Source organism: Acinetobacter sp. PFS20 (assembly GCF_052261015.1).
GTDB lineage: Bacteria > Pseudomonadota > Gammaproteobacteria > Pseudomonadales > Moraxellaceae > Acinetobacter.
Window position 1 is genome coordinate 1960438 of record NZ_JBPVZE010000001.1, and the last position, 57671, is coordinate 2018108.

Here is a 57671-nt window from a genome sequence, read left to right on the forward strand (position 1 = left end):
GTAGATGAAAAATGGCGTGGTATTGGTATTCGTATTGAAGATGATGTGGTCGCAACCTCGAAAGGACCACGAGTTTTAACTGCTAATGTGGTTAAAGATATTGCAGATATTGAACATTTAATGGCGCAAGCTAAAGCATAATTAAACGTATTCGCCAAAGGAGCAAAACTCGATGCAACAACAAGTGATTATTGTAGGTGGGGGAATGGTGGGTTTGAGCCTTTCACTCATGCTCGCGAAGGCTAATATTGCGGTAAAGCTATTAGAAGCTGTGAAATACCCAAACTATGATGATCAAAATGTTGCTCCTTACCATTCGAGTTTTGATGCGCGTAATACGGCTTTATCGCGTCGTAGTGTACAGATTTATCAAAAGCTGGGGTTGTGGGATGCATTACAGCAACATGCGACTCCAATTTTGCAAGTCCACATTACCGAGCAAGGCAGTTTTGGTAAAGCACGTTTAATTGCAGAACAAGAAAAAGTCGAAAGCTTTGGGCAGGTAATTGAAAATGCTTGGCTTGGTCGTGTGTTGTTAACTCAAGTGCGCCAACAACCTTTGATTGAGCTAATTGATGGCGTACAGGTTACCGCTTTAACTCAAGATGTTGAACAAGTATATATTGAAGCTCAGCGTGGTGAGGAAATCTTAAAGCTTGAGTCAAAATTATTAATTGCGGCTGATGGACGCGATTCGTTTTGTCGTCAGGCAATTGGCGTGGGTGTTGATGTTCACGACTATGATCAGGTTGCAATTGTCACTACGGTTCAGACATCAAAACCGCATGAACAGGTAGGTTTTGAGCGTTTTAGTGCATTAGGCCCTTTAGCCTTATTGCCTTTACCGGGTGAATATCGCCGTTCGGTTGTATGGCCTGTGAAAAAAGGCACTGAAAATGAATGGTTGGGCGATGAAAATGACCAGCATTTCTTAAGTGCTTTACAACAAACCTATGGTGACCGAGCGGGTAAATTTGAAAAAACGGGTAAACGTTTTAGCTATCCACTTTCACAAGTGCTTGCACATAAACAAGCTGTTGGTCGTGTTATTTTAATGGGTAATGCAGCGCATACAATTCATCCGGTTGCAGGGCAAGGTTTTAATTTATGCCTACGTGATGCAGATGTTTTGGTGCGTTATTTAGTGAACCAGTTAACCACTTCTGATGATTTGGGTAACCCTGATAATTTACTTGCCTATGAACAAGCTCGTTTATCAGATCAGCAGCGAGTAATTAAGTTCTGTGACACTGTCGTTCGTGGTTTTAGTAACCAAAATCCATTATTAAAATTAATTCGTAATACAGGATTAATTGCGTTTGATGTCATTCCGGGTGTAAAACCATTGGTGGCTAACTATGCAATGGGGTTAAAAGCATGAGTGAAGTGTTGGATGTCGTCATTGTTGGTGGTGGATTAGTTGGTGGTTTAACTGCTTTATTACTTGCGCAAGGCGGGGTACAACCCACAGTGCTTGATGCGGCTCCTGTACTTGATGTTGAGAAAACATTAAGCGTGATGAATCCACGTGTTTTAGCACTTAGCCAAGCGACTATTCATTTGCTTAAAACGGTAAATGTTTGGGATGATCTTGCACGCCAAATGCCTTATACAGGCATGCAGGTCTGGAATATTAATGGCTATGGTGAAATTAATTTTGGTCAAGACTCTGCACGTCAGCCTTTAGCTGAGCAAGCCTTGGGTTCAATGGTGGAACCAAGTGTACTGAACGTTGCTATTCAGCAAAAAATGTTGCAGCAGCTTACAGATTACCGTACTCAAGTGCGTGTGACGCGTATTGGGCAAGGTGTTGGATGTTGGCATATTCAATTAGCAGACGGTACTACGCTTAAAACTAAACTGCTTATTGGTGCAGATGGTGCAAATTCATTTGTACGTGAACAGGCTTTTATTGACCTTGATGTACTAGATTACAAACAAGCAGCTATTAGCTGTGCAATTAGAACAGCAAAGCCCCATCATTATGTTGCCCGCCAAATTTTCTTACCTACGGGACCATTGGCATATTTACCAATGGCAAGTCTTGAAGAAACTGAAAATGGATACTGGCAATCAATTGTCTGGACACTACCAGATGATTACGCCGATGAATATTCGGCTTTAAACGATACCGCCTTTATGCAGCTTTTAACTCAAGAAAGCCAACACATGTTGGGTGAGGTGTTAGATGTTCGTTCAAGAGCACAATTTCCGCTCAAAGCTCGCGCTGCAAAACAATATGTTAAAGCAGGCTTAGCTTTGATTGGTGATGCAGCACATGTGATTCATCCACTTGCTGGACAAGGGGTAAATATTGGCTGTCTTGATGCGGCAGTACTGTGTGATGTGTTGCTTCATGATTTAAAGCGTGGTGTATGGGCACATGAGCAAACTTTATTGCGCTATGAACATCGCCGTAAAGGTCAGAATGATGCAATGATGCATAGCATGTCGGCAATTGGTTGGCTTGAAAGCAGTGAGCTATTTCCAGTCGTGTGGGCTCGCAATATGGGGCTTAAGCAAGTTGAGCTGACTCCGGTTTTAAAAGACCGATTTATGCAACAAGCAAATGGTTTAGGGGCTTTACAAAGTACCCGCTATAGGCATTAAAATATTTACTGGGTCTATACTCTACTGAATGAATTAAATACCAGTAGATATTTTTTGAACAATCATTTATATATCATTACCAATTTGGTTAAAAAAGATACGGAATTGACCAAATTGGCTCTTTGCTAAATGCAAAGAGATTGCTAAATTTCTGAGGTCTTGGAACCATAGCGATGATGCAATAAAAATCATTGTGGGGAGTGTGAAATGTCAGATATCAATGATTATGAAGATGCAGAAGATTCTGCTGTAGATGAAGATGAAGCGAAAGCAGCCGAAAGCGGTGCAGCTGATGAAGAAGCAGGCAGTATGAGTGATACTGACCTTGCCGAGGCAGAAACGCTGACTGTAACTGCTAAACAGAAACAGCGCCAAGCGTTGGAAGATGAAGTTGCCGCATTTTTAGCTCGAGGTGGTAGAATTACCGAAGTTCCTCCTGATGAACATAGCGACCATTAATCTTAAAAAAGCATCACATGAGTGGTGCTTTTTTATTTGTATGAACTTATCAAAATAGGTTTAAGGCGAGCTTTGCAGTTCTTTTAAAATTCCACACTCATCCACTGTTCGATTGGTAGAGCAGTGCTGTTTTAAATCAATTAAAGATTCTTTTAAAAGTAATAATCGTTCAATTTTTTCTGATACTTCATTTAAGTATTTATCTACTAAATTATCAATTTTCGTACATGCCTGTTTAGGCTCAGCTTTCATTTCTTTTAACGTTTTAATATCACTGAGTGAAATATCTAATTCGCGGCAATGCTTAATAAACAATAGGTCGTTGAGAGTCTGCTCGGTATAAACACGATAATTATTTTCTGAACGTTGGATACGATCAAGTACACCTACTTTTTCGTAATAACGGATCGTATCAATTGGAACATCCGCTTTTTTTGATAATTGACCAATAGAAAGACTCATAAGGCTTGACTCTGGAGCTACTCAAGGGTTTTTAATGACTATAAAAGAGTTCTTGAGGAAATAAAATGGCTGGATGTGGTTGTGCTTCAACATGTTCTCCTTCAAAGAAAGTGAGTCCACGTTTTAGAAAAGCGTTATGGATTGCACTTGTGATTAATGCTTTGATGTTTGTAGTAGAAATATTGGGCGGTTATAAGGCTCAATCTGTTTCGCTATGGGCTGATGCATTAGATTTTGCCGGAGATGCAGCAAATTATGCATTATCTTTAGTTGTGCTTTCGATGAGTTTATATTGGCGCGCAACAGCTGCATTACTTAAAGGAGTAACGATGGCCGCTTTCGGTATTTTTGTTATTGCAAAAGTGGTCTGGTCATATTTTTATGGTGTTTCACCTGAACCAATGGTTATGGGAGCAATTGGTGTGATGGCTTTAATTGCTAACGTTTCAGTCGCGCTTATGCTCTATGCGTACCGTGACGGAGATGCCAATATGCGTTCTGTCTGGTTGTGCAGCAGAAACGATTCTATTGCCAATATTGCTGTGATTTTAGCGGCCGTTGGCGTATTTGGAACAGGGAGCGTATTTCCAGATTTATTTGTTGCCTTTGTAATTGCTTACTTAGGTGTGTCCTCTGGTTATGCTGTCATAAAACAGTCTCAGCAAGAAAGAAAACAGTCAAAGCTAGTGTTGGGTTCTCAAGCATAATTTTGAGCGCATAAAAAGTACCATTCAGACATGGTACTTTTTACTGTTTGAATGCATTAGATGAGAAGCGATATTGCAATACTCCACATAACGCAACCAATAATGAAATCTAAGATTTTCCATGCTTTAGGATTGATAAATAATGGTTTTAATAACCTTGCGCCATAACCTAAACTGAAAAAGAAAATCCAAGAGGCAACAATGCTGCCCAAAGCAAAACTAATTTTGTCTTCTAGTTGAGTTGCAACTGAACCAATCAGAACAATGGTATCTAAATAGACATGTGGATTAAGCCAAGTAAAGGCGAGACAGGTCACTAGTGCTTGAGTTAAAGTCTGTTTCTCGCTGCTATCAAGCTCCATACTCTGGGTGGTTTTTAAGGCTGCATAGAATGCTTTCGCACCGTAGGCCAATAAAAACGTTGCCCCTAAATATTTAGCGACCGTAATTAAGATGGGTGATGCTGTCATGATTTCGGCAAAACCTAATACACCAAAAGCGATTAAAATCGAGTCGGAAAGTGCACAGATTAAACATAGCCAAAATACATATTGCTGTTTAAGCCCCTGTTTTAGAACAAAAGCATTTTGTGCTCCAATTGCTACAATAAGCCCGCTACCAATACCGAAACCTTTAAAAAATATACTAAGAGAGAACATAACAATAAGGTGGAAAAATCAGATGTGGGAATTATCTGACTTTTTCTTAAGAAATAAGTAAAATTAAGAATATTTAGGTTTGGCTAAAAAAAAATTAGGTTTGATATGTTAGATAGCAAACAGTGTGAAGCCTTTCTTGCAGTCGCAGAAGTGGGAAGTTTTGATGCAGCAGGTGAGTATTTATATATTACGCCGTCGGCAGTGTCTTTACGCGTGCAAGCTTTAGAAAAGTATTTAGGCCAAATTTTAATTATCCGTGGTCGCCCATGTGTACTCACACAAGCTGGACAAACGTTATTGCAACATTTACGTCATACGAGATTAATGGAGCAAAACTTATTACAAGGTTTGATGGGCAAATCATCTGAATCGGAATTCTATAAAATTGCTCTCGCGTCCAATGCAGATTCGCTAGCGACTTGGCTTTTACCGAGCATTCAGCAAACACTTTTTAAAGAAAAAATAGTCTTAGAACTAAAAATTGATGACCAATCGCATACGCATACTTTATTAGAAACAGGGCAAGTCAACGCATGTATTTCGGCAGAAGAGCAAGTCATGTCAGGCTGTTTAGCTCAACCACTTGGGAAAATGCGTTATAAAATGTTGGCTTCTGCTGAATTTGCAGCTGACTGGTTTAAACATGGCGTAAACCGAGAAACTTTAAGAAATGCACCAGCTGTAATTTTCAACCATAAAGATCTTATGCATTCAGAGGTATTACTGAAATATTATGGTTTGTCTTTGCAGAGCTATCCTTATAGTTTTATTCCTGCTACTGATGCGTTTGTGAAAGCAATTCAATTAGGTTTGGGGTATGGCATGGTGCCTGAGCTTCAGGTGCAATCTTTATTAACCAATGGAACTTTAGTAGACGTTATACCTGAAGCTGAACTCGACATCCCATTATATTGGCATCACTGGAAAAGGCAGTCGAAGCAACTTGATGCACTGACTGAAACGATTGTTCAGTCAGCGAAATATATATTGAGATAGCGATTAGGTATTTTAAAAAGCCAGAAAGTTTGTTCTGATTTTTGAAGTAATTTTGTCTATAAGATTAATTATGCAAAATTAACAGATGTTGATGACAAATATCCTGTGTCATCACCATACCTAATTAAAAATTAAGATTGTGTTAACTCGAGCGCACGTTGATAAGCGACTTTTTTCTTAATTCCTGTTAAATCGGCAGCAAGTTGAGATGCCGCTTTAACAGACAAATCTTGAAGTAAACGTTTTAAAAGTTCATCTAGTTTTTCTTGTTCTAGATCTGTTTTTGCAGCTGCACCACCCACGATCACTACAATTTCACCTTTTTCTTGATTGTGGTCATTTTCAATAAAGTTGACCAAATCTTTTAAAGTCATTTTTTTGATGGTTTCAAAGGTTTTGGTAATTTCACGAGCAAACCCTACAGGACGGTCTTCACCAAATACCTGAGCCATATCTTTAATAGACTCTAAAATACGATGAGGTGCTTCATAGAAAATTAAGGTCTGGGTTTCATTCTTAAGTTTTTCTAATTGAGAAATACGTTGTGAAGCTCTAGATGGTAAAAATCCTTCAAAGCTAAAACGATCACTCGGCAAACCTACCGCACTTAAGGCAGCAATAGCAGCGCATGCACCAGGTACAGGAACAACTTTAATGCCGTGCTCTTGAGCAGCACGGACTAATTTAAAGCCTGGATCACTGATGAGTGGTGTACCTGCATCACTAATTAAAGCAACACTATCGCCAGCAAGTAATTTTTGAACTAACTGCTCAATTTTATTGCTTTCATTGTGATCATGACATGCAGTAAGTTGAGTCGATATATTATAGTGCTTAAATAATTGTGCTGATTGGCGAGTATCTTCGGCAGCTACAATAGAAACTGATTTTAAAATATCAATTGCACGGAAAGTCATATCATCTAAGTGCCCGATTGGGGTGGCTACAACAAATAACTGAGCACTCATTTGGTCTTACTCCGTACAGATAAACAATTTTAATCGGGTAGTTTACCCGAAATTATGATTTGGGCGTGAACAATGTCTGTTAGCTTAAGCTTTTCGAAAATGATCTGATTTTCATTTGTTCAATTCAGATCTGATATGTCAGATGAATTTAAGAAAATAATTTACGCATAAAAATATCTAGAGATGCTTTTCATTGGGGAAATTAAAAATGTTATTGGCGCAACAGTTGGGGAAATGGGCGGAGCAAACTGCTTTAAGCCTTTTGCAAGCGCAAAACTATGTGTGGGTGACAAGTAATTACCATTCACGCCGTGGCGAAGTTGATTTAATCGTCAAAAAAGGGCAAGAGTTAGTTTTTGTTGAAGTAAAAGCACGTACTATAGGAAATTATGGACAAGCTTGTGAAACGGTAACGTGGACAAAACAGAAGAAAATTATCAAAACTGCGATGCGTTTTTTACAGCGCTATCCATCTTATCAGGATTTTTATTGTCGTTTTGATGTGATTTGTTTTGATTTTCCACAGAAAATTGCAAAAACAGTACAGCATGACTTTTCAAAATTCCATTATGATCTGCAATGGATCGAAAATGCATTTACTTTGGATTAAGAGTTCATTACTCTTTTGAGCAAATTTAAGTCTGATGCTTTATGATCAAGCCAAGAAATTGATAGGAGTCTGGTGGAGTGTTAAACCGTATTGCTGTAACAATGCTTTGTGTCGCAAGTTTATCAGGTTGCGCAAGTTTTATTTCTGGTGGAACAGGCACAGCTCCAGTGGGCACAGATAGTGGTGTCCGCAGTCTAGGCCAAGTATTCATTGACTCTTCAATTAAACGTACAGCAAATATCAACATTTATAAACTTGATCAACGTTTCAAGCAGTCACGTATTAATATTGAAAGCTTCCACAGTACAGTTTTATTAACTGGCCAAGTGCCAGACCCGTACTTGAAACAATTGGCAGAAGACAACCTTAAAGCCATGAGTGATGTGAAAGCTGTACATAACTATATTACGGTGGGTAACAAGGTTAGTTATAACACCATCATGCAAGATGCCGGTGTAACAGCAAATACACGTGCTCTTTTAATGAAGGCACCTGTGGTTTCTGATAGTAAGGTACTTGTACATACCGAAGACGGTGTACTTTATGTAATGGGCCGTTTAAATACAGCTGAAATTAACGATTTAAATAGCGTCTTACAAAACGTCGGTAACGTCACCAAAATTGTTACTTTAATTGATAATGTCGATTTGGCGCCTGCTCCAGCAGCAAGTACTGGTAGCGCAACGACTACACCAATTATTAATAACGTCATTGCTCAACCAACAGTTCAAACACCTGTTGCAATTGATCCTGACCAAACAGATCCTGCTTCGACCGCACAGTAATATATGAATCTGATTGAACAAGTACAAAGCAAAATTGAACAGGCGCGAACTTTCTATAAAGATTTCCGCCTGTATGATTTGGGGAGTTTTGCTTTAAACCGTTTTACGCCAAAAGATGGTTTTGAACAGGTTCCAAATGTTCGTTATGGGCTAAAGCCTCGCCATCGTTTGGATATTTATCGATCTGTTAAAAAGCTTTCCCACCAGCCTCTTATCATCTTTGTGCATGGTGGGGCGTGGCAACATGGTAATAAACGAGATTATCTCTTTATTGGTGAGACCTTTGCCAAAGAAGGCTATGACGTTGCTGTTATTAACTATCAGTTAGCACCTAAAAATATTTTCCCAAGTTTTGTTGATGACCTGACTCAGGCATTGAATTATTTGCATCAAAACCAAGACAAGCTAGAAATCTCTACAGAAAATATTGTACTTATGGGGCATTCTGCAGGTGCATTTAATGTCATGTCCGCTGTTTATCATCCTGATTCAACTAAAATTGAGTGTCTAGGGAAAATTAAGGCAATAATTGGTTTGGCTGGGCCTTATCATTTTGACTATAAGGGTGACCCACTGGCCGAAGATGCTTTTGATCAAGCTATCTCTTATAAAGAAGTTATGCCATATTATTTCGTCAATCAAAATAATATTAAACATTACCTTTTGATGGCTGAAAATGATCAGATTGTGAAAAAGCACAATACTTTAGATATGGATTCAGCACTTAGAGAAAAGGGAAATCACAGCCATATTGCCGTGATTCCTAAAACTGGGCATATTACAATTTTGGCCAGCCTTTCTAGTTTTATTAGTCATTATTTCAGAACGAAAAGAACGATCTTACATTTTCTTGAAGAAGTGTTTTAAACGAGAGTCTCGTTTAAAACACGGCAGATTACCCTGCTTGGGTAATCTGCATAATCATTGAATGAGCAATACTTCCCTTAAATGGAATCTCAGGTAATTGATCAATTTTGAAGAATTGTGCATCTGCAATTTCTTCTTCTTGAAGCTTAATTTCACCCGACTCATATTCTGCCCGAAAAGCTACCATAAGGTTACTTGGGAAAGGCCAAGGCTGACTTGACATATATTGAACATTTTTGAGTCTTAGACCTACTTCTTCAAAAGCTTCGCGTTGTACCGCTTCTTCAAGCGTTTCACCGACCTCAACAAAACCTGCAATCAAACCATACATATTGGTTTTATTGTGGACTGACTTCGCTAGCAAGATTTCATCATCACCACGAGTAATGACGGTAATAATGCAAGGGTTTACACGAGGGTATTGGTGATAACGACAAGAAGGACACACCATTGCATATTCACTTGGATGAACTTCTGTCGGGTGTCCGCAGTGGCTACAAAACTTATGATTGCGTCGCCATTCAAGTAACTGTACAGCTCGGCTTGCTTGTAAGAACTGTTCTTTCGACCAACTTGTAATGAGTTGACGAATGGGAACCAGTTGTAAGCCTTCGGGGATAGTTTCCTCAGCAAGCAAATCACGTGCAATGACCTGCTCATCATGAGTGAAAAGTAAATCACTTGCTAACTTTTCGACTTTGGGTAGTTGAAGGTTTTGGTCAACCAGTAATTGTTGATGATGAAAAATATAAGCAAGTGATAATTCAGACATTAAGCTGCCTTTTCTTGAAGTTGTTGACTACTCGACAATGCTACATTAAACATGGATTGTAGAACAGGTTGTTTATTTTTTAAATTGTCAACCAACATGTCAAGGCCCGCTAATACGTTAAAAATACAGTGAATTTGATCTGTATTAAACGGCTGGTTTTGTTCAAGTTGTTGTTGAACAAATTGAGCAGTTTGAAGTAAAGCATTTTGTTGAATGGTACTTCCTAGAAACTCGGCCGCACCTGCTAGCTCTTTTAGTGAACCTGCAATTGCTTCAATATTCTGTGTTGAATCATTTGCATATAACGTAAGACTCTGACAAATAAAATCAATTAAATTTTTTGTCTCGGTGAGTAAGGCTTGATGTGCTTCATCAAGGCGATCTAAAGAAATATTCGTATTATTCACGTTAAGTTGTAAGCGACTAGACGTATATTGGCGGACCAAAATACCAATTGAGTTCATGGCAGATAAAATACTGTCCATAAGCTGCTGTGCGTAGTTTTCATTACTTAATAGATTGAGCTGACTTAAACTGTTAGCTTGTTGAGAAAGCTCAACTGAGGCTTCATCAAGGTTAAGTAGTTTGAATGTATAAGCGAGCTGTAAAAGACTCGTTTGCAATTGTTGTGCTTTTTCAGTCGACATATTTTGATAGTTATATTCAATGTCATTACGCACTTTGTTCATCTCGCTCAAAATTAATTGGCTAACTGCGTGCATGGTATCGAAGTCAGGACCAAAAAGGTGACGGCTTAAAACCAGTAGTTGCGTGTCTGTCGGTGTTTCATCGCCTATATGAAGTTGGTTGCGAATATGGTGAGCAACTTCATCTTCTTGAGCAATGACAATACTTAAAATATCTGCAAGTGCAGGCAAATCAGGCTTGAAAGTTTCTGGCGTTGCTAAGAATTGACCAATATAACTTTCAATATTAATGAGTACACGTAACCGTGAATCATTTAAAAGAAGGTGATCAATATGGTCAAAAGTATAATTTACGAGTTGCCAATATTGTTGGCTTGACTGGTGTTTTGCCATGCTGACCAAATAGGTACCGATCAGTTTAAAAGCTTGATAATGATGAGTAGCTTCTGTTTTATTTAAAAGTTGATGTAGAGATAGTTTATAGAGTTGATGAATAAACTGAGTTTTTTCATTAATGAATACTTCTGGGAATGCAAGTTCAAGCGAAGCATTTGCAAGTAAAGGAGCAATCGCTTGCCCAGAAGAGGTCAGTGGTTTATTTAAAGCTAATTCTAAATTATTTAAGGTATTAAGAAGAAACTGAGGAACTTGTAATTCACGCAAGCAGATAAACTCAATATATCGCTTTACCATGGTCGTGCCTTCACTCAGCGCAACGACATAGTCGGTATTAATTTGCGTTGGTTTCGCAATAATTTTTTGCATCAGCTCAGTTGAATATTGAGTGATTTTTGCAAGATAGGGGATATCAATTAAACGTAGGACTTGAGTGCATTGCTTAAATTGTTCTAATGCATCATCAATACCAAAAGGGAGCGTTTGTTCTTCAATTAAAGTGCTTACTGCACCTTCAACCAGTTTTATTGAGCGATCAATTTCATGTTTGATGATGAGTAAAGCTGTTGGATCGAAATGAATCGAAGTATGCTCAGACATAAACGTTCCCCTTTGAAAAAAAATCAATTGTTATATTCGTAGTGCTCGGTAATTTGAGCTAAAAATCTATGTGACTAATATAACTTAACTTACAAAGGGGAAAAGCTAAAAACGCTAAAGAATCAAAAATTTATTTTGCAAAAAGGCAAGGTTCTCCATGTTTTTTCTCAAATTCTTTGACCCAAGTCTCATGTGTATTTAACTCTTCTTCAGAAGGGTAAATAACGGGTAGGTCAATTTGAATCCTAGTTTTATTTGTTGTGTTCTGGCTATTTTCACTTTGGGATAAGGCATCTATATCAAAAGAAACCTGTCCACCTGTCATTGCTAGGTAAACGTCTGAAAGAATTTCAGCATCGAGTAATGCGCCGTGGAAAGTACGGTCACGTGCCGGAATTTCATAACGTCTTACAAGGGCATCAAGCGAGTTTTTTTGTCCTGGATGTTTGCTTTTTGCTAAAGCTAATGTATCTGTTACTTCACATACTTCAGAAAGTGCGGGAAGGCCAGCACGTCTAAACTCCATATCAAGGAAGTTCATATCGAAGGTTGCGTTGTGGGCAATAATCTCTGCGCCTTTTAGATAATCAAAAAGCGTATCGGCAATTTCTGCATAGAGCGGTTTATCTTTTAAGAAATTATCACTGATACCATGGATATTTTCTGAGTCGCCCACTGGTTTTTGCGGGTTAATATAAATATGAATTGAGCTACCGGTGAGTTTCCGGTTAATCATTTCAATAGCGCCCACTTCAATAATTCGGTCGCCATCTTGGAAATAAAAACCAGTGGTTTCCGTATCGAGAATCAGTTGTCGAGGCCCTTGTAATTGTAATTTGGCTTCGGTCAAAACAATTTGAGGATGAATATTATTAATGGGTTGCTTACTTTCTGTCTCAGCAGCTTCAACTTTAATAACTTCTTCCTCCACAATAATCATCTCAACTTCTTCGGACTGTTCAAGATCAATATTATCTTCTTCGGCTACTTCTGCCATATCAAACCCAAAAGGATCATCAAGCAACCAATCCTCTTCAGGCTTTTTTATATCTTGCAGGGCAGTCACTTGAACTGTTTTTTTTTGCAGTGCAGTTTGATCGGCTCCGATATTTGCAAGCTCATCGGCCATTTCGTTGCCTGCATGTCCAGCATGGCCTTTAATCCAGTTCCACTCAATATTTCTACCTGCACATACAGCATCTAATTTTTGCCAAAGGTCAGGATTTTTTACATCTTTCCAGTTTTTCTTTTTCCAGCCATGAATCCATTCAGTAATGCCTTGCTTCACATAATTTGAATCTGTCCAGATAATTAAATGAGCATCGAGTGGGCAAAATGAAACGCCTTCAATCGCAGCAGTAAGCTCCATGCGGTTATTGGTTGTCTCAGGCTCACCGCCAAATAATTTATGCTCACCCTGCTCGGTAATGACATATGCGCCCCAACCACCTAAACCCGGATTGCCACGACATGCACCATCAACATACAGTGTGATTGTTTGAGACATAAATCGAAACCTAAACTAAAAGAAAAAGAACTGAATATGGTGTATTGTATACGCAAAAAGTTCGGTTCCATCGTTACAAAGCAAGGTTTTTTTAATTTCTTGTAACATTTCCATGCAAATGACATCAAATTATTGCCTTGTCTATCTTGCACGCTTTACTACAATGGCATCGAAGACCTAGGGTTTGTGGCCAGACCCCAAAAAAATATTACGCGAGTTGTTTGGAAGTTTTTATGTATAAACCAACCACATTTGTGTGGCAGCCATCTGCGGCATCATTGTTCAAAATTACCGTACTTAGCTCTGCTTTAGCTGCGTTGGGTATTACAACAGGCTGTTCATCGACTCCGCAATCTGCAAAAACCTCAAAATCGAAACAGGTCAGTGGAGCAGGTTATTTAGATGCGAGTAGTCTTGACTCTTTGGAAGACTTACTTTCAGCAACTGATATGCGCGCTGTAGAAGGCGATCGTCTGCTTATTTTGAAGCATGGTGATGTCTGGAAGCGTATGTCTGTTGGTTTCAAAATGGATTTGAATCATTGGGATTCACGTATTGAAGCTCAGCGTAGCTGGTTTATTTCTCGTCAGCCTTACCTTGATCGCTTGAGTGCTCGTGCCAGTCGTTATTTGTACCATACTGTGAAAGAAGCTGAACGCCGTGGCTTACCGACAGAACTTGCATTATTACCAGTAATTGAAAGTTCTTATGACCCAGCTGCAACAAGTAGTGCAGCAGCAGCGGGGCTATGGCAGTTTATTCCAAGTACTGGTCGTATTTATGGCTTAAAGCAAACTGGTATGTATGATGGGCGCCGAGATGTGGTTGAATCGACTCGAGCAGCCTATGAGTTTTTAGGAAGTCTCTATAACCAATTTGGTTCTTGGGAACTTGCGTTAGCTGCCTATAACGCTGGCCCTGGACGTATTCAGCAGGCGATTAACCGCAACCAAGCTGCTGGTTTGCCAACTGATTATTGGTCATTAAAATTACCTCAAGAAACAATGAACTATGTTCCACGTTTCTTAGCTGTTGCTCAAATTATTAAAAATCCAAAGGCTTATGGTGTAGAACTACCGCCTATTGCAAATAGACCCCATTTCCGTGAAGTGACTTTATCAGCACCTTTAACGTTAAATGAAATTGCTTCTACAGCAGGGTTAAGCCGTGCAGAACTTTATGCATTGAACCCGGGATATCGTGGTGAAGCAGTAGACCCTGCGAGTCCAATGCGTATTTTGATTCCTGCAGATTTAAGTCCTTCAATTGATAATAAATTAAAAGGGAAAAAAACGGGTGGTAGCTCAGGTTGGTGGGCAAATGCAACTTCACCGTCTACACCGACAACGGTTAGTCCTTCTACTACAGTGACAACAAGAACAACACCAACAACACAAGTTCAGCCAGTTAAACCTTCTTCACCAGTGAAGAATACTTCAACGATTTCAAAATCTACACCACGTGGTTCAGATGCGTTAGCTGCCTTTGCAGCATCAGCGGATGTACCAAGTGCGCCGCGTATTCCTGTAGCTGTGACCAATGCGGCTAACATTACGAAGCCTGTTAAGATGGAGCCACCGATTTCGGCTTCTGAACGTGAAAAGATTTTAGCGGCAGTTCGAGCTGAAGGTGAGAAAGAAACAGTTCAGCAAGCTTTAGAGCCACAACCAACTCAAGCTGAAAAAGATCAAGTCGTTGCTGAATTAAAAGCAATTGCGCCTAAAGGAACTGAAATTGTCGATCCGTATGATGGCAAAATTAGGTTAACCGCAATTCAGACGAGCCAGTCAGTTGCAGAGCAACAAGGTAAAGAGGTCAGTAGAGGTTTTGCTTATCCAAAAACTTTAGCTGAAGACGTAACCGTAGCTAACTCTGAAGACGGACAGCGCAATAAAGGCAAGCCTTACATTAAAACTGATACAGATGTAGTGGTTGTACAGCCTAAAGGTAAGCGTAGTACTTATACGGTTTTACCGGGTGATACGTTGGCCGTTATTGCAATGAAAAACGGCGTAAACTGGCGCGATGTTGCTAAATGGAACCAGATTGACCCTGAAAAGACATTATATGTTGGTTCAACGCTTTACCTATATGATGCTAAACCACAAGAAACTCAAACAACATCTAAAAGTACAGCTAAACCAGATGTATATGTGGTTGAAGCTAACGACAGTTTAAGCGGTGTTGCTAATCAGTTTAATTTGTCAGTAAGACAGTTAGCTGAATATAACGATTTATCAGTGACAGATGGTCTGTTTGTTGGACAGAAACTACAGTTAAAAGAGCCAAAGAATAGTCGCTCAAGTGCTAAAGCCGAGCCTAAAGCAGTTCAGTCAAATGCAACGAAACGTATAGCAACAAAAAGTTATACTGTGAAGCGCGGTGAATACCTTAAGTTGATTGCAGATCGTTATGCGCTCTCTAATCAAGAACTTGCTGAATTAACGCCAGGTTTATCTGCGGGCAGTAACTTGATGGCTGGCCAAAAAATTAATGTGCCTACACAAGATATTTCTGTAGATGAAGTTGCTGAAACTAAGGCTTCTAGTAAATCTGAGAAAGCATCAGCAAATGTTTCTTATAAAACAGAAGGCTATAAAGTACAACGTGGTGATACTTTATCGAGTATTGCAACTAAATCAAAAATTAGTCTAGCTGAGCTAGCCGAGTTAAATAACTTAAAAGCAAATAGCCATGTGCAACTTGGTCAAACTTTAAAAGTACCGGCAGGCTTAAGTGTTCCAGAACAATACGTTGTACAGTCTGGTGATAGCTTAAATGCGATTGCGAGTAAATATAATTTGCAAACAAGTTATTTGGCTGATCTAAACGGTTTGTCTCGTACTGCCGGTTTGCGTGCTGGTCAACGTTTAAAACTAACAGGTACGGTTGAAGAAGCGCCAACTAAATCTTCTAAAAATACCAAAGAAGAAACGCCAGAAACGTATACAGTCAAATCTGGTGATAGCTTAGGTAATATTGCTAACCGTTATCACTTACAGTTGGACTACCTTGCTTCATTAAATGGTCTTTCACGTACCAGTAGCGTTCGTGTAGGGCAGCGTTTAAAGCTAACAGGTGATGTACCTACAGTAGAAACAGCTAAAGTAGATACCAAGTCTTCAACTAAAACAGTTGCGGCTGGTAAAAACACTGAAAAATATACTGTGAAATCTGGTGAGTCTTTAAATAGTATTGCGAGCCGTGCAGGCATTTCAGTGCGTGAACTTGCTGAAATGAATGCATTAAAAGCGAGTGCTAATTTACAGCGCGGTCAAAATATTGTGATTCCAAAAACTGTTGTGGAATACAAAGTGAAGCGTGGTGATACATTAATTGGCCTTGCTAGCAAATATGGTTTAGAAACCAATTTCTTGGCTGAGCTGAATAATTTAACGCCTTCTACTCAGCTTCGCATTGGTGATGTTATTAAAGTGCCTAATTTATAAAATAATTAGTAACTTATGCATAAATCATCTTTTCAACTGAGCCTGCTAGTCGGGCTCAGTGTCGTTTCGCATGCAGTTTTTTCTGCACAGCAAACTACCTCATATATAGCGATTCATTCCAAGCCTAAATATTTAGGAATGATGGCTATGCCATATGCAAACCCGAATGCTCCTAAAGGTGGTCTGTTAAGTCAGGCCGCTCAAGGAACTTTTGATAACCTCAATAGTATGAATGGTAAGGGGAATGCTACAGAGGGCGTTAATTATCTTTTTGATACTTTAATGACCCAGTCACTAGATGAGGTCGGAGTTTTATATCCACTTTTAGCTGAGAAAGTGAATTATGACCCAGAAAAAACGCAGTCTGTTACTTTCTATTTAAACCCAAAGGCGCGTTTTAGCAATGGACAGCCAGTCACTGCGGCAGATGTTAAATTTAGCTTTGATGCCTATCAGACGAAGTCCAATTTAGGTTTACAGATGTATCTTGCTGATTTGGCAAAAACAGAAGTCATAAACACCCATCAGGTAAAGTTTAGTTTTAAGTCTACCCATAATCCTAAAATGCCATTTATTTTGGCAACCTTACCGATTTATTCAAAAGCAGATTGGCAAAAAAGAGATTTTAGCCGAATTACCCTACAACCGATTATTGGTTCGGGGCCATATGTAGTTGAACGAGTTGATGCCGGTAGAAGCATTAGTTATAAAAGAAACCCAAATTATTGGGCAAAAGATTTGCCTATTAACAAGGGGCGTTATAATTTTGACCGATTAAAATATGTCTATTATCGAAATTGGGATATTGCTTTTGAAGGATTTAAATCTGGGCAATACACTTTGCATGAAGAAACTAATCCTAAAAAATGGGTAACAGATTACCGTTTTCCAGCCGTAAAAGTAGGACTGGTTACTCAATATAAATTTCGTCACCACAACCCGATTGCCACTGAGAGTTATGTTTTTAACAGCAGACGAAAACCTTTAAATGATATCCGTTTTAGACAAGCCTTAACCTATGCCTATGACTTTGAATGGCAGAATAAAGCCTTGTTCTATGGTCAATATCAACGTCTTCAAAGTTATTTTGAAAATAGTGAATTAGCAGCAACGGGTCGACCTTCAAAAACTGAATTAGAGTTGTTAAAACCGTTATTGCCTAAGTTATCTCCGCTCATGCAGCAAGGTGTTTTAGCAGACTGGAAATATCCAGTGTCGGATGCGAGTGGGTTTAACCGTCAGAATTTGTTAACTGCTCGGCAATTATTGATACAAGCTGGCTATAAAGTTAAAGAAGGGCAGCTATTTACGCCAGAAGGAAAAAAAGTTCAGTTTGAGTTTCTAATTCAGCAAGATGGCAAACAACGAACACTTTTACCTTTTATTCGTAACCTGAAAAAGTTAGGCATTGCAGTTAATTTGCGTCAGGTCGATGCTCCGCAATATTTAGAAAGGACTCGTCGTTACGATTTTGACATGACCACCATGAATCTGCCGCAATCTCTCAACCCAGGCAATGAACAAACTCAGTTTTGGGGAAGTGTAGCCGCAGCGCAGGATGGAAATTATAATTATGCAGGTATTCGCAATCCCGAAATTGATCAAGTGATTTCTAAACTTGTTGCAAGTAAAAGCCGTGAACAACAGATTATTTATACTCGCATTCTCGATCGGTTGCTTAGAGCTGGTTATTATCAAATTCCGACCTATGGTAAAGGTGAAAACTGGTATGCTTATTGGAATATGTATCAACAACCTAAAGTTAAACCAGCACTTTCTTCTGGGATAGAATATTGGTGGAGTGATGCAAATAAAGCCAAAACAGTTGCCAAGTATTTACATCAACAATAAAAAGCACCTGCCATAAAGGAAATCCTGTTATATGGGTTCATATATTCTCAAGCGACTTCTTTTAATGATTCCCACATTGCTTGTCATTTTATTGATTAACTTTGTGGTTGTGCAAATTGCACCGGGTGGGCCAGTTGAGCAAGCAATACATCAGGCACAAAGCGATTTGGGAATTGGTCGTGCATTGAGTGCAGAAACTTATTATCAAGGTGCTCAAGGTTTAAGCCCTGAAATGGTTGAACAAATTAAGGCTCAGTACGGCTTTGATCGTTCTGCTCCTGAACGTTTTTTTCTAATGTTAAAAGGTTATTTAACTTTAGATTTTGGACAAAGTTTCTTTAAAGATAAGCCTGTCGTGCAATTGTTGTGGGAAAAAATACCTGTTTCAATTTCACTTGGGCTGGTGAGCACTTTTCTGATTTATTTTATTTCTATTCCGCTGGGAATTAAGAAGGCAAGACAACAAGGTTCGTGGTTCGATCGGTCCACCTCATTAGTTCTTGTGGTGGGATATGCTGTACCAAGTTTTGTATTTGCCATTCTGTTAGTTGTTTTTTTTGCGGGCGGCTCTTATTTCCAATGGTTTCCATTACAAAATTTAGTATCGGATAACTTTCATCAACTTAGTCTTTGGGGCAAAGTTACCGATTATTTATGGCATATGACTTTGCCACTGATTACCATGGTATTAGGCGGTTTTGCCAGTTTAACTTATTTAACTAAATACTCATTTTTAGAAGAACTCAATAAACCCTACGTTTTGGCAGCCTATGCAAAAGGATTGAATAGCCAACAGGTGTTATATAAACATGTATTTCGTAATGCCATTTTAGTTGTGCTCGCAGGATTGCCAGAGGTGTTAGCGGGTATTTTCTTTGTGGGTAACCTGTTTGTAGAAATTATCTTTCATTTAGATGGGGTGGGATTGCTGGGCTTTGAAGCCCTTGTCCAGCGTGACTATCCTGTTATTTTTGGGGTTTTATTTTTCTTTACTTTATTTAGCCTAATTTTACGTCTCATTTGTGATGTGCTGTACCAATGGATTGATCCAAGAATTCACTTTGACGCACAAGGAGGCAAATAATGTCTTTAATTGTGCGGACGCGATTACAGCGTTTTAGACAGCATAAATTGGGTTGGGCCAGCTTTATTCTATTTAGTCTGATTTTGGTTTTGTCATTAGCTGCGGAGTTGATTGCTAACGATAAACCATTGTTAGTGAAGTATGAAGATTCTTACTATTTGCCAGTGTTTAAAACATATCCAGAAACTGCGTTTGGTGGGGTGTTTGAAACAGAAGCTGATTATAAAGACCCCGCCGTACAAGCGCTTATTGAGGCTAAAGGATGGGCAGTTTGGCCGCTCGTTAAGTTTTCATATCAAACGCCCAATTTAGACTTGGCCGTTCCTGTGCCATCACCCCCCTCCAAACAAAACTGGTTAGGAACAGATGATCAGGGCAGGGATGTTTTTGCTCGTATTCTTTATGGCTTAAGAGTGTCGTTGCTTTTTGGTTTAGCCTTAACATTTTGTTCCGCTTTATTTGGAATTACCGTAGGTGCCATTCAAGGTTACTATGGCGGCTGGATCGATTTATTAGGACAACGTTTGGTTGAGGTCTGGAATGGCTTACCCATGCTTTTTATGGTCATGATTTTAGTCAGTATGTTTGTGCCAAACGTCTATTGGCTATTTTTCATTATGTTGTTTTTTGGCTGGACCGTTTTGGTGGGTATCGTTAGAGCAGAGTTTTTGAAAGCTCGCCAGCTAGATTATGTTCGTGCAGCCCAAGTTTTGGGAGTGACCGATCGCGCTATTATTTTTAGGCATATTTTGCCCAATGCGATCAGTTCGAGTTTGTCTCAGTTACCTTTTATTTTAACGACTAATATTAGCGCGTTAACCGCTCTTGATTTTTTAGGGTATGGTTTGCCACCCGATGCAGCTTCATTAGGCGAGTTATTGCTACAAGGTAAAAATAACTTAGATGCACCATGGCTAGCAATTTCAGGGTTTTTTAGTCTGGCAATTGTTCTTTCACTTTTAATTTATATTGGGGAGGCGGCCCGTGATGCATTTGACCCAAGAAAATAATTTAAACAAGGTTTCAACATTATTAAAGGTAAAGCATCTTGCAGTTCAAACCAAAGCTCACAAGGTTTTATTGGATGACCTGAATTTCCACTTACATGAAGGGGAAACACTTGCTATTGTCGGTGAAAGTGGTTCAGGTAAATCGATGAGCTGCTTAGCAATAATGGGATTGCTGCAAGAAAAATTAGAAGTAACGGGTCAAGTCTGGATTGGCTCACAAAACATGCTTGAGTTAAATGAGAGAGCTCAAGCAAATTTACGTGGTCGACAAATCGCAATGATTTTTCAGGAGCCTGCTACTGCCTTAAATCCGCTACATCGGGTTGAAAAAATTGTAGGAGAAAACCTTCTTTTATCAGGTTTTTCAAAACTTGAAGTTCGACAACAAATAGTTGAGCTACTAAAAGATGTGGGAATTGTTGAACCAGAACAAATTTTAAAACGCTATCCACATGAGCTTTCTGGTGGACAAAAACAACGTGTCATGATTGCAACGACATTGGCACTTCAGCCTAAAATTTTGATTGCTGATGAGCCTACGACTGCGTTGGATGTGGTCTTACAGATACAAATTTTAGAGCTATTAAAATCTTTACAAGCAAAATATGGAATGGCACTTATTTTAATTAGCCATGATCTAAATTTAGTACATCGCTATGCTGAGAAACTAATTGTATTACAAAGTGGGCGTGTAGTAGAGCAAGGTGAACTGAGCCAAATTTTTACAAACCCTAAAACAGCTTATACAGCACAGTTATTAGATCATGATTTTGGAAGTGTAGAGTCTAGACCCGCTCAACAGAATGTTTTATCAGTTCGAAAGCTCAGCGTGCAATTTCCTATAAGAAAAGGAATTTTAAATCGCATTCAAGGGTATTTCACTGCAATAGAAGATTTGAGTTTCGATCTTGCTCAAGGTGAATCGCTTGGGGTGGTTGGTGAAAGTGGTGCGGGTAAATCTTCTTTAGGTCTGGCTTTGGTTCAGCTTGTTAAGAGTGAAGGGCAAATTGTTTTTTTAGAGCAAGATTTGAATCAGTTACAGCCAAAAGTGCTACGTTTGATAAGATCAGATTTTCAACTTGTATTCCAAGACCCATTTGGTAGTTTAAATCCGCGTATGACAGTAGGGCAGATTATTGCTGAAGGGTTAAAGTTAAAAGCTGTGAATGAAAAAGAGGTAACCCAGCAAGTTGAATCTGCTTTGGTAAAAGTTGAATTGGCTGAAGATTTTCAACATCGTTATCCTCATGAACTTTCAGGCGGTCAACGTCAACGTGTAGCCTTAGCTAGAGCTTTGGTGGTTCAGCCTAAACTTTTAATTTTGGATGAACCTACATCGGCCTTAGATCGGACCACGCAAAAAGCTATAATTAAGTTGTTGCGACAATTACAGCAAACTGAGCAGTTAAGTTATATTTTTATTAGTCATGATCTAAATATAGTGAAATCACTGTGCCATAAAGTAATGGTATTACGTCATGCCAAAGTTGTTGAATATCAGGAAACTGAACTCCTATTTTCTAAGCCTCAAACTGAATATACCAGACAGTTAATTAAAGCATCTCTTTAAGATTTTATTTTAATTATTTGTTTTTTAATAGAATAAATCTAATTTTAAACTTATGCAAAAAGTTGCATATTTTTATATTCTTTAAAATTGACATGTGCTATTGTCAGTTATCGATTATGTCTTGACACGCTCAATAACTCATTTAAATTAGAGTAATTGCTCTATAATTCAAAAAAGAGGTTAACCATGAACCAGATTGCTCAACCCATCACAATTCGTAATACCACCTTTAAAAACCGAATTATTAAAGGTGCGATGAGTGAGGCGCTTGCAAATTATGAAGGCCAACCAAATGATTTACATTTGGGCTTATATGGTGCTTGGGCAAAAGGTGAACTTGGCTGTGCCATTACGGGCAATGTCATGGTAAATGCTGGAGCAAAAAATGAACCGGGTGTTGTGGTTATTGAAACTGAACGTGACCTAGATCGCTTAAAAGAGTGGGCTGCCTTAGGTAAAAAATATGGCATGGTGCAGTTAATTCAATTGTCACACCCAGGTCGTCAGTGTCCAAAAGGTTTAAATAAAGAAACCGTTGCACCATCGGCAGTATCTTTTAGCCCAGCTTTAGCAACCATGTTTGGAACACCACGTGAACTTAGTCATGATGAAATTCTAGATATTATTAATCGTTTTGCGAAAGCAGCTCAGATCTGTGAAAAAGCAGGTTTCGAAGGCGTGCAATTGCACGGCGCACATGGTTATTTAATTAGTCAGTTTTTATCGCCATTAACCAATAAGCGTACAGATCAATGGGGCGGTTCAGTTGAAAATCGTAGCCGTTTTTTATTAGAGGTTTATAAAGCGGTACGTGAAGCGACTTCAGATAATTTTATCATTTCAGTGAAGCTTAACTCGGCCGACTTTCAGCGTGGCGGTATTAGCGAAGAAGATGTGATTTCAGTTTTTAAAGCAGTAGATGAAGTTGGAATCGATTTAATTGAAATTTCAGGTGGTACTTACGAGGCACCAGCAATGGCTGGAGCTAAGGCGGATAAACGTAAAGCAAGCACGATTGCACGTGAAGCATACTTTTTAGATTTTGCAGAGAAAATCCGCCAGCATGTTAAGTGTAAACTCATGGTAACAGGTGGGTTCCGTACCGTAGAGGGCATGAATGCTGCACTTGAAAGTGGCGCATGTGACTTTATTGGTATTGCTCGCCCATTTGCGGTAGAAACCGATTTAACAGCACATCTAATTGCAGGGCAAGACGTGCGTTATGCCGTAAATCCGATTAAAACAGGTTTACCTTTTGTCGATAAAATGGCAATTATGGAAATTATTTGGTATGCCGCTCAATTTAAAACCATTGGCAAGGGTAAAAAACCAAATCCAAAACTTTCACCACTGGTGGTGTTTTTAAATTATGCCAAAGGCAATATTAAAGCGGTGATTCAAGGACAAGTGAATTCGCGTAAGTCGGCGTAATTTCATTACCATGCAGCGGTCCAGTAAGCGTTAAATGTAGAAGCAGACCATTGGCCTTTAGTTAAAGCATTGTTAAAGGCAGGTCTGTTTTCTATTTGGGCGAGATAACGGTGTATATGTTTAAACTGACTGTAATTTTGTGAGCAAGCTAATAATGGAAACCACATCAAAATATCAGCAATAGTAAACTGATCTCCGGTAAACCATGCATGTTGCTCTAAATGTTCATCAATCATTTTCATTTGCCGTTGTAATGATTGATTGAGATAGCCTTGATCGAATCCATATTTTAAAAGTTTAGGAATGAAACGGATCGGAAAAGGTGTACGTTGTGCAATTTGGTGAAAAATTTGTTTGAGTACTAAATCGGGAATGAATGTTGCCTCACAATAATTTTTCCAATAATAAAAATTTAGGAGTTGTTGGCTTGATAGGCTGTTCGGTCCCAATTGTGGGTGTAAATGGGATAGGTAATCTAAAATTGCTGAGGTTTCAGCTAAGACTGAAGTCTTTCCTTGTTCAATAATTTCGATAGCTGGAAATTTTGATAATTGATGAGGTGAGTTTTTATCTTCGCCTATGCCTGAATGATCTTTAATAATGAGTTCATAGTTGAGTTCTAATTCTTCTAAAAACCAAATAATGCGTTGAGAGCGAGAATTTTTTAAGTGAAATAATCGAATTTGCATGTCATGTCTAAATTATAGTTTTGATCTATGTTGAGTATAGAACATAATTTAATTATAAAAATATTTATAAATCAGTAAATTATATTTTTTATGTAAAAGTAGCTTAATAAAAAGCCACTGCCATTAAAAATAGAGTGGCTTTTTAGTGTTTGATATCCCTAACAAGATCTGACCTACAAGTTTGTCGTCTTGAAGAGGATACCGTATATCAGATGTCTTTATAGTTCAGTTTAGAACGTATAGCTCATACCAAACTGAACGGTACGTGGTTCGGCCGGATAAGCATATAAATTGAAAGCACTTTCATCATAAACTTTGTCAAAAATATTTTTCAGATCTAAGTTAAGACGAAGTTTTGGTGTTGCTTGATAATAAGAAACCAAATCTGTAACCGCATAACCTTTCATGATGTAAGTACTATTTGCTGTTTGTCCTGCACGCTTATCAATATATTTTTGATTAATCCCTAGACCTAAGCCTTGTAAAGGGCCATCTTGAAATTCATAGATATTTAAAAGATTAAAACTATTCTTTGGAATATTGGCTAAAGCCGTTCCTTTTTGCAGAGTGTTGTCTTTAGTCACTTCTGCATCTGTATAGGCATATCCACCAATAATTTTCCAAGCTGGGGTAATTTGCCCTGCAATATTTAGCTCAATACCTTGACTACGAACTTCACCAGCAGCAACTTTATAGGCTGAATCTACAGGATCTAGAGTTAAGACATTTTCTTTTTTTGCGTAAAAAATAGCGGAGTCAACCGATAGCATATTGTCGAGTGCTTGCCATTTAAAGCCTAATTCGTAAGCCATACCTTCTTCTGGGTCAAAACCTTCTCCATTGCGGCTAGCACCAGTGTTGGGTTTAAAAGATTTTGCAGCATTGCTATAGATTGAAAGATCATCACGGGCTTTAAAAACTAAACCTAAACGTGGAATAAATGCGTCATGACTGGTATTCCAGTTTGCAGTATTCGGTAATAGGTTTTTGTAATCATGTTCGTAGTGCTCAAAACGTAAACCTAGCAGTGCACTTAAATGCTCATTTAAATCGATTTGATCTTGTACAAAAAGAGCAGTTGTTTTTAAGTTTTCGCGGTCATGAGTAGTAACCCTATTAAGCTCAGGCAGTGGTTGGCCTAAAACAGGATTATAAATATTAATAGGGTAACTACCGACATCACCACTTGAACGAATAATATATGACTTGTAATCGTAGTTTTCATATTCAAGTCCAGTTACAAGAGTATGAGCTAGACCTAAAAGTTGGAAATTACCTGTTAGATTAATTTGGGCATCAGTATCTTGCCATTTTAATTCGCGATAGTTGTAATTTCGGTCTAAAGTTTCTCCATCAGCCTGTATGCCATTTGCTTCTACCGCATAGCCATACAATTTGCCGTTTAAATATTGCACACCAGCATTCAGCTTCCAGTCATTCCCAAGGTCATGTTCGACTCGTAATTGAGTCATATTGTTATCATTGTAGAGCCTGTTGGTGTATTTACCCGTTTCCCACAAATAAGTGTCTGATGAACTAATAAAAGACTTCTGACCTGCATAACGTGTTTGTCCACGATCAAGCGGATGCTGATTTCTTAAAATATCGGCTTCAAAAGTAACTTTTGTTGTGTCGGAAGCTTGCCATTGAATGACTGGTGCAATTCCATAACGTTTAGATTCAACGTGGTCACGATAACTATCACCACCTTCTGCAATTACATTTAGACGATAACCAATATTTTCTGCATTAGGTATAGTTCCTGTCGTGTCTACAGTGGTGCGGTATAAACCTTCACTGTTAAGCTGTGCGCCCAAAGTGGTTTGTTGCTCAGACTTTGGTGTTTTAGAAATTAAGTTAAACGTACCACCCGGGTCACCACGGCCATACAAGCTAGATGAGGGGCCACGTAAAACGTCTACGCGTTCAATCGTGTTGCTATCTGGAGCGTTTGGATAACCTCGGTTAATTGGGAATCCATTACGGTAAAACTCACCGCTGGTGAAACCACGAAGATTAAACCCTGTTAAGCCTTGACCGCCAAAGTTATTAGCACGAGTAACACCACCAGCTAAATCAAGTGCTTCGATTAAACGTGTTGCACCAATATCTTCAATTACTTTTTGAGTCACCACACTGACAGATTGCGGTGTATCTTTTAATGCTACTTCGCTACGTGTTGCGCTACTCGAATTATCTACCTTATAAGCTTGGTCATCGGCCTGTTGGGCTTTAATTTTAATGGTAGCAAGCGTAGTTGAAGATTGATCTGTTTCTGCGAACGCACTTGATATACAACATAGTTGAGCAATGCTCAGGGAGATGAGACGAAGCTTAAGATCCATTTAAAACCTTGTTGATAATAAATATCAGTATAAAAATAAGAATTATTATATTGTAAATCTATGTAAAGGAAATACTGGATCAGTGATATTTAAATACAAATGTATTTTATTTGGAAATAAGAGAGGTTAAAGCAATTAAATAGAATGTTAAGAAAATAAAAAGAAATTTTATAAGAATAGAATAATGGCGTCCCTACGGGGATTCGAACCCCGGTTACCGCCGTGAAAGGGCGATGTCCTAGGCCTCTAGACGATAGGGACGTTGAGGATGGCGGTATCTTAAGAAGCCGCCACCAAACTGTCAAGTAGGTAAGGAGACAGTTTGTTCAAAATATAGCAAAACAGTTCAGCAGTCTTCTGAGTATCGTATAAAGCAGAGTGTGCTTCTTTACCATCGAACTCAATTCCAGCTTGAATGCAGGCTTTAGCAAGGACGGTTTGTCCAAACATAACAGCACTTAAAGTAACTGTATCCATGACTGAAAAACTATGAAAAGGGTTCTGGTTTTTTGTGCTTGTACGTGCAATCGCAGCTTGAACAAAACCAAGATCAAAATGGGCGTTGTGACCAACCAACACGGCATGGGTACAATGTTGTTGTTTACGAACTTCATTGACTGATTTAAAAATACGGCGTAATGCAGTCCGTTCATCTTCAGCCATTGCAATACGCATTGGATTGAATGGATCAATACCAATAAAGTCTAGCGAACGGCGGTCGAGGTTAGCCCCTTCAAACGGGTTAATGTGCGCATGAAATGCTGGACCAGGGACAAATTGTCCCTGAGCATCATACACAATTGGAATGCACGCAATTTCTAGCAATGCATCTGTCTGGGCATTAAAACCTGCCGTTTCAACGTCAACAACAACAGGTAAGAAGCCACGAAAACGTTGGCCAATGACCGGGACAGAGGTTTCTTGTGTCACACTTTTCTCCATTGCAGCGTTTTCCCGGCATGCAGCGGGATAATTTTTTGATCATCTAAATAATCAAAAGATTCTGGTACAAGGTTATCTTCTTTTACCAAAGTAATGGTAGAAGTATTACGTGGTAGACCGTAGAAGTCCGCACCAAAATGGCTAGCAAAACCTTCTAAGCGCTCTAATTTACCTACTTGGTCAAATGCTTGGGCATAAAGCTCAATTGCATTAGGTGCACTATAACAGCCCGCACAGCCACACGCATTTTCTTTTGCATTTTGTGAGTGTGGAGCACTGTCTGTACCCAAGAAAAATTTAGGGTTACCACTCGTTGCAACTTCAAGCAAAGTTGTTTGATGTGTTTGGCGCTTTAAAATTGGCAAACAGTAAAAATGCGGTTTAATGCCACCGACTAACATATCATTACGGTTAAATAATAAATGCTGAGGAGTGATTGTTGCCGCAACATTACGATCATGCTCTAAAACAAAATGAGCCGCATCGCTTGTTGTAATGTGCTCAAGTACCACTTTAAGTTTTGGAAACTGTTTTAAGAGTGGGTTGAGTACTTCGTCAAGGAAACGTTTTTCACGGTCAAAAATATCGACATGGTTATGAGTCACTTCACCATGAAGTAATAACGGAACTTGATGTTCTTCTAATTGTTCAATAACTGCATAAACCTTACGGATATCACTCACACCATTATCAGAATTGGTGGTGGCACCAGCTGGGTAAAGTTTAATTGCATTTACATGTCCAGATTCTTTAATTTTACGAACTTCGTCTGGAGAGGTGAAGTCAGTAAAATAAAGCACCATACGCGGGTCAAAATTGAGACCTTCTGGAACATGAGCAAGAATACGTTCACGGTAAGCCAGCGCTTCTTCCACAGTCTTTACTGGTGGAACAAGGTTTGGCATACAGATCGCACGAGCAAACTGTTTAGCCAAATCAGGTACAGTACGTTTTAATGCTAAACCATCACGTAAATGTGCATGCCAGTCATCTGGCTGGAGCAGGGTAATAGAGTCCAAGGCAGTTCAAACTTCGAAATAAAACAAATGATAATCGATAAAGTGTGAAAATGGTAACGAGAATTACGGACAAATGGCAAAATAAAGCGCAAGAGGCCTCAAAAAATAATGTTATATTTTGTTAATGTGTAAGAGGTAGGAATCGGGTAGTGGTAAATAGGGGAAATGTACATGAATTACTCAAAGCAAAAGAAGAAATAGAATATCTGGTAACTTTACATACCCATCGTTATGCCAATACACCTTTGCCTCATCAATTAGAAAAAAAGTTCTGGTGTTTAAATCTTGAACGAACTAAACAAAATATCTCCAAATTTTTAGCAAGTGGTGTTCTCACCTACCTCATTTTTATTTTATTAGCGCTTCCTACAGACTACTTAGTGATTGGCGTACCTTATATTACTTGGGACTTTATTTACTGTTTACTAAGCGCAATTAATATTGCTTGTGCGCTGCTGCTATTTTGGGTTTTTGCCAAGTTTAAAAAACTCACTGAATATTTTTACATCGCTGCGTGTGGGATTGTATTTTTTACCATTATTTTCAATGCAATGTTGCTGCTGAGTGTAGGAAATATCGCTCTTAAAAATCAGTCAATGTTACTCCTTTCTTTTTTATATATGCTCGGTTTTATTTTGAGCGGTATAAAGCCTCTACATATGCTTTATGTGGGTTTAACAGCAGCAATTTTTGTTTTTTCTTCATTGATTTTATTGCAAGCGAATTGTGACTATATTGCTTTGGGGCGAGCACTGTTTGGTAGCTGTATTTTAGGTTTTTCAATTAGTACGATGCTTACGTCTAGAGAAAGAAGCCTTTTTTTAAATAATCAGCTTGCTGAGCTTAACGAACAGATTTTACGTATTGAGGCATCTGAGTTGCTTCATTTAAGTCAGCAAGATGCGCTCACTAAAATTTCTAATCGACGTACTTTCGATGAAATGTTTGACTTTTTTTACTATCGGGCAAAGCAAGAACAACGTCCATTGGCAGTTTTATTTATTGATATCGATTTTTTTAAAAACTATAACGATTGTTATGGACACCAGATGGGAGACAAGGTCATCTCGTCTATTGCCTCTGCAATTAAAAATTCGATTCGTCATGTTGATTTTGTTGCTCGTTATGGCGGAGAAGAGTTTGTCGTTCTTTTGCCAAAAACACCGGCTCAAGGTGCCTATGCAGTGGCTGCCAATATTTATAAAGCTATAGAACGTCAAGCGATTCCTCATGCGGCGTCATTAGTTTCTAAGCATGTCACCATTAGTTTGGGTTTTACTGTCTATACAGAAGGCTTAAGAGTAACTCAGGAAAATTTAATTCATGCTGCCGATCAAGCTTTATATCGGGCTAAGGAGCTTGGACGTAACCAGATTTATTATCAGCCTTTGCAGTTACCAGAAATTGCTTAAGCTCAAACGTTTAAAATAAAAAAGCCACCTTTGTAGGTGGCTTTTTTATGAGCTAAGAAAAATTATTTTTTCTTGCTATCAAGTTGTGGCACAGCAGAACCTTGACCGATTGAAAGCAAACCAGCATCTGTATAGATACCAAGTTTTGCACGTGTATCGGTAATGTCGAGGTTACGCATAGTCAACTGACCAATACGGTCCATAGGCGAGAACATTGAATCACCTTTTTCCATTGTTAAACGTTCAGCTTCGTACGTTAAGTTTGGAGATTCAGTGTTCATGATGGTGTAGTCATTACCACGACGAAGTTCAAGCGTAACTTCACCAGTAACTGCTTTAGCAACCCAACGCTGTGCAGTTTCACGCAACATCAGTGCTTGAGAGTCGAACCAACGACCTTGGTAAAGTAAACGACCTAAACGTAAACCGTTAATGCGGTATTGTTCGATGGTATCTTCGTTGTGAATACCAGTAACCAAACGCTCGTAAGCAATATGAAGAAGGGCCATACCCGGTGCTTCATAAATACCACGAGATTTTGCTTCGATAATACGGTTTTCGATTTGGTCAGACATACCTAGACCATGACGGCCACCAATACGGTTTGCTTCAAGAATAAGCTCAACCGGATTGTCAAAAGTTTGACCGTTCAATGCAACAGGTACACCTTCTTCAAAGCGTACAGTCACTTCTTCTGGTTTGATTTCAACTTCATCTTTCCAGAAAGCAACGCCCATAATTGGGTCAACGATTTTGATACCAGCATTTAAGTATTCAAGATCTTTTGCTTCGTGAGTTGCACCCAACATGTTTGAGTCAGTTGAATACGCTTTTTCTTTTGACATTTTATAGTCAAAACCGTTGTCGATCAGGAACTGTGACATTTCAGCACGGCCACCGAGTTCATCGATGAAGTTTTGATCTAACCAAGGCTTATAAATTTTAAGATTCGGGTTGGTCAACAAACCATAACGATAGAAACGTTCAATATCGTTACCTTTATAAGTTGAACCATCACCCCAGATGTTAACGTCATCTTCTTTCATTGCAGTAACTAACATTGTACCTGTTACTGCACGACCTAATGGAGTCGTATTGAAATAAGGAACGCCGCCTGTACTGATATGGAATGCACCACACTGAATTGCAGCAATACCTTCGAGCGCAAGTTGTAAGCGGCAGTCAATTAAGCGAGCTTTTACAGCGCCGTATTGTTCTGCTTTCTTTGGAATTGCATCGTAGTCATCTTCATCAGGCTGGCCTAAGTTTGCAGTGTATGCATAAGGCTCTGCGCCTTTTTGTTTCATCCACAATAGAGCAGCTGAAGTGTCTAGGCCTCCGGAGAAGGCAATCCCAACTTTTTTGCCTACTGGTACATGCTGCAAGATAGTTGCATTATCAGTCATTGCTAATCCTAACATTTATAAAAAAGACCCCGTGTAGGTGGTCTCGAGAATTCTGAATGGCGGCTATTGTAGCACTATTCATGGTGCTTTTTTTGGCAAAAAAAGCATTAATTCACTTGTTCTGATTTGAAGTTTTAATTTCATAAAAAATCTAAGCGTATTTATAGAATGAGAAGGGGGAATGAAGTATTGTTATTCCAAATAAGAAAAGACTTTTAATGACTTAAAAAGAAAATAGGATAAATATGAAGAAAAATTTTGGCTTATCGCGTGCACACTATGTTGTGGCTGCGATCACCGCGCTCGACGTGCTTTATATGATTTACCATTATATGGCAATCAGTGGCTCAACCTCTACTTATTTATTCGGTGGAGTTACTGGAAAAGCGGTTGTGATTGGGCTTCATCTATATGCTGCTAAAAGAGTTTTAGATGGCTCAAAAAATTCTAGATATATTTCACTTTTCTTAACGGTATTTTTACTTTTTGCATTCCCAATTGGAACTATTCTTGGTGTGATTATGCTGTGCTTATTATATAAATGGGAAAAAGAGCCAGATTTCCTTAGTGTCATTAAATAAAAGTAATAGGAGTGGTTTTGATGGATTGACCATAAGCTCCAATAAATTTCTTTACTGGGTCATCCAAAAGCGGAAAAAAAGTATTAAAGTACTATGCAACAAGTTGCAAAAAACTATTGGGACGCAGCATGACAAGTTACGCCAATCTATTAAAACCATTACATTTAGGCTTTACCACTATTAAAAACCGTGTGGTGATGGGATCCATGCATACGGGCTTAGAAGACCGTTTCTATAATTACCCTAAACTGGCTGCTTATTTTGAAGAGCGTGCTAAAGGTGGGGTTGGCCTGATTGTGACAGGCGGTATTTCACCGAACCGTCAAGGATGGTTAGCACCTGCTGGCGGAACCATGAACAGTCTATTTGATGTTCCTCAGCACCGTCTGGTAACGCATGCTGTTCATAAACATGGCTCTAAAATCTTAATGCAAATCTTGCATGCGGGCAGATATGGTTACCAACCGTTTGTTGTGTCTTCAACAGCCATTAAATCTCCAATTTCGCCATTTAAACCACGTCAGCTTTCTGAAAAAAATATTCTTAGTACAATTGAAGATTACGCTCAGTGTGCTGACATTGCCAAAAAAGCAGGTTATGACGGTGTCGAAATTATGGGCTCGGAAGGTTATTTAATTAACCAGTTTTTAAGTAGCCACGTGAACCAACGTTCTGACCGTTGGGGCGGTGAAATTGAAAACCGTATGCGTTTTCCAGTTGAGATTGTTAAAGCGATTCGTGCCAAAGTCGGCGAGAAATTTATTATTTGTTTCCGCTTGTCTTTACTCGATTTAGTTCATGACGGTAACACCATGCAAGAAGTCGTGATTGTTGCCAAAGCTTTAGAAAAGGCAGGCGTAACGTTATTAAATACGGGCATTGGCTGGCATGAAGCACGGGTACCAACCATTGTAACGTCTGTACCTCGTGCTGCTTTTGTCGATTACACAGCACATGTAAAACAACATATTTCTATTCCGATTATTGCTTCAAACCGTATTAACATGCCTGAAACTGCCGAAGAGATTTTGGCAACTGGCAAAGCAGATATGGTTCAAATGGCACGTCCATTATTGGCTGATGCATTTTGGGTAAATAAAACTGCGACTAACCGTGTTGATGAAATTAATACCTGTATTGCTTGTAACCAAGCCTGTTTAGACCATGCTTTTAAAAATAAGCGCGTGTCTTGTTTAGTGAACCCACGAGCAGGTCATGAAACTGAACTGGTTTATTTAAAAACCAAGCAGCCTAAACGTATCGCTGTTGTCGGTGGCGGGGTTGCGGGTATGTCAGCAGCAACCGTTGCGGCAAGCCGTGGTCATGCGGTCACTTTATTTGAAGCGACTTCAGACGTGGGTGGTCAGTTTAACTTTGCCAAAGTGGTGCCGGGTAAAGAAGAGTTTCACGAAACGATTCGCTACTTTAAAGTCCAACTCGAAAAAACCGGGGTGGATGTACGTTTAAATACTCGCGTGAACCGTGAGCAGCTTGAACGTGAAGGTTTTGATGAAGTGATTGTTGCAACAGGCGTAATCCCTCGTGCATTAAAAATTGAAGGAAGCAATGCACCACAAGTTCTTTCTTATGCTCAGGTTTTAAAAGGTGCAGAAGTTGGGCAAAAAGTTGCAGTGATTGGTGCGGGTGGTATTGGTTTTGATGTATCGGAATTCTTACTTAAACCTCCACATCAACCACAGCCTCAACCTTTAGCCGAGTGGCAACGTGAATGGGGCGTAGACCCAGATCCTAACTATATTTCTGAAGGTGGTATGCAGCCACCAGTAGTTGAACTTCCTGTTCGCCAGATTTATTTACTGCAACGTAAGACGACACCTCTAGGTATTGGTCTTGGTAAAACTTCAGGTTGGGTACATCGCGCACAGCTTAAAAAGCATGGCGTGCGTATGCTCCGTGGTGTGCAATATAAAGCGGTCACTGATGAAGGGCTTTGGATTGAGCACAATGGTCAAGACCAGCTTTTACGTGTAGACACGGTTGTAGTGTGTGCAGGTCAAGAGTCGGTAAAAGACTTGATGCCAAAAGAAGGTGAGTCGACTATAGCGAACTACTACATTATTGGTGGTGCAAAGCTCGCAGCGGAGCTAGATGCGAAGCGTGCGATCAAAGAAGGAGCAGAATTAGCTGCTCGATTGTAAAATTGATGAAACAATATGCACTTGAACACAAAGTGATGATATTTTTCTTGAATAAAATGAATAAGCTTTGTATTCTTACGCACATGGAAGCGTGGCAGAGCGGTTTAATGCACCGGTCTTGAAAACCGACGAGGGTGTGAGTCCTCCGTGAGTTCGAATCTCACCGCTTCCGCCAAATTCGAAAAGCCCCTGTTAATAGCAGGGGCTTTTTTTTATATCTATTATTTTACCCTCAAAATAACCCACATCAAAATGTAGATGCATTAATTCTTAGTTTATTAAAGGTGGAAAAATGAAAATAAAAAACTACACACCAACTAAAGGTTTTGTATGGGCTTTGCTTTTAATTATTTTTATAGCATGGCTTGTATATAAATGTGTTCCTTTAACAGAGAAAGATCAAGATGCTCTTATTCATTCAAATATGGAACGGGAAAGGATTAGGCTAGCTGAAGAGTTTGACTCTTATACACAAGAAGACTTCGCACGACTACCAAAATTTGACTCTCGTAAATATTTTTTAATAAAGCGTAGTGGTCGGTTTTGGTTAATACCAAGAGAGTATCAAGGAGATAGTGGATTTAAAATCAGATGGCCTACAGATGTTAATAAATTATTGGCAAAAGACTTGAAAAATGATTTTGATAGGGATTATGCATTTAATGTATTTATGTATTCACCTCAATATTATAATCGTACAACAGATTATTGGGGGCGAAAAATTTATAATAATACATCCTGTCAACCAAAACCTTATGTAGGAAAATTTAAATGGAATGGTGTGCTCATAAGAATTTATGACTCTTACCATAGAAATATTAAAGATGAGCAATATTTAGATGTTTGTCTAACTGCATTAAAAATTTTAAATGAAGAAGTAAAGGAAATACATTATGTTAACTAAATTAAGTCAAACTCATAAAACTTTGCCATATTTATTAAAAGACTGAACTATGTTGATATAAGAAATCTTGATTAAAAATCTGCTTTATAACTTTTATAGACTTATTTAATACTTAATGTTGTTAAGTTTTTACCTGCATGATCTAAAAGAGTTTTTTGAAGCAATATTATATCTTAAATGGTTATTTCATTAATTTTATGCAATAGCGATTTAGCTACCAAGAATATGTAAGTAATAGGATAAAAATGTTAGAAACTGATGTTTTAATTGTTGGAAGCGGTCCAGCTGGTTCTTCTGCTGCACTTATGTTAAGTACTTATGGAGTCAGAAATATCATAATAACTAAATATAGATGGCTGGCGAACAGTCCGCGTGCTCATTATATCAGTCAAAGAACTATGGAAATTGTTCGAGATTTAGGGATCTCTGATGAGGTAATCGCAAAAGCAGCACCAAAAGAAGTTATGGGAGATGTTGTTTATTGCACATCTTTAACGGGTGATGAAATTGGACGCTTTCCTTATGGAATGAATCATCCAGAAAGAATGTCAGAATATGCTAAAGCGAGTCCCTGTGAACAGTGTGATCTTCCTCAACACCTATTTGAACCTATTTTACTTTCAAATGCAGCATCACGAGGGAGTCATCCAAGATTTGATACGGAATACTTATCTCATGTACAAGATAAGAACGGCGTAACAGTCACTGTTTTAGATAGATTAACTAAACAAACATACTTAATCCGATGTAAATATTTAATCGGGGCTGATGGTGCGAGCAGTAAAGTCGTAAAAGATTTAGATTTACCTATGGCTGGTAAAATGGGCAAAAGTGGCAGTATCAGTATTATTTTTAAAGCCGATTTAACAAAACACGTTTCACATCGACCGGGATACCTGTGGTGGATTATACAACCTGGAGCAAACATTGGTGGGATTGGGTTAGGGTTGTTGCGTATGGTCAGACCTTGGAATGAATGGCAGATTGTTTGGGGGTATGACATTGAAAAAGAAGAACCATCTCTTACCGATGATGAGGCGATTGCAATTTGCAAACAGCTTATTGGCGATAACGACATTGAAATAAACATAAATAGTAAGTCGTTATGGACAGTAAATGAAATGTATGCAGAGCAATACTCAAAAGGTCGAGTTTTCTGTATTGGCGATGCTGTCCATCGTCATCCACCTTCGAATGGATTAGGTTCAAACTCATCTATACAAGACGCTTATAATTTATGTTGGAAATTAGCATTTGTATTAAATGGCAAAGCGGGTAGTGGTTTATTAGATAGTTTTAATGAAGAAAGAGCACCTGTTGGTGAGCGAATTGTTAAGCGAGCAAATCAAAGTGTTAGAGAGTTCTCTACAATCTTTTCTGCTTTAGAGTTAGATGGAAAGTACAGTACAGAGACGATGCAGGGAAGTATAAATGCCTTAAGCGAAAGTAATGAAAAAGGTGCTGTTAAACGTCGTGATTTAAGATCTGCAATTGAATATAAAGCTTATGAATTTGCTGCTTTAGGAGTCGAAACTAACGTACGGTATCATTCATCTGCAATTATTGGAGCAGAGTCTGCTATTGAAAATAAAATAGATTCTAGTAGAGATGAAGATCTTCATTATTATCCTTCATTTACCCCCGGTCATAAACTTCCTCATACATGGCTAGTCAAAAATTATAAAAAAATATCAACCTTAGACTTAATCGGAAATGGAAAATTTACGCTGTTCTGTTGGTTGCAAGGTGACAAATGGAAGTGTGCTGTAGACAAACTTAATAACCAGCTCAACTTGGATATTAACGTTATACAGGTAGGCCCAAAAAGAGATGTTGAAGACTCTTATGGAGAACTGTCTCGCTCTTGGGGTAATGATGAAAATGCTTGCATCATGATCAGACCAGACGGCTATATTGCTTGGCAAAGCAACAAAATTGAATCGGCGGACAATGAATTGCACAAAGCCATATCATCAATACTTAGTTTGAATTAGTATTTGACTGCTTCACAAAATTCGAAAAGCCTCTGTTAAAAGCAGAGGCTTTTTTATGTGAATGTTTTAATGCTTAGAAACCTATATAAAAATTTGGATTGAGTTAGGTAGATTTTTATTTCAGTTTAATTTTATATTTTGTACTTAATTACATCCTCATAATGGTCAATATCTTGTCATTGTTTGAAGAATTCTTTCGGGTCAACTATTGCTGCTATAGGTATAATTATGAGTAGAATAGCTTCTTATAATACTAGCGCTTTTACATCACTAACTTGCAAACTAAAATCGCCTGATATGTACCAAATTTAAATTAAGAGATATGGATAATTCATGAATTTAATAAAACCTAGTAGTAAGTTCTTTCTTACAATTTTTCTTATGATGAATCTTTCAAATACATATGCAGCAAAAATACAGGCTGTAGATGCTGAAGTACAGGAGAGTGCTGTAGATGTAATGGAAGCTGCTGGAGCAGAAGCTGTAGGTGGGCAAGAGGATATATGCCGTGTTGACGAGGCGTGTGATGTTGCATCTGCTGTTTCTGAGGACGAAATGTACGGTGGCATTCAACAGGAATATGTCGTAAAAGGTTGTAAGGTAACAATCTACAACGATGGGCCTGTAAAAATGGTCAATGTAAAGACGGATCAACCATGTGATGCTCCACTTCCTAAAGACCATAAATTTTCTAGATAGACTCTATGAGCCTATAAATTATTTTGAGTGCCTTTAGAAAAAGTTTGAGTACTTAGCAACTCATATGGAAATTTGGATTGAGTTAAGCAGATTGAGATTTCAGCTTAACTTTATATTTCATCGTGTCTTGGGAATGAATCCTCGTTTTCTACTATTTAATCTTTAGCATGTTGTTTTTTCTCAAAATCATGAACCATTCGAATACGCTCTTCAGTTGCAGGATGAGAGGATAAAGTATCAAGCACAGCTGTAGATAGTTTATTAGCTGAAGATTCTTCTTGAGAAGTTGGTGGGTTTGACTGATTTTTTTTATCGATACCTTCTTCTGTTGTATCGCTTAAACGTTGTAAGAAATTTGCGAAGTGCGAGACTTCTATATGCTTCCTATCCATCAGCTGTAAAGCATATAGATCGGCTTCGGACTCAAATTTACGTGAGTAATTTGCACCAATCATAGCGGCAGGTAATGACGTAAATAAGTCTGAATTATCTCCTGTCATTGCAATGTATAATATACTTAGGCCTAAACTCGTTAACCCTTGTTGCAAACTATGGCGATAAACCAAATGGCCTTGTTCATGGGCTAATACGCCTAAGATTTCTTGATTAGTATGTGCCATTTTGATCAGTTCATCTGTGATGATAATCGTATTATTAGGTAGCGCTACAGCATTTGCCCCTAAATGATCGCCTTTACGGAAGACTAATTTGGCTGGTCTGTTTTCAGCAATAGTATTCAAATATTGCTTAGTAATTTGGTCTTTTTGAGTTTGTGCTAATTGGCTGGTTGCAGTCCAATTATTTAATACATAATTCTCGGCTTCATCACCTAGTTTCTTTAAAGTATTCTCAGGTAATTGAAAAGCAAGATAATGGGATGTGGCTGGAACACCCCATTTAACTAGACTGATCGCAAAAGTAATCACAAAAATTACACTAAAAAGAATAAGACTTGGAGAGCGTTCAAGTTTCCAGATCGAATGTTGAACCTTTTTAGTTGTGTAATTAAACCATTCAGGTAATGCACTATGAAATTCAATCCGTGCATCATCAGATAATTCAATCACTGGGTGTAACTGTCCCAACGCACCAATCAATTTCATATCAGTATATTGATAATGACGTTGTTGTTCTAATTGCTCACCATACCGAATGAGAACTTCAGATTTAGATTGAGCTGAAATCTGAGCACGGTGAGGTTTAGACACTATGCCATCATAGAAAATGATATCTACTGCTTGGGACATAAATTATTAAACTCAGATTATTATAGAGAGATGTCAATATCAAAAATATCACTGATTTCTTCAGCTAAAGCACTTTGTTCTTGCTGAGCTAGATTCATCATTTGATCTGGATCATCTAATAAAATTAAACTCATCGATTCAATCTGATATTTGTGAATACGAACCGCAGCCCAAGCAGACATTAAACCTATGGTTAAGATTTTTACAATCCAGTTTGAAGCTACAATCCATGCAAAACGCCATTGATTACAGTCTGTTTTAAATTGACTGTTTCCAACTGTCGTATTGTTCCATGTCGTAATAAAAATACGTGCAGCAATTAATGGGTAAATAAATAATCCAATAAATGCATATACTATAACTATTCCGAAGACTAAAGCGTTCGGTGAGAACCCAGTAATTGTTCCTGCCATAGCAAAGTAAATGATTGATAAAATAGAAATTATACCAATTGCAATAAAAACTGGTATATAAACTGCAGCCATATATGCAGACCATTTCGCGTTTAATTTAAAATTTAATTGTCCGGCATATAAGTTGTTTAGATAATATTTTTTATATAGCCAAATAGCGACAGGTGTAAAGATTCCTAATGTGAAAATATATACCAATATACTCAAAAGAAAAACTTTATAAGATTCTTTTATCGTTCCACCAAAATAAAAACGTGCGTTGCCGAACTTACTATTTCTTGCAGTAAAACGCAAAGTAGCGCGAATTAGCCAAGGTATTGCTGTATATAGTGCAACTAGTCCAACCACAGTTGCAACTATTGAATACTGTGATGAAATTGCGAATACTGCATAAATTCCTAATGCAATTAAACGTCCAATCAAAATCTTGGTTGGAATCCCTGTAAAATCAAAGCGGCGTTCAAAAAATTCTGTATTGCCATAGAAATAGCGTAAGCGACGAACTTTAGCCCACGGTGCATATAAGCTTAAAGTGATAATAGTTAAAAGAATATTAACGATCCAGATTCCAAAATATTCTGAGGCTTTACCATGAAACTTAAAATGATAAATTCCTGATTGAGAAATTGGTGGAGACGTAATATTTTGATCCTCATTCAAATCTTGAGGAGATGAGGGTAAAGCTTGTTCTTGCATTTTATTCTCTTTATTGAAACTAGATGATCTTGATTGAATGTAATAGATAATTAGAAAGCTATTGAGAACATTATATATTTTTTATAAATTGAAAGGAATAGAATGAAAAGCAAACAACAATTTTTACCATTATATTCTTATTGAGTTGCTCCGAGTAAAAAGCTTATTGTGTGAAGCATGCTTAAATAGGCTATTTTAAAAAGATAAACTTTCTTAGCAAAAATTATTGATTCCAATAAGTATTAAATGTTTCTTTAATGCCAATGTCATCCTCCATGTACTTATCAGGAGATATCTTTAATCCAACACCACTTAAATATATTACCGCTTTCCAAAGAAGCTCCTCTTTAATTGGAGGATCAAAAATTAAGTCTTGGTTATCCAGTGCATTCATTCTTATTCTTGCCCATTCTTCAGCATCCTCTCGGCTGATCTTACGGTTTAATAGATCATTGAATACTTTTTTTACATCTAATAAAGATATTTTCATTTCATCATTTACCATTTTCATTTTCTAAACTTATCTGTGGAAACTAATATATCTATATAAATTTTAAACTTGTTATAAATCCCAAATTAACAATAAATTTTAATTATTTATCCTTACTTTTTAATGATCTATTTTAAAACAAATGTCATTTTGTGTGCTTGACTGCCAAATGGTAGAGCACTATCCTTTGCCTGCTGGCCACATTGCCAGTCGGTTTTAGCAGACCGTTCCGAAAAGCATTAAAAGAGCAATCTTTTAGTGACGAACCCTCGTGCCCCCTCTGCGGCGGAACGGGAGGGGGACACCTTCGGGTGTGCTGGGTTTTTTCGGCCAGTCTGCTAACCCCCTTTCGTTCTGCCACCATAATTTTAATGTTTGGCAGAACTCCTAATAAAAAGGAGTTGGCTTTGCACATTGATTATTTCTTGGCAGCCTTTGCCAAAAGCTATAACGACACAACTTGAACTTTTAAAGCAGTTTGAAAGTCACTTGGCTTTTCAGACTTTAATTCGTCTTAACCAAAAATTTAATCAACAATAAAACTTGAGATGTGCCAAGCACAGTCTTAACGACTTTGCTATGCCTTTTTTTCTCCCAAAAACGGCATCGGTTTTTATATCTCATTTATATACAACAAGAATTTATTTTATAACGGTAAAACTATGCCACATTTAGATCTCCCATCTCGTGCTTTAAGCGTGCTTCACACTTGCCGATATCTGTTTAACAACTATGGCTTTCACAATGTCGGGGTCGATCGAATTATTGAGTCGGCGAAAATCCCAAAAGCCACTTTTTATAATTACTTTCATTCAAAAGAAAGGCTAATTCAAATGAGTTTAACCTTTCAAAAAGATGGTCTTAAACAAGAAGTACTTTCAATCATTTATGTTCAAAAAGGCTTAACTCTGCTTGAAAAGCTTCGCAAAATTTACTTTTTACATGCCGATTTAGAAGGACTTTATCATTTACCTTTTAAAGCTATTTTTGAAATTGCGAAAACGCATCCAAAGGCGTATCAGGTGGTCGTTGATTATAGAAAATGGTTTATTAATGAAATTTATAATTTGCTTTTAACAACCAACACAAAGGCTTCAAAACAAGATGCGCACATGTTTTTGTTTGTGATTGATGGGGCAATGGTTCAGCTTTTAGATCCAAACAAGCCAGATGAAAGAGAAAAATTATTAGATTATTTTTTCATTACTTTAGGGGAAGTGTGATGAGAACAGAGCTAATAAAAAATACCAAAAATCTTACCTAAAGCTAGTAATAATCGCAGCCGATTTATTTCCATATTTATAATATTTTATAAATTAGTTTGAATGCTTTCAGATAGATATCACTTTAACTAAACTCGTAAAGCTCTTATAAAAATAGGAGTTTTTCATTAATTAAATTCTCATAAAATAAAAATAGTATTTTTACTTAACGGTTAAATTATTGGATTGTTTGATAGTCTTTTTGTATATAATATGTATTCTTTATATTTTGTAACCATTATAGAGTAAACATGAAAAAAATATTAATCATTACTACGTTAAGTTCTTTCAGTTTAATTGCTTGTTCAACTACTGAAACTTCAAGAACGATCCAAAGCCCACAAGTGGCTGTAGCTACATCACAAATTAAATATACGGGAGTAAAAGCTCCAGTTTCTATTGGTAAATTTGATAATCGCTCTAGCTATATGAGAGGTGTTTTCTCTGATAATGTCGACCGTCTAGGCGGACAGGCAAAAACTATTCTTGAGACACATTTACAGCAAACTGGTTATTTTACAGTTTTAAATCGCGACAACTTATCTGAAATTAAACAAGAAGTTGGTTATAGCAATACAAGCCAATCTATTAAGGGCGCTCGTTATGTTATTACTGGTGACGTATCTGAGTTTGGTCGCAAAGAAGTAGGTGATCAGCAATTATTTGGTATTTTAGGTCGCGGTAAAGAGCAAGTTGCTTACGCAAAAGTTAATTTAAATGTTATTGATGTAAAAACATCAGAAGTTGTGCATTCCGTACAGGGTGCAGGTGAATATGCATTAGGTGCTCGTGAAGTATTAGGTTTTGGCTCTACAGCTTCTTATGATTCTACTTTAAATGGCAAAGTACTCGATTTAGCTGTTCGTGAAGCAGTTAATAATCTTGTGACAGATATTCAAAATAACCGTTGGTCAGTTCAATAATTTTGGATATGTGTTAAATGAAAAAAATTCTTTTAAGCAGTTTTCTTGCTATGGGATTGGTTGGGTGTGCCGCTGGTCCTCAACCTTTATATAATTGGGGAACTTATACTCATCAAACCTATTTGATGTATAACGCACCTGAGAAAGCTACACCAAGTTCGCAAATCACAAAATTAGAAGCTGAAATTGAAAAAACTAAAGGTAAGGGCTTAGCTGTTCCACCAGGTTTATATGCTCATTTGGGATTGTTATATTTACAAGAAAATAATTCTCAAAAAGCAATCGAGTATTTCCAGCTTGAACGTCAAGTATATCCAGAGTCTACGGTTTTAATGGATCGTTTATTGCAAAAAATGAATGCTAATGGTGGGTCTACAAAATCATGATTAAGAAATTTTTAATTGCTGGTTTAGTTATTTCTAGCCTTGCATTTACAGGATGTGCTGTTACTCCACCGCCTAATAAAGATATTACGGCTTATAAAGCTCATATGCCAAAATCGATTTTGGTATTGCCACCAGTCAATGATTCGCCTGATGTAAAAGCGACTTATAGTTATTGGCCTACTGTGGTGGCACCTGTTGCAGAAGCTGGCTATTACGTTTTTCCAATCTCTGTTGTAGACAATATGTTTAAAGAGAATGGTGTTACTAATGGCAGTGATGCTCAGTCTATTGCACCTCAGAAATTACAAGAGATTTTTGGTGCAGATGCTGCTTTATATATTCGAATTAAAGAATATGGTTCTAAGTACCAAGTGATCCAAAGTGTGGCTACAGTAAGTGCTGATGCAAAGCTTGTTGATTTAAAAACTGGAGATGTGATTTGGACAGGTGAAAAAAAACTTGTTCAAGCAAGTAATGATGGCAATGCGGGTTTAATCGGAATGGTCGTCGGTGCTTTAGTTGAACAGATTGCTGGTAGCTTTACTGATCGGGCTTATCCATTAGCGAGTATGGTAAATACTCAACTTTTTACCCCGACAACTTATAATCCGGGTATGGGGTTGCTATATGGTCCACGTTCACCAAAGTATCAACAAGATGGAGTCGTAGCTAAGTAAATTAAAGTCTTAGCTAAAGTTTTACTTTATTAAAAATAGTCTGCTTCATATATTGATTATATGGAGCGCTATATAAAAAATTATTATTCCAGATGGTTTATTGAATTTTTGGGTTAGGTAGGAGAGCTAGAGTAACTAGTTCTCCTACTTAATTGGTTTTACTTCTTTTGCTTAAAGCGATATTTACACTTTAGACAGCGATAATCTTGAAAAATATTTTTATCGATCATTACGCCCGCTTTTTTACCAAAAATATTGCCAACCACACCGCCGGTAATACCTGCGCTAATAGCACCGACAAAAGTTCCTACAGTTCCGCCAACAATCACACCTAAAGGGCCAGCAATCGTACCAATCGCTGCACCAACAGAAGCTCCAGTTGCAGCACCACCTACAGTGCCTGCTGTCGTACCAGCAGCTGTCAGTAAAACACCGCCAGTTGTTCTAAGTAATTTGTCATGGTCACGTGCTTCAACTTCGGTAGAACCACACTTAGGACATTGCAGAGCTTTTTCCATAAAATTTCCTGTCTTTCATCATTGAGTGACACAGTTGACGGCGCTAAATCAGTAAAGTGGGTAAAGAACCTGTCTTTCGATGAAGTGTCTTTTTCCTATTGAGTGATCGTAACGATAACTGGTCTGCTTTGATTTTAGCTGAACATTGACACAAATATTTATAGATCATGTAAACACTTGTACTTTAATAATTATCTCATTAAATACCAATGTTTAGAATGACTAAGGCTTACATATTAATGTGTCTAGCAGAGAGCAATTTAATAATAATGAATAAAATGTGAATGGTTTTTTGAGTAGATTTTCTGAAGTTACTTAGGAAGACGCGAGTTATTCAATGATAAAAGGCTTATCCTGTTTGAATAAGCCTTCTTTGAAGATTAGAGTGATTTTTTCCAACTCAAAAATTTATATAATCCAAACATGAATGTAATCCAAATTGGAATTAAAATAACTGATTTTTCAAACCCTTTTGTCCACATGATATATAAAATCATGCCAATAAAAATCAAAACGATATAGTTACTTAAAGGTGAAAACAGTGCAGGGAATTTAACAACTTTATCTTCAAGTTTCATGGCACGTTTAAACTTTAAATGGGTAAAGCTAATGATTGCCCAGTTTAAAACTAAAGCTGCCACAGCCATGTACATGAGATAGCTTAAAGCTTCTTCTGGGATAAAATAATTCAGCAATACACAACCAAAAATCAGAATAGAAGAAAAGATAACAGCAGGCGTTGGAACCCCTTGTTTGCTCACTTTTGTAAAAATTTTGGATGCGTGGCCCTGTACAGCTAGGCCATACAACATACGACTGTTTGCGTACATACCACTGTTATAAACAGACAGTGCAGCCGTCAAAATAATAAAGTTAAGCAAATGCGCTGCCCAGCCAATACCAAGCTGGCTGAAAATCATCACAAATGGACTTTTATCTAAACCACCGAGGTCAAGCTGATTCCACGGAATGAGCGACATGATGATGGCAAGCGAAGCTACATAGAAAACCAAGATTCGAAAGATGACTTGGTTAATGGCTTGTGGAATGCTTTTTTCAGGATTTTCGGCTTCAGCAGCAGTCATCCCAATCAGTTCAATACCGCCAAAAGCAAACATTAAGAAGGCAAGCATATAAAACAGGCCCGAGAACCCATGCGGGAAAAATCCGCCATGCTGCCAGAGGTTTGAAAAGCTAGCGATAGAGTCACTACCTGCGGTGAGCAATAAATATAAGCCAAACACGATCATGGCAATGACCGCCGCGACTTTAATAATCGCTAACCAAAACTCAGATTCACCATAAAATTTAACATTGCCTAAGTTCAAACACGTGACTAAAACAAAGAAAAATAAGGCTGATATCCAAGCAGGAATATGAGGCCACCAGTAATGCACATATTTAGCAACTGCTGTCAGCTCGGTCATCGCGACCAAAATATAGACCACCCAATAGTTCCAGCCCGATAAAAAACCGGGGAATCTTCCCCAATATTTTTGTGCAAAGTAACTAAAGGAACCGACCACAGGTTCTTCTACGATCATTTCACCCATTTGGCGCATAATTAAAAATGCGACCAAACCGACAATGGCATAACCTAAAATAATAGAAGGGCCAGCAGACTGGATGACTTGTGCAGAGCCTAAAAATAAACCTGTCCCGACAGCACCACCCATAGCGATTAGCTGGATGTGGCGATTTTTAAGTCCGCGTTTTAATTGGGAAGATGAGTTGCTCAAAATATATGCGCTGAATAAAAAAGCTGATGCTATTGTAATAGATTGGCTGGGGATAACCTAATTTGAAAAGGATTTTACTCAGTTAAATAAAAAAGGATCCGCACAAAGCTATACGAATCCTTTTTTTGAAAAATGATGTTTTTATAAATTAGAAAGACACCATTTTGCCTGGGTTAATCATTGCACCGATGCCATACATACTTTTTGCGAGCGGAATAACAACGGGAGCAAGGGTACGACCAAACATAATATTTTGATGGTCAATTTTAGATAACATTTCGAAGTCGTTAGATTGCCCAATAAAGTCATTTGCAATGGCTTTACCAATGCGTACCGTCTGTGCAACGCCGTGACCGCTCCAACCGTGAACAGCATAAATCGGGAACTTATTACCAAATTTACGGCTATCGACTGCACCATTTACGGTTAAATCAGTCGTTCCACTCCAGACAAAATCCATCTCTAGATTTTTAATTTGTGGGAACACGGTATGAATTCGATGTTCTAGATAATTTAAAGTTTTCTCTGGTCCCCAACATGTTCCTGTGCCTTGGCCACCAAACAGTAAACGGTTGTTAAACACGGGACGGTAGTAATCAATCTGGAACTGAGTGTCATAGACTGGATGCCCAAATGGCAGAAGCTCTTTTGTATCAAGTTCTAGTGGGGCAGTCGTCGCAACATAGGTGTAAAACGGAATAGTAGTATTGCTTTGCTCTGATAAAAGTTTAAATGAAGCATGGTGTACTGCTAACACCACAGACTTTTTAGCTTTTACAACAGCATTTGCTGTTTGAACATAAATACCATCTGCTTTTTCTTCTATTGAAAGGACTTCTGTTTGCTCATAAACCATACCACCATTTTGACAAAAGCCATAAATTAAGCCACGGTTTAAAGCTAAAGGATGGATTTGCCCACCCAACTCATCAATTAAACCACCTGTGTAATAATCAGACTTAATAAAGTCCATGAGTTCGTGTTTACCCACAATACGGGTATGGTCTTCACCTAAATATTTTCGTGCATCGGCGCCTTGTGTTAAACCAACCAAATGTCCTTCATGAACAGCAGCAGTAATGTGACCGTATTTACGGTCAAAGTTGAGTTGGTATTTTTCTGAGATTTCATCAATAAGTTGCATCGCTTCCGTAGAGGTAAAATGCCAGAGTTTTTTGGCATCTTCGTAGCTTAAGCGATCAGCCATTTCTTGAGCTTCCCAGCGAGCTAAACCAGGGGTAAGTTGTCCGCCATTTCTGCCAGAAGCTGCACTACCAATGCGGTTTTTTTCTAATAAAACTGTATCTACACCTTGTTCAGCTAAATGTAATGCACTTGATGAACCTAATAAGCCACCGCCAATAACCACCACATCGCATTCAATATCAGCTTGTAAACTGTCAAATGTATGCCAATCAGAAAGTGAGCTTTCATAGTAGTTCGCTGGATTATCTACCGCTGCGCCTTCTATATTTGCTGTGTCAAATTTTGCATGTTTTGGATTTAACCAGCTCCACTCTTTGCCCACTTGTAGAGATTTACTTGGTTTATATTGCACGTCTTTTAAAAGTTGAGGTTTAGAAATAATTTTCATGACGAAGTTCCTTAAAAATTAATAAGCATTACTAATCGCAATACTTTGTTTTTTAATCGTTTTATAGATAAATAGGAGAATACCTAAAGCTAACCAGAAACATCCAAAAATCAGTGAAGATGAGTCAAGATTAAGCCAGAGGCAAATAATGCTGATCACAGAGATAAGCGGTAGAAAGAGGTTTAGAAATTTATTTTTAAACCCTAAGCGCTGTTTATCTTTAATATAAAACTTCATAAAAACTGAGAAATTTACGGCTGTAAAAGCGACTAGCGCACCAAAGCTGATCAGGCTTACGACTTGTGCTAAATCTAGAAAAACCGCGGACATTGAAATAAGACCAACAAATAAAACCGAAAAAAATGGTGTACCTAAAGAGATGTGAATTGTCCCAAAATACTTTTTAGGAAAAATATTATCGGTGCCCATTATATACAGTAAACGCGAAGCACTGGCATGAGAGGCAAGACCAGAGGCGACTGTGTTCATAATTTGTCCGCATAAGAATACGGATTGGAAGAATGCACCGCCGACATACAGCACAATTTCAGGAAGTGCTTCTGACGGATGATGAAAGCGTAGATTATTTGGAAAATAAAGCTGAATAAACCAAGCGGCTGTGAAAAAAATAAGTCCGCCAGCGAGAGTCGTTAACATGACCGCACGAGGTATGTTTTTGGTAGGTTGTTTGGTTTCATTTGAAAGCGTGGTAACAGCATCAAAGCCCAAAAATGAAAAGCACAAAACTGAGGCACCCGCAACGAGCGGTAGTATAGATTGGTGCTCATGCCAGAGTGGGGCTAATGTAAGCACATGCTCATAACCTTGAGTCGAGCCAATACCCTTAATCACTAAATAAACAAAAATGACCATGAGTATGATGGGTGCAAATACAAACACAAGACTTAAGTTGGCGAGTAACCGAATGCGGAAACAATTTACTAAAGTGACTAGGCCCGCCGACACAAACACCCAAAACCAGTACGGTAAGCTTGGAATAAGGGCTGTAAGATAAATTGCAGCTAGCAAAACATTAATGAGGGGTAATAACAGATAGTCGAGTAGGGAACACCAGCCTACAAAGAAACCGCTTTTAGGCCCTAAACTTTCAGCTGTATAGCTATATGCCGAACCTGATTTTTCTGAATTTTTGCTGAATCTTGCATAGCTCCAAGCGGTGAGTAGCATGGCACCAAGTGCGAGTAAATATGCGAGTGGTACGTGTCCATTGGTAATGCCAGAGACAATACCGAAAGTATCAAACACCGTCATGGGAGTCATGTAGGCAATACCAATAATCGTGACTTGCCAAAGAGACAGTTTTTTTAAGGAAGACGTTTTATTTTCCATGTCATTTCAACCTCAAATTTCGTTGTTTTGCTTTTCATCCGGAAAAGCGATGCTATTTTTGAGCCAAAACTTCCCCTAGACCTGAATAAACAAGTCTGTTTGAAGAAAGTTTGTACAAAAGCTAGGGGCTAGTTCGCCTTGGTGATGCCCTAAAGCAAAGTCAAATATTTATATCTTTGACTTCACTCTAGATCACGACCAGTTGAAAAGATTGACACGGTCGTGACAGAACCTGCTGTGGGCTTTGGCCTTTAAATAATGTGCCTGTTCTGATGGTGATGTCATTTGAAGTAATCACTCGAGAGGAATCGTTGATCACAATTGCTTTTTGTTTGATATTTTTAAGCTTCGGCATGAGTAGTTTCTCAAGTGCTGAAACTAAAATGTCGGTGGCAATTACACCGATAAATTGATCACGAATCATGACTGGATGGGCAAGGGTGATGGTATATGCACCATTGCAGATATAGTCTACATATGGTCCATGGATGCACGGACTTTTATTTTGAGCAGGTTTATGGAACCATTCAAAAGAGCGAAAATCTAAAAAGCGCTGAGCATTTTGATAGTTTTCAAGTTTCGCTTGTTGTAACTGATCTTCTTTTTTATACCACCATTCGAGTGTCCAATAATCTTGTTCTTCTTGCGTTGCTGGGCTATAACTTGCAAAGCCGATACCTTGACTGTAATGGCTTTCCTGTAAGGCCTTTTTAATTTCTTTCTGCAAAGCTGAGCGTTCTGAACCTGAAAGCTTAACGTCTTTTGTTTTTTCAGGTTCATGTTTTGAGAGTATTTTGCTCGCTTTAGCTGCCAGTTTTTCTGTAATGGCTGTCGTTTCCTCAACCACCGTCTTTAACAAATTTTGAAGCTCTTCTATATCTAAATGTTGGGTCATTCCTATAACTCCTAAAATTCCGTATTTCTCACTCGATATTTGATAAGCGCTCTATTTTATTGTTTTTATTCGATAGATAACTTATATCGAAGCATTTGATCCGTTAACATCGAAATAATTTTTCGCGCTTGAATAACAGCATCATCTTCATTGGCTTGAACAAAAGATGATAAAAGTTGGTGGTATTGAGCGACGACCGTTTGATGAAACTGATCATCTTGGTAAAGCACAGCAATGAGCGGTGCCCATTCGGCTTGTATGGTTAACTCTTGATTTGCCAGTCGAGCTGATTGAGCAAAAGAGGTGAGTGTCAGCAAGCAACGTAAATCAAGTTGCGCACGTGTGTCTGCTTCAACGGCCTGTTCAAATTGTTCAATCAGCTCTTCTATTTTGTTCAGTTCATATTCAGTGGTTCTTTGTGCTGCCAAATATGCACCATGGCTTAAAATTGCACTATGAAACTCGCCTAAATCAGCTAGATATTCATTGGAAGCTTGACGTAGAGGATGCTTGTTTAAGAGTAAATCGGAAGGTAACTCACAAACAAAGCTTCCGCCGTTTCGCCCGCGTCGTGTATCAATCAGACCCTTTACGCGTAAAGTATTTAAAGCTTCACGAACGGTAATGGGTGACACTCCCATTAAGCGAGCTAGATCCGCCTCGTTAGGAAGTTGTTCATTGCTTTTAAGCAATCCAGAGATAATTGCATTTTCCAAGCGTTCCACAACTTGTTCCGATCGAGTTGCCTGAGCGATAGGTGCAAAAATTATCGTATATGCTGACATGGCGAATTCTCTAAAAGCTAAGTCAGTGACTTAGCTTAATGAAACGGATAAATGATTAAAACACGCCATATTGATGGACTGCCTGTTCATCTTCAGGCACAGCTGGTATTGCATCCCAAAGTTCAACAATTTTGCCGTTATCTACACGCCACAGTTCAAAATAGGCATGTCGATTTCCAGCAATATTTCCTTCGGAATGTGTCAATACAAATTGACCATCAGCAATGGAGCGATGAGTTTTGGAGTATACCAAACCTTGTCCTTCATTACGGATATTGTTCAAAAAATCAATTACTGCCTTAACGCCATCGCCAATATCTGGACTATGTTGAATGAACTGATCGTTGTGGGTGTATTCTTTAAATACTTCGTAATTGCCATCAATTAATGACTTCTTAAAGAAAGAGGTCACAATCTCACGATTTTTCTCTGAATCATGATGAGTTACGATTTCGGTCGGACCATCTAATTGGGTTCTACCACTCACATTTGGCGCCGCTTCTGCTACAAGACCATCCCAATGTTCCACAATTTTGCCGTCTTTCACTCGGTAAATATCAAAACCAACTAATGGGTTTTCATCTAATCCCTGAAAGCGGCCATGAATTGCAACCAAGTCACCGTCTGCCAATACACGCACAGCTTCATGTTGCATGTCGGGGCAGTCTTCTACCAGTTGGCGAAGGCCTGAAAGACCATTTGCAACCAGCGGTGAGTGCTCTATAAAGTCTTCAGAAAAATAACGATCCAGAGCAGTGGTGTCGTGCAAATTAAATAGCTCGTGATGGGCTTTGCTCACCAAGTCTTTCATTTCTTGTTTATTCATTTTGATCTCCTTTCAAAGTCCATTTTTATTATTCGTTTGAACTCATCACATGTTTAACGCGGGTATATTCTTCAAAACCGTAGCAAGATAAATCTTTACCATAACCTGACTTTTTGAAACCGCCGTGTGGCATTTCTGCGGTGAGAGGAATATGGGTGTTAATCCAAACTGTACCGAAATCGAGTTCACGTGACAGACGAGTTGCGCGGGCATGATCTTTAGTCCACACACTTGAAGCTAGGCCATATTCAACATCGTTGGCTTTTTCAATCGCATCATTTTCATCGGTAAATTTTTGAACAGTGATGACGGGTCCAAAAATTTCATTTTGAATGGCTTCATCGTGTTGTTTTAAACCACTAATAACAGTGGGTTCAAAATAGAAGCCTGGGCGGTCTGCCTGTTTTCCGCCTGTTTCAACTTTGGCGTGAGCAGGTAAGTTGTCAATAAAGGCTTTAACATTCTTCAATTGGTTAGCATTGTTAAGTGGACCATAAAGTGCATCTTGATCATCGGGTTCACCAAAACGGGTATTTTTTGCAGCTTCAACTAACTTGCCTAAAAACTCATCATGAACGGCTTCAGACACAATCACACGTGTTGCCGCAGTACAGTCTTGGCCTGCGTTGAAATAGCCCGTTAAAGCAATCATTTCAACTGCTTTATCGATGTCGGCATCTTCAAAAACCACTACCGGTGCTTTACCACCAAGCTCAAGATGCGCTTTCGCTAAATTTGCTGCGGCAGAAGCGGCAACTTGTAATCCGGCACGAACCGAACCTGTAATAGAAACGAGTGCAGGGGTTTTATGGGATACAACTTTTGAACCCACCTGAGCTTGACCTAACACCACGTTAAATGCACCTTTAGGGAAAAATGGCGCAGCAATTTCTGCTAGTAAAAGCGTACTTTCAGGGGTGGTATCACTTGGTTTAAGTACCACTGTGTTACCTGCAGCCAAAGCCGGTGCAATTTTCCAAACAGCCATCATGAGTGGATAGTTCCAAGGTGTAACTTGGCCAACCACACCGACAGGTTCACGGCGAATAGAAGAGGTTAAACCTTCTAAATATTCACCTGAAGCTGTGCCATTGAGTAAGCGGGCAGCGCCTGCAAAGAAACGAACCTGATCTGCTGAAGCGCCCACTTCTTCAGATGCAATTAAGTGTTTTAACTGACCTGTATTACGACTTTGCGCCTCAATTAAACGCTCTGCATTTGCTTCAATCGCATCTGCCAAATTTAATAATGCTTTTTGACGAGTCGAAGGTGTGCTGCGTCCCCAAATTTTGAATGCTTCTTTTGCAGCAGCATAAGCTGCATCAACTTCGGCCTCGGTTGCATTAGGTGATTGTGCATAAACTTCACCAGTCACTGGGCTGACTAAGTCGAAATAATCATTTCCTTTGCTAGCTACATATTCGCCGTTAATAAAGTGTTGTAGTTGAGTTTTAGCCATTTTATATACCTTGTCCTTAGGTTTTAACATATAACATATAATACTATATGTATTATGTTTTAAATTTTCTGTCAAATGCTTTGATGAGAGGAGTGAGTGAAAAAAGTGGGAATTTAAATCAAATTAGAATTTAAACTTTTGATTTTATTGTTTAAAAAAAATTAAAAATTTGTGCAGATTTTTAGGAGAGGTTGATTATCGTTGTAGTTCAGTAGATTTGAGGAAAGATAAGAGCAAAATTTTTCTAATCAAAAGCAGCTTGATGAGCCAGACCTTGTGCTTAGCTCATCAATTTCGAGTTCTTATTTGTTGAAATTAAAGTGAATGATTAGGTCTTATGACTCGCAAGAAGAATGCTAGTTTCACTGTTATAAATACCTGAAATATTCCTGATTCTTTCTAAAACTTTATCGAAGTTTTCTAAAGTATCAGAGCGTAGCTCGACCAAGATGTCCCATTTGCCATTGGTTTTATGCAAACATTCAACGGCACTTTCTAGGCGTAATTCTTTAATCACAGATTGCGCTTTGGTCCCTTCAACCATAATGCTCATCCATGCACGGATAACGTTGCGTTCTGCATTGGGTTTAAACCGTACTGTATATCCAGTAATGATGCCCGAAGACTCCAAATATTCGATTCTCTTTTTTACCGTTGCTCTTGAAACGTGAACTTTTTCGGCTAACTCGGTAACAGACATCCGTGCGTTATCTTTAAGTAAACCTAAAATAATTTGATCAATGTTATCCATATTGTAATTGTCAATTATCAAATTGGTAAAAAATAATTCATTTTTTGCTGAATTACAAATTTTGTGAATCAATTTGATTTTGAATAATAGGGTCATCAGCTAACCCTCATAATTTTAATTTAATGGACTAGATAAAATGAATAATTTTGCAGTTTCACGTAGTGACTTTAACGAGTGGATGGTTCCAGTTTTTGCACCGGCAAATTTCATTCCAGTACGTGGCGAAGGTTCACGTATTTGGGATCAAGAAAATAAAGAATATATTGATTTTGCAGGCGGGATTGCAGTAAACGCATTAGGTCATGCGCATCCAGTGGCAGTAAATGCTTTAACAGAACAAGCAACAAAACTTTGGCATGTAGGTAACGGTTATACAAATGAACCCGTTCTACGCCTTGCAAAACAACTCACCGAAAATACATTTGCAGATAAGGTTTTCTTCTGTAACTCAGGTGCTGAAGCGAACGAAGCTGCTTTAAAACTGGCTCGTAAAGTTGGTTTAGATAGCGGCGTTGCTGGCAAAAGTGGCATTGTGGCATTTAATAATGCTTTCCATGGCCGTACCTTATTTACCGTTTCAGCGGGTGGTCAACCTAAATATTCACAAGACTTTGCACCACTTCCAAACGGAATTAACCATGTTGCCTTTAACGATTTAGAAGCTGCAAAAGCAGTAATTAATGAGCAAACATGTGCTGTTATTGTTGAGCCAATCCAAGGTGAAGGCGGCGTTATTCCTGCTGACATTGAATTTTTAAAAGGTTTACGCGCGCTGTGTGATGAGTTCGGTGCCTTACTGATTTTTGATGAAGTACAAACGGGTGTGGGCCGTACCGGTGCACTTTATGCCTACATGAACTCTGGCGTTATTCCAGATGTGTTAACAACTGCAAAAGCATTGGGCGGCGGTTTCCCAGTCGGTGCAATGTTAACAACCGATAAGTTTGCCCCACATTTTTCAGTAGGTACACATGGCACGACTTATGGTGGTAACCCGCTAGCAAGTGCGGTTGCAGGTGCTGTATTTGAGTTTATTAATACACCAGATGTGCTTAATGGGGTTAAAGAGCGTCACGATTACTATAAAAAAGCTTTAAATAAATTAAATGAAAAATATGAAATCTTTGAAACGATTCGTGGTGAAGGTTTATTGATTGGTTGTGCCTTAAAAGACAAATTTGCTGGTAAAGCAAAAGATATTAATAACCTTGCAGGTGAAGAAGGTTTACTGAGTCTGATTGCTGGTCCAAACGTTATACGTTTTACGCCATCTTTAATTATTCCATTTGCTGATATTGATGAAGGTCTAAAACGCTTTGAACGTGCGCTTGTTCGCTTTGTGGAAATTCAAAAGGATGAACAAGCAGCATGATGATTATTCGCTACATCGAACCTAAAGATGTTAATGACCTTTACCTGTTGGCGCAAAAAGCGGGTTTTGGTTTGACATCTTTGCAGCCCAATATGGAAAAACTTGCTGCTCGTATTGAGCGGGCGTGTAAAACGGTCGCAGGTGAACTCCCCAAGGCAGATCAGGTTTATTTATTTGTTTTAGAAGATACTGAACTCAACAAAGTTGTCGGTGTTTGCGGTATTGAAGTGGCACTTGGGTTAAGAGAGCCTTGGTACAACTTTCATGTAGGAACTCAAGTTCATGCGTCAGAACCTTTAAGTGTTTATAACGCTTTACCTACTTTGTATTTGAGTAATGACCATACTAACTGTAGTGAGCTTTGCACTTTATTTTTAGACCCTGACTATCGCTTAAATAAAAATGGTAAATTTTTATCTAAAGTTCGCTTCTTGTTTCTGTCAGCATTTCGCCAATATTTTGAAGAAACTATTGTTGCAGAAATGCGGGGTTATTCCGATGCAAATGGACAATCACCATTTTGGAATGCGGTAGGGCATAAGTTTTTTAATATTGAATTTATCAAAGCTGATTATTTGAGTGGAGTCGGACAAAAGGCTTTTATTGCTGAGCTAATGCCAAGACATCCGCTCTATGTCGATATGTTACCTGATGATGCGAAAGCCGCGATTGGCATTGTTCATCCAAATACTCGACCAGCCTACAACCTCTTGCTTGAAGAGGGACTACGCTACAAAGGCTATGTCGATATTTTTGATGGTGGTGCGACGCTGCAAGCAGATATCGAAAATTTACGGGCAATTAAAGAAAGTCAGTCTGTAGCAGTACAAATTGAACAACCTGAAAATATTGCAGTAGGTGATGAAGCTTACATTGTAGCTAATGATGACTATGAAAATTATCGCGCCATTCTTGTGTATAGCAAACCGCATCAAAACATATTGCAGTTAACGAAAGAACAAGCAAAACAATTGAATGTTGAAAATGGCTCTTTAGTTCGGGTGCTAAGTGTTCAAGTTAAGCAAGTTTCGAGTCCTGAAGTGGTCAATAAACTCAAAGCGACTGAACATTTTCGAATGGCTGTTAATTAAGCGAAAATTACTATACATTTCACCAAATTTAAGAAGGAATACTATATTATCGCTAGCGCAAGATGGGTATATGGATAAATACAATCTTGCTCGCTGAGCTGGGATTAATTAGCCTGTTTTTCTATATAAAGAGTAAGTAAATAAAGTATTTAATTAATCTATAGATTTTAAATATTTATTGAAATTATATTGAGAAAAGCGGGCTAATATAATAATGAAGGAAAGGATTGATGATTAATTTTTATTGTTATAGGTAATAGCTTTTAAAAAGGAATTTATAAGGTTTTAAGTGGTTTAATAATATTTTTAGAATGATTTAATGGACTAAATTAATAATCATATAATTTATTTATTATTAAAGCATTTACGACGGTTGCTATAAATTGGAGTAAATATTACATGAGTAAGAATAACGGAAAGCAGTTCCTGGAAGGAGATCTTCTTGGTAGTCAACATATGACTGAACAAGAAGAAGAGAAATTGCAGCGCTCATTAACCAATCGTCATATTCAGATGATCGCAATTGGTGGTGCAATTGGTACTGGGTTATTTATGGGTTCCGGGAAAACATTAAGTGTTTCGGGTACTTCAATTGTTTTAACCTATTTAATTATTGGTTTCTTCTTTTTCTTCGTGATGCGAGCAATGGGTGAATTGTTGCTTGCGAACACTAATTTTAAAACTTTCGCCGATTTTGCAACGGCTTATCTCGGCCCATGGGCGGGGTTTTTCCTTGGTTGGTCCTACTGGTGTAACTGGATTATTACTGCGATTGCAGACGTGATTGTGATCGGAGGGTACATGCAGTTTTGGTATCCCGATTTACCCGTTTGGATTCCTGCGTTTACTTCATTAGCCGTCTTAACCATACTCAACTTTGTGGCTGTTCGATTGTTCGGTGAACTTGAGTTTTGGTTCTCACTCATCAAAATTACTGCAATTATTCTGTTTATTTTGGCTGGCATTTATTTAATTAGTACTGGATTTACTTCACCAAATGGGGTTAAGGCCTCAATGAGCCATTTGTTTGAAACACAATCCATGTTTCCTTATGGTGTAACAGGTTTCTTAGCTGGTTTCCAAATTGCCATATTTGCGTTTGTTGGTATTGAGTTGGTTGGTACAACTGCTGCTGAAACTAAAGACCCGCATACCTCACTTCCAAAAGCAATTAACTCTATTCCTTTACGCATTTTGTTATTCTATGTGGGCGCATTGGTTTGTATCATTGCAGTTACATCTTGGGCTAAGGTTTCACCAGAAAAAAGCCCATTTGTAGAAATGTTTACATTGGTAGGGTTACCAATTGCGGCAGGTTTAATCAACTTTGTTGTTGCGACTTCGGCGCTATCTTCTGCAAATAGTGGAATATTTGCGACTAGCCGTATGTTATACGGCCTAGCTTTAGATAACGATGCACCAAAAAGTTTTAGCAAATTATCGAAAAGAAAGGTTCCAATTAGAGGCCTCGTTTTTTCAATGGCCTGTGTAACGCTTGGAACATCTATTTTGTTTATTGTTCCAAATGTTATGACGGCATTTACGATTATTTCAGCACTTACTTCAATTTTATGTATTTTTACATTCATGCTGATTGTGCTTTCGTA

At 38.3% G+C, this 57671-nt stretch carries 51 protein-coding genes and 2 tRNA genes (2 of these 53 only partly in view); 29 read left to right on the plus strand and 24 right to left on the minus strand.

The genetic code is table 11. From position 1 onward, the window contains the following. The 4 genes from pepP to ACS125_RS09270 all read left to right on the plus strand — a co-directional run. Positions 1-141 carry the 3' end of a Xaa-Pro aminopeptidase gene (gene pepP, locus ACS125_RS09255; protein ID WP_443271669.1) on the plus strand. 1179 nt of this gene lie to the left of the window's left edge, so the window shows 141 of its 1320 coding nt (coding positions 1180-1320); the start codon falls outside the window, past its left edge; the stop codon is at positions 139-141. Between the two features lie 31 nt (positions 142-172). Next, positions 173-1381 (plus strand): FAD-dependent monooxygenase, encoded by a 1209-nt coding sequence (locus tag ACS125_RS09260; protein WP_296517981.1) that lies wholly within the window; start codon positions 173-175, stop codon positions 1379-1381. Further along, positions 1378-2610, plus strand: coding sequence for an FAD-dependent monooxygenase (locus ACS125_RS09265; RefSeq protein ID WP_443271672.1), 1233 nt, complete (start codon positions 1378-1380; stop codon positions 2608-2610). Before ACS125_RS09260 ends, ACS125_RS09265 begins: the two co-directional genes overlap by 4 nt. Positions 2611-2817: 207 nt before the next feature. Next, the gene (locus ACS125_RS09270; RefSeq protein WP_004793919.1) at positions 2818-3069 is read left to right on the plus strand and encodes a hypothetical protein; all 252 of its coding nucleotides are present in this window, start codon (positions 2818-2820) and stop codon (positions 3067-3069) included. Between the two features lie 60 nt (positions 3070-3129). On the opposite strand, the gene ACS125_RS09275 is transcribed toward ACS125_RS09270, so the two are convergent. After that, entirely contained in the window at positions 3130-3531 is a 402-nt protein-coding gene (locus tag ACS125_RS09275; protein WP_004793916.1) for a MerR family transcriptional regulator, read from the minus strand. 65 nt (positions 3532-3596) lie between these two features. On the opposite strand from ACS125_RS09275, the gene ACS125_RS09280 reads away from it, so the two are divergent. Then, positions 3597-4238: a cation transporter gene (locus ACS125_RS09280; RefSeq protein WP_443271674.1), complete on the plus strand. Its 642-nt coding sequence runs from the start codon at positions 3597-3599 to the stop codon at positions 4236-4238. 56 nt (positions 4239-4294) lie between these two features. Here ACS125_RS09280 and ACS125_RS09285 read toward each other — a convergent pair whose 3' ends face one another. Then, positions 4295-4897, minus strand: a complete 603-nt coding sequence (locus ACS125_RS09285; RefSeq protein ID WP_174759986.1) for a LysE/ArgO family amino acid transporter — start codon at positions 4895-4897, stop codon at positions 4295-4297. Positions 4898-5002: 105 nt separating this feature from the next. Between ACS125_RS09285 and ACS125_RS09290 the strand changes: the two genes are divergently transcribed. Beyond that, positions 5003-5893, plus strand: a complete 891-nt coding sequence (locus tag ACS125_RS09290; protein WP_151963486.1) for a LysR family transcriptional regulator ArgP — start codon at positions 5003-5005, stop codon at positions 5891-5893. A gap of 131 nt (positions 5894-6024) precedes the next feature. On the opposite strand, the gene rsmI is transcribed toward ACS125_RS09290, so the two are convergent. Beyond that, complete coding sequence (rsmI, locus tag ACS125_RS09295) at positions 6025-6861, minus strand: 16S rRNA (cytidine(1402)-2'-O)-methyltransferase (protein ID WP_443271677.1); 837 nt, start codon at positions 6859-6861, stop codon at positions 6025-6027. A 208-nt stretch (positions 6862-7069) separates the two neighbouring features. On the opposite strand from rsmI, the gene ACS125_RS09300 reads away from it, so the two are divergent. The 3 genes from ACS125_RS09300 to ACS125_RS09310 all read left to right on the plus strand — a co-directional run bounded on the left by ACS125_RS09300 (position 7070) and on the right by ACS125_RS09310 (position 9123). After that, positions 7070-7471 (plus strand): YraN family protein, encoded by a 402-nt coding sequence (locus tag ACS125_RS09300; protein WP_443271679.1) that lies wholly within the window; start codon positions 7070-7072, stop codon positions 7469-7471. A 77-nt stretch (positions 7472-7548) separates the two neighbouring features. Further along, a complete protein-coding gene (locus ACS125_RS09305; RefSeq protein WP_004793906.1) occupies positions 7549-8256 on the plus strand; it encodes a BON domain-containing protein in 708 nt (235 codons plus the stop codon). 3 nt (positions 8257-8259) lie between these two features. Next, a complete protein-coding gene (locus tag ACS125_RS09310) occupies positions 8260-9123 on the plus strand; it encodes an alpha/beta hydrolase (RefSeq protein ID WP_238611990.1) in 864 nt (287 codons plus the stop codon). Positions 9124-9151: 28 nt separating this feature from the next. Here the strand turns inward: ACS125_RS09310 and nudC are convergent, their stop codons facing one another. From nudC to dnaQ, 3 genes are all read right to left on the minus strand, one after another. Continuing rightward, on the minus strand, positions 9152-9895 hold the full coding sequence (gene nudC / locus ACS125_RS09315) for an NAD(+) diphosphatase (RefSeq protein WP_174727890.1): 744 nt from the start codon (positions 9893-9895) through the stop codon (positions 9152-9154). After that, on the minus strand, positions 9895-11538 hold the full coding sequence (locus ACS125_RS09320; RefSeq protein WP_443271682.1) for a chemotaxis protein: 1644 nt from the start codon (positions 11536-11538) through the stop codon (positions 9895-9897). The genes nudC and ACS125_RS09320 overlap by 1 nt, the downstream gene beginning before the upstream one ends. Before the next feature lie 130 nt (positions 11539-11668). Continuing rightward, positions 11669-13045: a DNA polymerase III subunit epsilon gene (dnaQ, locus tag ACS125_RS09325; protein ID WP_443271684.1), complete on the minus strand. Its 1377-nt coding sequence runs from the start codon at positions 13043-13045 to the stop codon at positions 11669-11671. A gap of 233 nt (positions 13046-13278) precedes the next feature. Between dnaQ and ACS125_RS09330 the strand changes: the two genes are divergently transcribed. The 6 genes from ACS125_RS09330 (at position 13279) to ACS125_RS09355 (ending at position 23440) form a co-directional block, all read left to right on the plus strand. Continuing rightward, the gene (locus tag ACS125_RS09330) at positions 13279-16494 is read left to right on the plus strand and encodes a LysM peptidoglycan-binding domain-containing protein (protein WP_443271686.1); all 3216 of its coding nucleotides are present in this window, start codon (positions 13279-13281) and stop codon (positions 16492-16494) included. A gap of 15 nt (positions 16495-16509) precedes the next feature. Further along, positions 16510-18345 carry an extracellular solute-binding protein gene (locus ACS125_RS09335; RefSeq protein WP_443271688.1) on the plus strand — a complete coding sequence of 612 codons (1836 nt, stop codon included), beginning with the start codon at positions 16510-16512 and terminating at the stop codon, positions 18343-18345. A 31-nt stretch (positions 18346-18376) separates the two neighbouring features. Continuing rightward, positions 18377-19429, plus strand: coding sequence for a microcin C ABC transporter permease YejB (locus ACS125_RS09340; protein WP_443271690.1), 1053 nt, complete (start codon positions 18377-18379; stop codon positions 19427-19429). After that, complete coding sequence (locus ACS125_RS09345; protein WP_443271692.1) at positions 19429-20439, plus strand: ABC transporter permease; 1011 nt, start codon at positions 19429-19431, stop codon at positions 20437-20439. Before ACS125_RS09340 ends, ACS125_RS09345 begins: the two co-directional genes overlap by 1 nt. After that, positions 20414-22009 carry an ABC transporter ATP-binding protein gene (locus ACS125_RS09350; RefSeq protein WP_443271694.1) on the plus strand — a complete coding sequence of 532 codons (1596 nt, stop codon included), beginning with the start codon at positions 20414-20416 and terminating at the stop codon, positions 22007-22009. Before ACS125_RS09345 ends, ACS125_RS09350 begins: the two co-directional genes overlap by 26 nt. A 186-nt stretch (positions 22010-22195) precedes the next feature. After that, the gene (locus ACS125_RS09355) at positions 22196-23440 is read left to right on the plus strand and encodes an NADH:flavin oxidoreductase/NADH oxidase family protein (RefSeq protein WP_443271696.1); all 1245 of its coding nucleotides are present in this window, start codon (positions 22196-22198) and stop codon (positions 23438-23440) included. Between the two features lie 5 nt (positions 23441-23445). Here ACS125_RS09355 and ACS125_RS09360 read toward each other — a convergent pair whose 3' ends face one another. The 5 genes from ACS125_RS09360 to pyrC form a co-directional block, all read right to left on the minus strand. Then, the gene (locus tag ACS125_RS09360) at positions 23446-24129 is read right to left on the minus strand and encodes a glutathione binding-like protein (protein ID WP_443271698.1); all 684 of its coding nucleotides are present in this window, start codon (positions 24127-24129) and stop codon (positions 23446-23448) included. Between the two features lie 230 nt (positions 24130-24359). Next, entirely contained in the window at positions 24360-26474 is a 2115-nt protein-coding gene (locus ACS125_RS09365; RefSeq protein WP_443271700.1) for a TonB-dependent siderophore receptor, read from the minus strand. 185 nt (positions 26475-26659) lie between these two features. Beyond that, a tRNA-Glu gene (locus tag ACS125_RS09370) sits at positions 26660-26735 on the minus strand. Positions 26736-26753: 18 nt separating this feature from the next. Next, positions 26754-27416 carry a ribonuclease T gene (rnt, locus tag ACS125_RS09375; RefSeq protein ID WP_002117536.1) on the minus strand — a complete coding sequence of 221 codons (663 nt, stop codon included), beginning with the start codon at positions 27414-27416 and terminating at the stop codon, positions 26754-26756. Further along, the gene (pyrC, locus tag ACS125_RS09380; protein WP_004793881.1) at positions 27401-28435 is read right to left on the minus strand and encodes a dihydroorotase; all 1035 of its coding nucleotides are present in this window, start codon (positions 28433-28435) and stop codon (positions 27401-27403) included. The genes rnt and pyrC overlap by 16 nt, the downstream gene beginning before the upstream one ends. Before the next feature lie 149 nt (positions 28436-28584). Between pyrC and ACS125_RS09385 the strand changes: the two genes are divergently transcribed. Continuing rightward, positions 28585-29847 carry a GGDEF domain-containing protein gene (locus tag ACS125_RS09385; RefSeq protein ID WP_443271703.1) on the plus strand — a complete coding sequence of 421 codons (1263 nt, stop codon included), beginning with the start codon at positions 28585-28587 and terminating at the stop codon, positions 29845-29847. Between the two features lie 62 nt (positions 29848-29909). Here the strand turns inward: ACS125_RS09385 and argG are convergent, their stop codons facing one another. Beyond that, a complete protein-coding gene (gene argG, locus ACS125_RS09390; protein ID WP_132071802.1) occupies positions 29910-31268 on the minus strand; it encodes an argininosuccinate synthase in 1359 nt (452 codons plus the stop codon). A gap of 230 nt (positions 31269-31498) precedes the next feature. Here argG and ACS125_RS09395 point away from each other — a divergent pair, with 230 nt between their 5' ends. The 6 genes from ACS125_RS09395 (at position 31499) to ACS125_RS09420 (ending at position 37590) form a co-directional block, all read left to right on the plus strand. Next, positions 31499-31834 carry a hypothetical protein gene (locus ACS125_RS09395; RefSeq protein ID WP_198077717.1) on the plus strand — a complete coding sequence of 112 codons (336 nt, stop codon included), beginning with the start codon at positions 31499-31501 and terminating at the stop codon, positions 31832-31834. A gap of 128 nt (positions 31835-31962) precedes the next feature. Further along, the gene (locus ACS125_RS09400; protein ID WP_443271706.1) at positions 31963-33993 is read left to right on the plus strand and encodes an oxidoreductase; all 2031 of its coding nucleotides are present in this window, start codon (positions 31963-31965) and stop codon (positions 33991-33993) included. 85 nt (positions 33994-34078) lie between these two features. Then, positions 34079-34168: transfer RNA gene (locus ACS125_RS09405), tRNA-Ser, on the plus strand. A 117-nt stretch (positions 34169-34285) separates the two neighbouring features. Then, positions 34286-34897: a hypothetical protein gene (locus ACS125_RS09410; protein ID WP_443271708.1), complete on the plus strand. Its 612-nt coding sequence runs from the start codon at positions 34286-34288 to the stop codon at positions 34895-34897. A 245-nt stretch (positions 34898-35142) separates the two neighbouring features. Beyond that, positions 35143-36891: an FAD-dependent oxidoreductase gene (locus tag ACS125_RS09415; protein WP_443271710.1), complete on the plus strand. Its 1749-nt coding sequence runs from the start codon at positions 35143-35145 to the stop codon at positions 36889-36891. 381 nt (positions 36892-37272) lie between these two features. Then, positions 37273-37590 carry a hypothetical protein gene (locus ACS125_RS09420; RefSeq protein ID WP_081399669.1) on the plus strand — a complete coding sequence of 106 codons (318 nt, stop codon included), beginning with the start codon at positions 37273-37275 and terminating at the stop codon, positions 37588-37590. A 155-nt stretch (positions 37591-37745) separates the two neighbouring features. Here the strand turns inward: ACS125_RS09420 and ACS125_RS09425 are convergent, their stop codons facing one another. The 3 genes from ACS125_RS09425 to ACS125_RS09435 form a co-directional block, all read right to left on the minus strand. After that, positions 37746-38837, minus strand: a complete 1092-nt coding sequence (locus tag ACS125_RS09425; RefSeq protein WP_443271712.1) for a M48 family metallopeptidase — start codon at positions 38835-38837, stop codon at positions 37746-37748. A 20-nt stretch (positions 38838-38857) separates the two neighbouring features. Continuing rightward, positions 38858-39946, minus strand: a complete 1089-nt coding sequence (locus ACS125_RS09430; protein WP_443271715.1) for a YjgN family protein — start codon at positions 39944-39946, stop codon at positions 38858-38860. A 223-nt stretch (positions 39947-40169) separates the two neighbouring features. Next, the gene (locus tag ACS125_RS09435) at positions 40170-40436 is read right to left on the minus strand and encodes a hypothetical protein (RefSeq protein ID WP_312821585.1); all 267 of its coding nucleotides are present in this window, start codon (positions 40434-40436) and stop codon (positions 40170-40172) included. 662 nt (positions 40437-41098) lie between these two features. Between ACS125_RS09435 and ACS125_RS09440 the strand changes: the two genes are divergently transcribed. The 4 genes from ACS125_RS09440 (at position 41099) to ACS125_RS09455 (ending at position 43684) form a co-directional block, all read left to right on the plus strand. Next, on the plus strand, positions 41099-41659 hold the full coding sequence (locus ACS125_RS09440; protein ID WP_443271717.1) for a TetR/AcrR family transcriptional regulator: 561 nt from the start codon (positions 41099-41101) through the stop codon (positions 41657-41659). A 290-nt stretch (positions 41660-41949) separates the two neighbouring features. After that, positions 41950-42621: a CsgG/HfaB family protein gene (locus ACS125_RS09445; RefSeq protein WP_443271719.1), complete on the plus strand. Its 672-nt coding sequence runs from the start codon at positions 41950-41952 to the stop codon at positions 42619-42621. 17 nt (positions 42622-42638) lie between these two features. Next, positions 42639-43007, plus strand: coding sequence for a DUF4810 domain-containing protein (locus ACS125_RS09450; RefSeq protein WP_312825229.1), 369 nt, complete (start codon positions 42639-42641; stop codon positions 43005-43007). Then, on the plus strand, positions 43004-43684 hold the full coding sequence (locus ACS125_RS09455; protein WP_049837733.1) for a DUF799 domain-containing protein: 681 nt from the start codon (positions 43004-43006) through the stop codon (positions 43682-43684). The genes ACS125_RS09450 and ACS125_RS09455 overlap by 4 nt, the downstream gene beginning before the upstream one ends. Before the next feature lie 158 nt (positions 43685-43842). On the opposite strand, the gene ACS125_RS09460 is transcribed toward ACS125_RS09455, so the two are convergent. The 9 genes from ACS125_RS09460 to ACS125_RS09500 form a co-directional block, all read right to left on the minus strand. Beyond that, positions 43843-44202, minus strand: coding sequence for a hypothetical protein (locus ACS125_RS09460; RefSeq protein ID WP_004793863.1), 360 nt, complete (start codon positions 44200-44202; stop codon positions 43843-43845). A 380-nt stretch (positions 44203-44582) separates the two neighbouring features. Beyond that, the gene (locus ACS125_RS09465; protein ID WP_238612011.1) at positions 44583-45941 is read right to left on the minus strand and encodes an amino acid permease; all 1359 of its coding nucleotides are present in this window, start codon (positions 45939-45941) and stop codon (positions 44583-44585) included. A 148-nt stretch (positions 45942-46089) separates the two neighbouring features. Next, positions 46090-47535, minus strand: coding sequence for an NAD(P)/FAD-dependent oxidoreductase (locus ACS125_RS09470; RefSeq protein WP_443271722.1), 1446 nt, complete (start codon positions 47533-47535; stop codon positions 46090-46092). 18 nt (positions 47536-47553) lie between these two features. Beyond that, on the minus strand, positions 47554-48885 hold the full coding sequence (locus ACS125_RS09475; RefSeq protein ID WP_443271724.1) for an APC family permease: 1332 nt from the start codon (positions 48883-48885) through the stop codon (positions 47554-47556). A gap of 187 nt (positions 48886-49072) precedes the next feature. Further along, positions 49073-49780, minus strand: a complete 708-nt coding sequence (locus tag ACS125_RS09480; protein ID WP_322005176.1) for a cache domain-containing protein — start codon at positions 49778-49780, stop codon at positions 49073-49075. Positions 49781-49845: 65 nt separating this feature from the next. Then, complete coding sequence (locus ACS125_RS09485) at positions 49846-50565, minus strand: FadR/GntR family transcriptional regulator (RefSeq protein ID WP_443271727.1); 720 nt, start codon at positions 50563-50565, stop codon at positions 49846-49848. Positions 50566-50620: 55 nt separating this feature from the next. Then, entirely contained in the window at positions 50621-51391 is a 771-nt protein-coding gene (locus tag ACS125_RS09490) for a nuclear transport factor 2 family protein (RefSeq protein WP_443271729.1), read from the minus strand. Between the two features lie 28 nt (positions 51392-51419). Next, positions 51420-52850: a gamma-aminobutyraldehyde dehydrogenase gene (locus ACS125_RS09495; protein ID WP_443271731.1), complete on the minus strand. Its 1431-nt coding sequence runs from the start codon at positions 52848-52850 to the stop codon at positions 51420-51422. Positions 52851-53178: 328 nt separating this feature from the next. Beyond that, positions 53179-53601, minus strand: a complete 423-nt coding sequence (locus ACS125_RS09500) for an Lrp/AsnC family transcriptional regulator (RefSeq protein ID WP_002120489.1) — start codon at positions 53599-53601, stop codon at positions 53179-53181. A 136-nt stretch (positions 53602-53737) separates the two neighbouring features. On the opposite strand from ACS125_RS09500, the gene ACS125_RS09505 reads away from it, so the two are divergent. The 3 genes from ACS125_RS09505 to ACS125_RS09515 all read left to right on the plus strand — a co-directional run. Continuing rightward, positions 53738-54973 carry an aspartate aminotransferase family protein gene (locus ACS125_RS09505; protein ID WP_443271733.1) on the plus strand — a complete coding sequence of 412 codons (1236 nt, stop codon included), beginning with the start codon at positions 53738-53740 and terminating at the stop codon, positions 54971-54973. Further along, on the plus strand, positions 54970-56064 hold the full coding sequence (gene astA / locus ACS125_RS09510) for an arginine N-succinyltransferase (protein WP_443271735.1): 1095 nt from the start codon (positions 54970-54972) through the stop codon (positions 56062-56064). The genes ACS125_RS09505 and astA overlap by 4 nt, the downstream gene beginning before the upstream one ends. A gap of 399 nt (positions 56065-56463) precedes the next feature. Next, positions 56464-57671 carry the 5' portion of an amino acid permease gene (locus ACS125_RS09515; protein WP_004793843.1) on the plus strand. The gene runs 256 nt beyond the window's last position, so the window shows 1208 of its 1464 coding nt (coding positions 1-1208); the start codon lies at positions 56464-56466; its stop codon lies off the right edge, out of view.

What these genes read in the sequence shown, in the direction of transcription:
- ACS125_RS09260 (WP_296517981.1), top strand. Translation starts at nt 173, where the DNA reads ATGCAACAACAAGTGATTATTGTAGGTGGGGGAATGGTGGGTTTGAGC.
- ACS125_RS09265 (WP_443271672.1), top strand. Translation starts at nt 1,378, where the DNA reads ATGAGTGAAGTGTTGGATGTCGTCATTGTTGGTGGTGGATTAGTTGGT.
- ACS125_RS09270 (WP_004793919.1), top strand. Translation starts at nt 2,818, where the DNA reads ATGTCAGATATCAATGATTATGAAGATGCAGAAGATTCTGCTGTAGAT.
- ACS125_RS09275 (WP_004793916.1), bottom strand. Translation starts at nt 3,531, where the DNA reads ATGAGTCTTTCTATTGGTCAATTATCAAAAAAAGCGGATGTTCCAATT.
- ACS125_RS09280 (WP_443271674.1), top strand. Translation starts at nt 3,597, where the DNA reads ATGGCTGGATGTGGTTGTGCTTCAACATGTTCTCCTTCAAAGAAAGTG.
- ACS125_RS09285 (WP_174759986.1), bottom strand. Translation starts at nt 4,897, where the DNA reads ATGTTCTCTCTTAGTATATTTTTTAAAGGTTTCGGTATTGGTAGCGGG.
- ACS125_RS09290 (WP_151963486.1), top strand. Translation starts at nt 5,003, where the DNA reads ATGTTAGATAGCAAACAGTGTGAAGCCTTTCTTGCAGTCGCAGAAGTG.
- rsmI (WP_443271677.1), bottom strand. Translation starts at nt 6,861, where the DNA reads ATGAGTGCTCAGTTATTTGTTGTAGCCACCCCAATCGGGCACTTAGAT.
- ACS125_RS09300 (WP_443271679.1), top strand. Translation starts at nt 7,070, where the DNA reads ATGTTATTGGCGCAACAGTTGGGGAAATGGGCGGAGCAAACTGCTTTA.
- ACS125_RS09310 (WP_238611990.1), top strand. Translation starts at nt 8,260, where the DNA reads ATGAATCTGATTGAACAAGTACAAAGCAAAATTGAACAGGCGCGAACT.
- nudC (WP_174727890.1), bottom strand. Translation starts at nt 9,895, where the DNA reads ATGTCTGAATTATCACTTGCTTATATTTTTCATCATCAACAATTACTG.
- ACS125_RS09320 (WP_443271682.1), bottom strand. Translation starts at nt 11,538, where the DNA reads ATGTCTGAGCATACTTCGATTCATTTCGATCCAACAGCTTTACTCATC.
- dnaQ (WP_443271684.1), bottom strand. Translation starts at nt 13,045, where the DNA reads ATGTCTCAAACAATCACACTGTATGTTGATGGTGCATGTCGTGGCAAT.
- ACS125_RS09330 (WP_443271686.1), top strand. Translation starts at nt 13,279, where the DNA reads ATGTATAAACCAACCACATTTGTGTGGCAGCCATCTGCGGCATCATTG.
- ACS125_RS09335 (WP_443271688.1), top strand. Translation starts at nt 16,510, where the DNA reads ATGCATAAATCATCTTTTCAACTGAGCCTGCTAGTCGGGCTCAGTGTC.
- ACS125_RS09340 (WP_443271690.1), top strand. Translation starts at nt 18,377, where the DNA reads ATGGGTTCATATATTCTCAAGCGACTTCTTTTAATGATTCCCACATTG.
- ACS125_RS09345 (WP_443271692.1), top strand. Translation starts at nt 19,429, where the DNA reads ATGTCTTTAATTGTGCGGACGCGATTACAGCGTTTTAGACAGCATAAA.
- ACS125_RS09355 (WP_443271696.1), top strand. Translation starts at nt 22,196, where the DNA reads ATGAACCAGATTGCTCAACCCATCACAATTCGTAATACCACCTTTAAA.
- ACS125_RS09360 (WP_443271698.1), bottom strand. Translation starts at nt 24,129, where the DNA reads ATGCAAATTCGATTATTTCACTTAAAAAATTCTCGCTCTCAACGCATT.
- ACS125_RS09365 (WP_443271700.1), bottom strand. Translation starts at nt 26,474, where the DNA reads ATGGATCTTAAGCTTCGTCTCATCTCCCTGAGCATTGCTCAACTATGT.
- rnt (WP_002117536.1), bottom strand. Translation starts at nt 27,416, where the DNA reads ATGGAGAAAAGTGTGACACAAGAAACCTCTGTCCCGGTCATTGGCCAA.
- argG (WP_132071802.1), bottom strand. Translation starts at nt 31,268, where the DNA reads ATGTTAGGATTAGCAATGACTGATAATGCAACTATCTTGCAGCATGTA.
- ACS125_RS09395 (WP_198077717.1), top strand. Translation starts at nt 31,499, where the DNA reads ATGAAGAAAAATTTTGGCTTATCGCGTGCACACTATGTTGTGGCTGCG.
- ACS125_RS09400 (WP_443271706.1), top strand. Translation starts at nt 31,963, where the DNA reads ATGACAAGTTACGCCAATCTATTAAAACCATTACATTTAGGCTTTACC.
- ACS125_RS09410 (WP_443271708.1), top strand. Translation starts at nt 34,286, where the DNA reads ATGAAAATAAAAAACTACACACCAACTAAAGGTTTTGTATGGGCTTTG.
- ACS125_RS09415 (WP_443271710.1), top strand. Translation starts at nt 35,143, where the DNA reads ATGTTAGAAACTGATGTTTTAATTGTTGGAAGCGGTCCAGCTGGTTCT.
- ACS125_RS09420 (WP_081399669.1), top strand. Translation starts at nt 37,273, where the DNA reads ATGATGAATCTTTCAAATACATATGCAGCAAAAATACAGGCTGTAGAT.
- ACS125_RS09425 (WP_443271712.1), bottom strand. Translation starts at nt 38,837, where the DNA reads ATGTCCCAAGCAGTAGATATCATTTTCTATGATGGCATAGTGTCTAAA.
- ACS125_RS09430 (WP_443271715.1), bottom strand. Translation starts at nt 39,946, where the DNA reads ATGCAAGAACAAGCTTTACCCTCATCTCCTCAAGATTTGAATGAGGAT.
- ACS125_RS09435 (WP_312821585.1), bottom strand. Translation starts at nt 40,436, where the DNA reads ATGAAAATATCTTTATTAGATGTAAAAAAAGTATTCAATGATCTATTA.
- ACS125_RS09440 (WP_443271717.1), top strand. Translation starts at nt 41,099, where the DNA reads ATGCCACATTTAGATCTCCCATCTCGTGCTTTAAGCGTGCTTCACACT.
- ACS125_RS09445 (WP_443271719.1), top strand. Translation starts at nt 41,950, where the DNA reads ATGAAAAAAATATTAATCATTACTACGTTAAGTTCTTTCAGTTTAATT.
- ACS125_RS09450 (WP_312825229.1), top strand. Translation starts at nt 42,639, where the DNA reads ATGAAAAAAATTCTTTTAAGCAGTTTTCTTGCTATGGGATTGGTTGGG.
- ACS125_RS09455 (WP_049837733.1), top strand. Translation starts at nt 43,004, where the DNA reads ATGATTAAGAAATTTTTAATTGCTGGTTTAGTTATTTCTAGCCTTGCA.
- ACS125_RS09460 (WP_004793863.1), bottom strand. Translation starts at nt 44,202, where the DNA reads ATGGAAAAAGCTCTGCAATGTCCTAAGTGTGGTTCTACCGAAGTTGAA.
- ACS125_RS09470 (WP_443271722.1), bottom strand. Translation starts at nt 47,535, where the DNA reads ATGAAAATTATTTCTAAACCTCAACTTTTAAAAGACGTGCAATATAAA.
- ACS125_RS09475 (WP_443271724.1), bottom strand. Translation starts at nt 48,885, where the DNA reads ATGGAAAATAAAACGTCTTCCTTAAAAAAACTGTCTCTTTGGCAAGTC.
- ACS125_RS09480 (WP_322005176.1), bottom strand. Translation starts at nt 49,780, where the DNA reads ATGACCCAACATTTAGATATAGAAGAGCTTCAAAATTTGTTAAAGACG.
- ACS125_RS09485 (WP_443271727.1), bottom strand. Translation starts at nt 50,565, where the DNA reads ATGTCAGCATATACGATAATTTTTGCACCTATCGCTCAGGCAACTCGA.
- ACS125_RS09490 (WP_443271729.1), bottom strand. Translation starts at nt 51,391, where the DNA reads ATGAATAAACAAGAAATGAAAGACTTGGTGAGCAAAGCCCATCACGAG.
- ACS125_RS09495 (WP_443271731.1), bottom strand. Translation starts at nt 52,850, where the DNA reads ATGGCTAAAACTCAACTACAACACTTTATTAACGGCGAATATGTAGCT.
- ACS125_RS09500 (WP_002120489.1), bottom strand. Translation starts at nt 53,601, where the DNA reads ATGGATAACATTGATCAAATTATTTTAGGTTTACTTAAAGATAACGCA.
- ACS125_RS09505 (WP_443271733.1), top strand. Translation starts at nt 53,738, where the DNA reads ATGAATAATTTTGCAGTTTCACGTAGTGACTTTAACGAGTGGATGGTT.
- astA (WP_443271735.1), top strand. Translation starts at nt 54,970, where the DNA reads ATGATGATTATTCGCTACATCGAACCTAAAGATGTTAATGACCTTTAC.